The following is a 53,989-nucleotide window of genomic DNA, read 5'->3' as shown; positions in this document are numbered from 1 at the left end:
ACGGGGTTGAGCTTCTTGAACGTGCCGGCCGCGACGAGTTGCTCGCACAGGCGCTGGTACTCGTCGGCGCTGCCATCGCACCAGTAGACGTCGGCCGCCTCGGTCAGCGCCGCGATCTCGGCGACCCAGGCGATCAGCCTGGCGTGTTTCACATAGGCGGGCAGATTCAGGCGCAAACCCTGCATCAGCGGTTGGTTCATGGTGGAAGCTCCGATCATGGTGATGTGTTTGGGGCAACCGTTCGGAGCTGGCCCAAGCACACCGGGCCAGGGGCGTGAATTGTCGAATCCAATGTAATCACGCCGTAACCACCGGGATCGGTGGGTCCATGCAAAACCGGAATAACGCCATGCTGGCTGGGCGAAAGGATCGCGCGGCTGGCGAAGCGGGCCTAGGGTTTGCGCGAAGGGTGGCTGTAATCGAGTGCAACCGGGCTTTGTTCGTTCAACCCTGAACCCCGGCGCCTGGCTTCGTAGGACTGCCGATGACCTTCTGCCCGACCGCCGCTACCCGCCGAACGACTTGAGGATTTGCTTGAGGCGCTTGCGCCCGTCGCTGTTCGTTGCCCGGTAGGTCTTGAGGGCCAGCGCCAGGAACTGCTGCTCGCCCGGCGACAGCCCCGCCGGCTCCCGCTCTTCATCGAGCCAGCCAGCCTCCTTGCCGCAATGCTGCTCGATCTGGCGGGCCAGCTTGTCCCCGATCGGCCGGGCGCCGCTCTTGGCCATCGACCAGGTGGCCCCGCTCACTTCGATCCGTGTGGCCCAAGCCGCCTCCAGGCCTTTGGGCGGGTCGCCCGCCGCGATGCGTTCTTCCGCGAAAGCCTGGAAGAGCGAGAGGGCGTTGAGTCGGCGAAAGGTCGAGATGCTGGACACGGCGTGTGTTGTGAAAACACTTCACATTCATTCTAGGTGTTCGTGCTGCGTTGACGGCGACGTGAACACTCTTCACAATCTGTCCATTCGTTGATTCAACCCCAACCCATTCGGTCTCATCATGTCCCGTCTAGCCCTCGCCACCAACGCCAAGCGCCCCTTCTCGGGCGAGATGGCCTTGTGCGTCGCCGCGGGTCGCCATGAGAGCGTGCTGGCACTGAGCCAGCCGCACCATGACCGATACGAGGGTGATGCAACACCACCGGGGAAAGCTCTAGCCCACTGAAGCTTTCAATCTCCAGGGATCTCACGATCCGCTGAAGCCCGGTCTCCCGCAGGAACCGGGCTTTTTGTTTGGCTCCTGCTGTTCCGGTCGATTCAACCCGATGCGCGCCGACGGGCGTTCCTCAGGAGCGAGTCGCATCTGATGCCATCTCGGGTGTGCCCGTGCACAAGCACTGGCCTGCCTGGTGTGCATGTGTGCCCCAGCACGTTCTGCAGACGGAGCCGGCATGCAGCGGTCCACGCAAGTTTGCTTGCGCGGGTCGCGTGCGGACACAGCCGAGATGACATCGCCTCGTTAGCTCAGTGGAGAAGAGCGCCGGCCTACGAAGCCGGAGGTCGGAGGTTCGCCCCCTTCACGAGGCGCCATAACTGTTCGCATCAAGGACGCTTGGCAGAGTTGGTCGATTGCGCCTGGCCGTAAACCAGGTCCTCACGGCACGGTGGTTCGAATCCATCAGCGTCCACCACATCAACAACGTCCCGTTGGACTTCCGGTGAGGTCTTCGGCCCTTCAAGCCGAAGAGGCGGGTTCGACTCCCGCACGGGATACCAGACTGAGAAGCCTGTCGTCGAGCTCACGCTTCGACAGGCGCAAATCGGCCGCAACGATTGGGCGGCGTCGGAACCCGTCACCGACAACCATTCAGAGCATTGAAGGATGACCCGTGTGTGGCGCAATCAGGGAGCGCTGCTGCTTTGGGAGCAGAGGGTTGCAGGTTCGAGTCCTGCCGCACGGACCAGGAGTGAAGTAGCCGCCATAGCTCAGTTGGCAGAGCGCCGGTCTGTCGAACCGGAGGCCGCGGGATCGAAGCCCGCTGGCGGCGCCAGTTTGAAGATGAAGTGTGTTTGGGGTTGACCGTCGCCTGGTGGCCCAAGGCTCAAGGTCGTGACCCTTGCATCGCCGGTTCGCTCGGTGCAAAGCACCGGACGGGCCGAAGGCACGGGCCGCAGGCCGAGCGCAGTGCGCGAGCACTCCGGTCGGTCAACCCCAAGCGCATTCGCACCCCTCGTGGCGGAAACGGCAGACGCAACGGTCTCAGAAGCCGTTGCCGCAAGGCATGCCCGTTCGACCCGGGCCGAGGGGACCAACACAACCAGGAGAACACCATGAAGAAGATCCAGAACGACCACAGCTTTCGAGGTCATGAGCAAGCGCCGCAAGGGCTTCCCGTCTGAGACGCAGGTCAAGCGCGGCGACCGCATCGTGGGCGGCCACAAGGAGCTGATGGAAAAACTCGGCCGCAACGACCCGTGCCCCTGCGAATCAGGGAGGACGTTTCAAGCGCTGCTGCCTGAGCAGCGGCTGCTTTTGACGGCGTGAACCGGCATCACTACCGGCGCTGATACGGCGCCACTCAGCACACCAGGTGGGGTGTAGCTCAATCGGAAGAGCAGCGGACTTTGACTCCGCAGGTTGCAGGTTCGAGCCCTGCCGCCTCTGCCAGAAAACTTGAACCGTGCTTGTCGCAGAAAGGAGGACGCCATGCACGACGTATTGCAGTTGGACATCACCGGCCTCCCGCAGGCCTGGATCTCGGTCGAGCAGGCGGCGGTGCACGTCGCTACGCGCTCGGTGGCCTGGTCGCTCGGCGACGAGCCGCTGGCCGTGCTGCGTGGCGGCATGAATGCCGACACCGGGCGCCAGTCCGTGCTCGAAGTACCGGCGATCCTGGCGCTGCGCGGCAGCTCGCGGCTGAACCTCTTCGACATCACGCCCTGCTACAGCAAGGGCAAGGTGATCCGGCGCGACCGCCAGACCTGTGCCTACTGCGGCATCTGGCAGGAGCTGCGTGACCTGACCGTCGACCACATCCAGCCCGCGTCCCGCGGTGGCCCGTTGAGCTGGATGAACACGGTCGCCGCCTGCCGCGCGTGCAATGCGCTGAAGGCCGACCGCACGCCGGAACAGGCGCGCATGCCACTGCTGTTCACGCCCTACGTGCCCAGCCGCTTCGAGGACTTCCTGCTCAAGGGCAGGCGCATCCGGGCGGACGTGCATGAATGGCTAGCCGCGCGGCTGCCGAAGGAATCGCGCCTGAGCTGACCCTGACCGGTCAGCCCGGGCGCTTGACCATGTCCCACGTCAACCCGAACTTGAGCAAGTACTTGCGCAACCGGTCGGCGTCGTTGATGACCGTGCGCTGCGCGCGCGACCGATCAAAGAGCCGGCGCCCTGCTTCCGACAGCGTTGAGGATGCCTGGCAGATGCGCACGACCGCTTCCAACTGCAGGCGGTCAAACAGATCGAGCGATTCCTCGATCTCTTGCGGCAGCAGCGAGCCCAATTCAACCGCGGCCTCGGCCTGACCATGCCCCACGGGCTTCCAAAGCCACTGCAGCCGCTGAATCTCTGCATCGACCAGCGCCGTCGAGATGCGCCCGCCATCCGCCAACGTCGCCATCCGCGTCACGCTGGCCATCAGGTCGCGGAAGTTGCCATTCCAGAGTGCCTCTGCAGACCGCGCGAACTGCAGGTACTTGGCCTTCGCTTCCACGTTGAAACGCACCGCGCGACCGGAATCCGTCGCGAACCGTGCCAGCAAGTGGTCGATGTTGGGCTCGATGTCCTCCGGACGTTGTGCCAGGCCCGGCAGGGTGTACGCCCACAGGTTGATCCGCGCGAACAGGTCTTCGCGAAAGCGGCCCTGGGCGACGTCATCGGGCCACGGCGCGGGATCTCTTCGACCTCTGCGCTGTGGCGGCTGCTGATCCGGCCGCGATTACGGTCGCGGCACCGTTCATGCAACGCCACGGCGAAGCCTTCCTGCGACGCATCTCCGAGCGCGACGAGCGCCTGCAGGCCCAGTTCGAGAGCATCGATGTGATCGACTTTCGAGCAACCTTCGACGAGTGCGTCACCCGAGCCCTTGAGCTGATTGGCGCTGCAATCGCATTGGCCAGCGGCTCACCGAGCCGGCATGACCTGGTGCGATAGGGAATCCGAAAGAGTCCGGAGAGGAGGGAACTTCGACACTGAGCAAGCCTCGCCGAAGTGGTTGACTCACCGCGAGGGCGGCCTCAGGGGGCTCGATCGGCCGGGTTCGTGCGCATGTACTGCCTGGGCGACTGCCCGACATGCCGACTGAAGGCAGTGCTGAAGGCGCTGGTGGACGCGTAGCCGACGCGTTCGGCCACCTCGGCGACGGGCAACCCCTCCCGGCGCAGCAGGTCCTTGGCGAGTTCCATCCGCCAGGCGAGCAGGTACTCCATCGGCGCGACGCCGACCGCACGGGTGAAGCGGTCGAAGAATGCCGATCGCGACAGCGCCGCGGTTTCGGCGAGCTGGCCGACCGTCCAGCGCCGGCTCGCATGCGCGTGCATCTGCGTCAGCGCGACGGCCAACCGTTCGTCGCCCAGCCCGCGCAGCAGGCCCGGCGGCGCGCTGCCCGCCGTGGTCGACCGCATGGCTTCGATGAGCATCATGCCGACCAGCCGCGACAGCATGAACTCGTGGCCTGGCCGGGGATCGAGATACTCCTCGCCCACCATCTGCACCAGCCGGGCCAGGCGGGTCGAAGCGCGCACATGCACGAGGCCCGGCAGCAGCGACACGAGGAGTTGGGGGTCCGCGCGATCGAACAGGAAGGCGCCGCCCAGCGACAGCATTTCGGGTTCGCCGCCTGGCATGCCGTAGCGTCGCTCGCCGTCGCCGCCTGGCACCACCTTGGGATCGATGTGAACCGGTAGTGGCGCCGGGGTGAAGCTGGAGATGGTGAACGCCGGCGTCGCCGGCAGCAGCACGAAATCGCCGGCCCCCAGCGTCACCTCCTCGTGCCCGTCTACGGCCAGCCGGCAACTGCCCTCCAGCATGATGCAGAAGCTGGGCTGCCCATACTCGGCGTAGCGCACCGCGTAGTCGCCCTTGCCGCTAATGAGGTTGGCAAAGACGGCATGCGGCTGAAGGAGGCGCACGACTTCAGTCAGGGGGTCACTCATCTCACGTCCGGACGATCATGAAGCAGCCAGGAGCGTGCAGCATGCCATCGCTGCCGGCTCGGCCCCGCGCGTTCACGGACCGGCGGCCTTGATGAGGGCGCGGGCGCGAGGCAGGGCCGCCATGGTGGCCTCGTAGCCGATCTGGATGGCGCGCTCCTGCTCGTCCTTGGCCGACATGCCGGAAACGCTGATGGGCGGCGAGATCGCGATGTCCGCTTCGGCCAGTTCCGCGGCCGCCATGAGGCAGCTCTGCGCGCGAATGGCGCGCAGCAGCACCGATGGCGCCGCGAGCCCGTCGCCGCCCGGGCCGCTGCAGTAGACGTCCACCGCGATGACGAGGTCGGCCCCCATGGCCCTCGCGAAGCGCACGGGCACAAGGCTGGCGATGCCGCCATCCACCAGATGGCCACCCGGATAGGCCACCGGCAGGTTCACGCCCGGCACCGCGGCAGAGGCCTGGACCGCGGCGCCCGCGGTTCCCTGGTCCAGCAGCATGGCCTGGCCGCTGCGCAGGTCGGTCGCGACGGCCGCGAATCGGCGCGGAAAGTTCGCGATGGGAACGCCGGCGGTGATCTCGTCCATCCAGCGGGCGATGTTGTGGCCGCGCATGAGGCCGCGGGTGCTGAACGTGAGGTCGATCAGCGACGACAGCTTGACGCCGCGCGCGATGGACTCGATTTGTCGCGGCGAGAGGCCGCTGGCGTAGGCGGCGCCGACCAGCGCGCCGACGGAGGTGCCCACGACGATGTCGGGCGCGATGCCGGCCTCTTCCAGGGCGTGCAGGGCCCCCAGGTGCGCAAACCCCCGCAGCCCGCCGCCGCCGAGCACAAGCGCCACCTTGGGCTGGCCGGACCCGGCTGCGGGCGGCCGCGACTGGCGCAGCGCCGCCAGGGGCTGCGGCGACAGTTCGGCGGGCGGCGGATCGCGCGGGCTGGCGCAGCCTGCCATCCAGGCCGCTGCGAGGAGGGCCAGCGTGATGGTGCCGGAGTACAGGAGTTGGGGCGCTTTCATGGTGACCTGCCTGGGGCTTGAGGCGCGCGCCGCTCGGGCGTCAGGCGGCCTTGGCCTGCACGAGGGCCACGGCGTCCGGCCCGGCCGCGAAGTGCAGGCGGTCCGACGCGTCGTTCGCGGCCTGCCAGACCGTCTCGGCGACGTCGGCCGCGGTGGTCACGGCGCCCGGGTTGGCGAAAGCGGTGAAGATGGGGTCGGCGAAGGGTCGGTAGGCATCGGGGATCAGGCCCTGCATGCGGGCGCCGCCGTTCTCAGCGAAGCGCGTGCCGGGCCCGTAGCCGGGCTCGACCAGCTTGATGCGCACGCCGAACGCTGCCAGCTCGTGGGCCACGGAGCCGGACAGGCCGTCGACTGCCGTCTTGCTGGCCGTGTAGACGCCGGCCAGCGGGAAGGCGGCGAGTGTGGTGCTGGAGGTCACGTTGACGATCACGCCGGACCGGCGCTCGCGGAACTGCGGCACGACGGCATGCATCATGGCCATGACACCGAAGGTGTTGGTCTCGAAGATCTCGCGCGTTGTCGACATGGGTGTGGCCTCGAAGGCGCCGACGACGCCGATGCCGGCGTTGTTGACGAGCACGTCGATGGGGCCGGCGGCGCGGATCGCCGCGGCGACGCTTGCGGGGCTGGTGACGTCCAGCGCAACCACTTGCATGCGGTCCGAGCGGGGCAGCATGTCTTCACGCGGCGTGCGCATGGTGGCGACGACGTTCCAGCCCTTGGCGTGGAAGTGGCGGGCGGTCTCCAGGCCGTAGCCGGAGGAGCAGCCGGTGATGAGGACGGTCTTCATGGTGGTTTCCTGTGGTGGGGTTGCGGTGAGGGAACGATAGCCAGCACATTCAGGACCAACAACAATCAACAGTCCATGTTTGTTTTTTAAAAGTCCAAATCGAACGACTTTCAGGCGCCGGAGCCGACGGATACATCTGCAAGGCCCGTCCGCGGTGACGGTGGGCAGAATGGAAGCTGCCGTGGCCGCGGCGTTCGCCGCGAGCGGCACGTCCGCTCCAAGTGCAGAAATGGAGGCAGGCCATGCGTCGCAGATTGATTGCCTTGTGCGTTTCTCTTCTTTGCGCCGCGACGGCGGCGCCCACCAACGCCGCGGTCAGCGTGAGCATCGGCATCAACGTGCCGGTCTATCCACAGATGGTGGTCGTGCCGGGCTACCCGGTCTATTACGCGCCCGCCGTCGGCGCCAACTTCTTCTTCTATGACGGCATGTACTGGGTGCTGGACGGCGACGACTGGTACATGAGCTCCTGGTACAACGGGCCCTGGGCCCTCGTGGAGCCCGCCTACGTGCCTTATTACGTGTTGCGCGTGCCGGTGCGCTACTACATGGCGCCGCCACCGTACTTCCGCGGCTGGCAGCCCGGCGCGCCCCCGCGCTGGGGCAGCCATTGGGGGCCGCAATGGGAGCAGCGGCACCACGACTGGGACCGTTGGGACCGCCGCGCCACACCCGCGCCGGCGCCGTTGCCCAACTACCAGCGCCGCTACTCAGGCGACCGCTATCCCAGCCCCGGGCAGCAGACCGACCTGCAGACCCGCAACTACCGTTACCAGCCGCGTGCTGAGGCCGCGCGGCAGTTCGTGCCGCCGCAGTCGGTCGAACACAGGGGGCCTGCCGTCGTGCAGCAGCGGCCGCAGATGGAACAACCGCCGCAGCATCCCCAGGAGCCGCGGCGGGACGCCGGCGGCCCGCCGTGGCGTGAGGCCGGGCCGCGCATGCCGCCGCAGCAGGGGCGCGCCGAACCGCAGCAGGGGCGCGCCGAACCGCAGCAGGGGCGTGCCGAACCGCAGCAGGGGCGTGCCGAACCGCAGGAGCGCGGCCGCGGGCATGGCGAAGAGGGCCGGGACCGGCGCGACAACGAGGGCAGGCCGCCGCCCGGGAGGTAGGCGGCCGGGCCGCTCAGCGGCCGTGCCAGCGCTTGGTGGCGCGCCGCACGACCTCGGGCAGCAGGTGGTTCTCGTCCTCGATGCGGCGCAGCCAGGTGGCGTCGTTGCCCGCACCGTTGATCTCGCGGCGCAGGTATTGCAGCGCGGCCTCGGCGCGCAGATCGCCGGCATGCGTGTCCAGCCGGCTCAGCACGGCGGCCAGGTCGTCGCGCAGCACGCGGTGCTCGCCCGTCTCGGGGTCGACGAAGGTGCCGTCCAGCCCGAAGCGGCAGGCCTGGAAGCGGTTGAAGGTGTAGGGCAGGTAGTCGTCCTCGCCAAGCTTGAACGGCTTCTCCACCGTCATCCAGCGCGCCAGGCATTGGATGAAGCCGGCCAGGGCGGCGGCCTTCTCGATGGTCAGCGGCGTGTCCAGCACGCGGACCTCGATGGTGCCGAACTCGGGCTTGGGGCGGATGTCCCAGTAGAAGTCCTTCATGCCGGTGACGACGCCGGTGCGCGTCATCTTGTTGAAGAAGGTCTCGAAGTCGTCCCAGGTCTGCACGAAGGGCGCGCGGCCCGACAGCGGGAAGGCGAACACCGAGTTCAGGCGTGCCGAGTCGAAGCCCGTGTCCTCGCCCTGCACGAAGGGCGACGAGGCGGCCAGCGCGATCAGGTGCGGGATGAAGCGGCTCATGCCATGGAGCAGCACCAGGGCCTCGTCGGCGCTGGGGCAGCCGATGTGGACATGCTGGCCGAACACGGTGAACTGCTTGGACAGATAGCCGTACAGCGACGACAGCTCGTGGAAGCGCGGCGTCTCGAAGATGCGCCGGCGCGTCCAGTGCTGGAAGGGATGGGTGCCGCCGCCGCACAGACACACGTCCAGGCGCTCGGCGCAGTCCACCAGCGCGTCGCGGATCTGGCCCAGCTCGGACAGCACCTGGCCGAAGCCGGTGCAGACGCCGGTGGACAGCTCGATCATGCTGCTGGTGATCTCGGGCTTCACGTCGCCGGGGATGCTGCGCTTCTCCATCAGGCGCAGCAGGTCACCGGAGACGGGCGCGAGGTCGTAGTCGTCGCTGTTGACGATCTGCAGCTCCAGCTCGACGCCCAGCGTCAGCGGCTGCGATTGGGCGAAAACTCCCAGGCTCATTCACTGTCCTCCTTGCGTTGGCGGCGCGCTGGCGCTGGCGGCAGCTCGCCGGCCAGGCGCAGCGCGAACTGCACGGCGATGGGCCCGACCAGCTCCAGTACGGCGATGCTGGCCAGGATGATGGGCACGGCACCCGCCGCCAGCTCGGGCTCGGCCCGCATCAGCTCGCTGAGCATCACCAGCGCCGTGGCCGACAGCGGCGTCATCGTGATGGACAGCGCCAGGCCCTGGCGCCAACTGGCCTTGGCCAGCGGCGCGAACAGCACGATGGCCACCGTCTTGGCGATGAAGCGCGCTGCCATCAGCGCCAGCGCCGCAAAGCCGCCGGCCACGAGGATCTTGGGCGACCAGGCCGAGCCGACGATGACGAACAGCATCAGCACCAGTGCCCCGCCCGAGGTGCCGAAGTGGCGCGGCCAGACCCAGGGCCGCTCGCTGGTGTTGCGCAGCAAGAGTCCGGCCAGCAGCGGCATCAGCAGCGTCGAAACGCCGATGGCGCGCGCCGCGACGATGGCAAAGGCGACAAGGCCGAACAGCAGCAGCACGGCGCTCTCGTTGCGCAGGTCCAGCCGCCGCGCGACGAGGTAGACGGCGGCGGCCAGCAGCGCGGCCAGGCCCAGCGTCGTCAGCAGCGAGATGGAGAGGCCCGCGAGCGCCTGCGGCAGGCTGCCGCCGTCGTCGGCCGCCCACCAGGTGCGCATCAGCGTCAGCGCGACGGCGGCGTACAGCGTGTTCAGCGCCGTCAGCAGCGAGGCCCGCTGCGTGACCTGGCCCTCGGCGCCCAGCTCCATCGCGACGCGGCCCGACACGGCGGCCGGCGCCGGCATGGCCAGGATGGCGCAGGCGATGGCGGTCTGCCAGCTCAAGGAGAACAGGCGCAGCACGAAGGCCACCGCGAGCGCGCTGAGCAAGGCCTCGGCCAGGCTGGTCATGGCCAGGCCGGGGTTGCGCCGCAACCAGCGCAGGTGCACGCGGCTGCCGATCTCGAACAGCAGCAGACCCAGGGCCAGGTCGGTGACGGTCTGAGCCGCGCCTGCCAGCGGCATGCCCACGCCGTGGCCGAAGGCGGCAGCGACGCAGCCCGCCAGCGTGTAGCCGACCACGCGCGGCAGCCGCGTCGTCGCGGCGATGAACTCGCCGGCCAGGGCGCCGGCCAACAGCACGCCAACGATGAACATCAGCCCGCTGGAGGGTGGAACGGCCAGGCCGGCCCAGACCCGGGCGCCGGTGTCGAGTGCAGTCATGACTCTCCCTTGAAGTTTTGCGCGCCAGCCTAGGAGGCCGGCATGGCGCGCCGTGTAGGCCGAGATGCCGAAAGCCTCCTGGACAATGGCGGCATGCAGCTACTCAGCGTGAACACCGCCCGCGTCGAAAATTTCGTCGCGACCAGTGGCCAGGTCCTGGACTCGGCCATCCGCAAGCGGCCGCGCCAGGGTGCCGTCGCCGTCGGGCCGCTGGGCCTGGAGGGGGACGAACAGGCCGACCTTACCGTACATGGCGGGCAGGCCAAGGCTGTCTATGCCTATCCCCAGGCCCACTATGCCTTCTGGCAGACGGTGCGCGGCCAGGCCAAGGTCGCCGGCTTGCTCCAGCCGGGCGATTGCGGCGAGAACCTGACGCTGGACGGCCTGCTCGAAAGCGGGGTGTGGCTGGGCGACGTGCTGCGCTTCCCGGACTGCGAGCTGGTCGTCTCCGAGCCGCGCTACCCCTGCTTCAAGTTCAACGCCCAGATGGGCTTCAACCAGGCGGCCAAGCTGATGGTGCAGAGCGGCTACTGCGGCTTCTATCTGGCCGTGAGGCGCGAGGGCAGCCTCGCGGCGGGCCAGGCCTTCGAGCTGCTGCCAGGGCCGCGCGAGGTCGGCATCGTGGAGCTGTTCAAGGCCAGGATGAGGGGCAAGGCCTGATGCGCCGCCGCGAGTGGCTGGCCGCTGCCGGCCTGCTGCCCCTGGCGGCGCATGCCGGGCCGGTGATGCGGGTCGGGCCGGGGCGCGAGATCCGCTCGCTGGCCGCTGCGGCGCGCCAGGCCCGCGACGGCATGCTGGTGGAGGTCGACGCGGGCGAGTACATCGCCGACGCCGCCACATGGCACCAGCATGAGCTGACGCTGCGCGCCGTGGGCGGCCGCGTGACGCTGATCGCGGCCGGCGCCCATGTGCAGGGCAAGGGCTTGTTCGTGACGACGGGCCGGCGCCAGCGCATCGAGGGCTTCGACTTCGTCGGCGCCACGGTGCCGGACCGCAACGGCGCCGGCATCCGCCTGGAGGCGGGCACGCTGACGCTGGTGGACTGCCGCTTCCGCGACAACGAGAACGGCCTGCTGACCGCCAACGACGAGGGCATAGAGCTCGACATCGTCGACTGCGACTTCGGCCCCATCCTGGCGCGCGAGGGCAAGACACACAACCTCTACGTCGGCGCCATCGGCCGCCTGGCCGTCAGCGGCAGCTATTTCCACCATGGCCTGCTGGGCCACCTGCTGAAGAGCCGCGCGGCGCTCAACCACATCCTCTACAACCGCCTCACCGACGAGATCGGCGGCCGCGCGAGCTATGAGCTGGAGTTCCCCAACGGCGGCGTCGCCGTCGTCATGGGCAACCTGATCGCGCAAAGCTCGACGACGGAGAACCCCCACGTGATCGTCTTCGGCGCCGAGGGCGCCACCTGGGCGCGGCAGGCGCTCTACCTCGTCAACAACACGCTGGTGGACCAGCTGCCCAGTGGCGGCATCTGGCTGCGCGTCGCGCCGCGGCAGGCCGACGTGATGCTGGCCAACAACCTGCTTGTCGGCACGCCCAAGCTGGCAGCCGAAGGGCATTGGACCCGGCGCGCCAACTTCACGGCCGACTGGGATGAGTTCGTGCGCGCCGCGCGCGACGACTTCCGGCTCAAGCCCGGTTCGGCGCTGCGTGGCAAGGCGGTCGACGCCGGCGAGGGGGGCGGCATGAAGCTGGCGCCGACGCGCGAGTACCGCCACCCGCGTGGCACCACAGCCCTCAGCGGGCCGTCCCGCAGCCCCGGCGCATTCCAGACCTGAGGCCGAAGACGCCGAGGCCGGCCAGCAGCATCGCCACCGTCTGCGGCTCCGGCACGGCGGCCGTGAAGCCGAGCTGCTGGCTGGCCACGCGCTGCAGGGCCAGCGCCATCGTCGCCTCGATGCCGAGGTCGGCCGCGGCCTGCTCGGCGGCACCCAGCATCAGCGGGTCCCGGCCGGTGATGCTGCCGAACAAGGTCAGCGCGGACAGATAGGAGCCGTACTTGCTCGCATGCGTGCGGTCCAGCCACCACAGGTTGGGCAGGCCGCTGAGACCCTCGAGGAAAGTGCCGTCGGCGCCGTAGAAGCCGCTGCCCTGGGCCAGGCCCTGGTCGACGGCGCGCTGGAAGGCGTCGCCCACCGGCACCACGCCGGCAAAGCCGGGGTTGGATGCCGCCTTGGCGTAGAAGGCGGCGTGCAGGTCGGCCGTCATGGCGGCCAGACTGCCGTAGTAGAGCGTCGCGTCGCCGCCGGCGCTGCTGGTGTCGACGATGGGACGGCCGTCGCTCGTCCCGATGTCGGGCTTGGTGATCTTGTGCGCCTCGACCATGTCGGGCCGTGCCCAGGACTGCTCCAGGTAGACCCGGGTGGTGGCGCTGGCGTTCGGGTTGGCGGCAATGCTGCGCGCCGTGTTGCAGCTGGCTTGCGACAGGCCCGTGGCCATGCAGGCCGCGAGGCCGCCGAACAGGTCGGTCTCCTTGTAGCTCTGGGCCGCGCCGTTGTGGATGAAGCGCTCGAACTGGTCGGCGTAGGCGTTGAAGGTGGCGAGGTTGGCGTTCTTGCCCTTGCCTGCGGGCAGGGCGGCATCGCTCTGCTCCTGCAGCACGACGGCGTCCCAGCGCTGCGTGGCGACGTTCTCGCGCAACTTCCAGTCCGAGTTGGCCGTATCCAGGAACTGGCCGCGCAGCGAGGCCGCGTTGCGCGTGGACAGCGACACGTCGTAGTTCATGCCGGCCTCGTCGGTCATCTTCTTGAAGAGACCGGGCACGCCGCCCCAGGGATGGGGCTCGAAGCTGCCGAAGCTCGGTGTGCCGGCGGGGTAGCTGTTGGTGCCGCTCGGGTTGACGGCGTTGAAGCCAGCCGTCAGGTCGTGCACGGCGGCGGCGTTGTAGCTCAGCACCGGGTCGACGCGGCCGAAGGTGTAGCTGTTGCCGATGAAGAGGATCTTGACGGGGTCGGCCGCGAGGGCGGGCGCGGCCAGTCCGGCCGCGAGGGCCAGCGCGAGAAAGCGGTTCATGGGGGTCTCCGGTCTGTGTTGTGGGGTGTCGCGCGAACGGGCCGAACGGTAGGGATGGTGTGGTCAGTCGTCAAATATCTGCAATACGGCATCGCCATATGATTTGCATATGGATTTGCGGCAGCTGCGCTACTTCCTGGCCGTGGCGGAGGCGGGCCACATCACGCGCGCGGCGGAGCGGCTGGGCATGCAGCAGCCGCCGCTGAGCCAGCAGATCAAGGCGCTGGAAGGGCGGCTGGGGCTGACGCTGTTCGAGCGCCATGCCAAGGGCGTCGCGCTGACCGACGCCGGCCGGCTGCTGCAGGACGAGGCGCGGCGGCTCGTCGGCCAGGCCGACACGCTGCAGCGTCGCATGGCCCAGGTGGCGGCCGGGCGGCAGGGGCCGCTGCAGCTGGGCTTCACCAGCTCCGCCGCGGCCCATGCCTTCCTGCCGCGGGTGCTGCGCGAATGCCGCCAGCAATACCCCGGGATCCGGCTGGAGCTGGCCGAGTTCAATGCGGCCGAGCTGACCGAGGCCGTGCAGGAGGCGCGCCTGCATTGCGGCTTCCTGCGCGTGCCGGTGGCGGCACCCGAGGGGCTGGAGTTCGAGACCTTGTTCGACGAGCCGGCCCTGCTGGTGCTGCCCAACGACCACCCGGCCGTGCCGGCCGATGGTGGCGCCGTGCCGCTGGCCGCGCTGCGCGACGACGGCTTCATCCTCGTGCGCCGCCCCGGCGCGCCGGGGCTTTATGCCGAGTTGTTGGTGTTGTGCCGCCATGCCGGCTTCGAGCCGCGCGTCGTCGCCGAGGTGCCACGCATGCTGACCAATCTCAACCTGGTCGCTGCAGGGGCCGGCGTCAGCGTGGTGCCGGCGTCGATGCGTGGCGTGCACGCGCATGCGCTGGCCTATTGCGACATCGCCGAGCTGCCCGGCACGCGGCCGCTGCGCGCGCCGATGACGCTGGTGTCGCGCCGGGCCGAACCGGTCGGCCCGACGGCGACCTTTCTCGCGCTGGTGCGCGAGCTGAATCAGGCGGTCTTCACCGCCGCCGGGTAGTCCGTGTAGCCTTCCGCGCCGCCGCCGTAGAAGCTCTCCTTGCGGGGAGTGGCCCAGGGCAGGTCGTCGCGGATGCGCGCGACGAGGTCGGGGTTGGCGATGAAGGGCCGGCCTATGGCCACCGCGTCGGCGCGGCCGCTGGCGACGGCGTCAAGCGCCATCGCGCGGTCGTAGCCGTTGTTGGCGATGTAGGGGCCTCGGAAGCGGCGGCGCAGCTCGGCGTAGTCGAAGGGCGCGTGGTCGCGCGTGCCGCCGGTGGCGCCCTCGACGACCTCCAGGAAGGCCAGCTGAAGCGGAGCGAGCCGCTCCACCACATGGTTGAACAGCGCCTGCGGATCGCTGTCCTGGCCGATGTCGTTGGCCGGCGTGACCGGCGACAGGCGCAGCGCCGTGCGGCCCGGGCCGATGGCGTCGGCGATGGCCGTCATGACCTCGATGAGCAGGCGGGCGCGGTTCTCGATGGAGCCACCGTAGGCGTCGCTGCGGTCGTTGGCGCTGTCGCGCAGAAACTGCTCCAGCAGATAGCCGTTGGCGCCGTGGACTTCGACGCCGTCGAAGCCGGCGGCCATCGCGTTCCTGGCCGCCTGCACATAGTCGGCGATCAGCTGCGGGATCTCGTCGGTGGCGAGCGCGCGCGGTACGTCGGTGGGCACCAGCTCGCCCTGGGCCGCATAGGTGCGGGTCTTGGCGGCGCGGTGGGTGGACGACACCGGCGGCTGGCCGCCCGGCTGCAGGCGCTTCACCGAGATCCGGCCCACATGCCACAGCTGGATCACGATCCTGCCACCCGCGGCGTGCACGGCGTCCGTCACCTGTTGCCAGGCTGCGATCTGCTCGGGCGTGTGGATGCCGGGCGTGTCGAAATAGCCCTGGCCGTCGGGGCGGATCTGCGACGCCTCCGTGATCAGGAGGCCGGCACCCGCGCGCTGGCGGTAGTACTCGACGTGAAGGCCGTGCGGAGTCTGGTGCGTCGCGCGGTTGCGCGTCAGCGGCGCCATGACGACGCGGTTGGCGAGCTGGATGTCGCCGAAGCGGACGGGGTCGAAGAGGGTGGGCATGTGCTGGATGGAGGCAAAGACGATGGCCGCAAGGCTAGTCGCAACGCACTTTCCCCGGTTCGGCGCGGTTGATAGGGGTGTGTTAGCGACAATCACCCCATGCTCGCCTACCGCCACGCCTTCCATGCCGGCAATCATGCCGACGTCCTCAAGCACCTGGTGCTGACCCGCGTGCTGCGCTACATGGGCGAAAAGGACAAGCCCTACACGCTCATCGACACTCACGCCGGCGCCGGCGGCTACTCCGTCGAGGGCCGCTATGCGCAGAAGAACGCCGAATACGCCGGCGGCATCGCCAAGCTCTACGACAGTCCCGGTCTGCCCGCGCCGCTGGCCGACTACGTGAGCCTGGTGCGTGCCTTCAACCCCGACGGCCAACTGCGCCAGTACCCTGGCTCGCCGGCCATCGCCAACTTCGTGCTGCGCGAGACCGACCGGCTGCGTGCGTACGAGTTGCACCCGACTGACCACCGCATCCTCGCAACCTACCTGGAAAGCCGCCCCAACACCCAGGTCAGCGACCGCGATGGTTTCGCGTCCATCAAGGCCGAGCTGCCCTCGCCGACGCGGCGCGCGGCGCTGCTGATGGATCCGCCCTACGAGATCAAGACCGACTACGCCAAGGTGCTGGCAGCGTTGCGCGAGGCGCTGGAGCGGGCGCCGGACACCGTCGCCATGGTCTGGTACCCGCAGCTGCAGCTGCTGGAGTCCACCCAGCTCGCGACGCGCCTGAAGGCCAGCGCGGATGCCGCCGCCAAGAAGGGCTGGCTGCATGTGCGCCTCACCGTGGCCCAGGCCGACGAACGTGGCTTCGGCATGATGGGTAGCGGCATGTTCATCGCCAACCCGCCGTTCACGTTGCACGACGAGCTGGCCGAATGCCTGCCGCTGCTGGTCGAGCGGCTGGGCCAGTACGACGGCGCCAACTACGTGCTCGAGCAAAAGGCGGTATGACGGAGAGCAAGCCCGTCACGATGGAGCAGATCGCCGCGCTGGCGGGGGTCTCCACCATCACCGTGTCGCGAGCGCTGCGCGACAGCCCCTCGGTGACGCCGGCCACGCGCGAGCGCATCAAGACGCTGGCCGAGGCCGCTGGCTACCGCTTCAACCACCATGCGCGCAACCTGCGCTTGCGTCGCAGCCACATGGTGGCCGTCATGCTGGAGATGCAGCCTGACACCGACCGCCCCATGACCGACGCCTACCCGCTGCAGCTGCTGGGCGGCATCACGCAGGAGCTGACCTCGCGCGGCTACAGCGTGCTGCTGTCGGCCATGCAGGGCCCCGGCCAGGGCATGGCGGCGTCGGCGGACGGCGTCATCCTGCTGGGCCAGGGCGCCCATGGTTCGGCCGTGAGGTCGGCCGCGGCCATGGGCCTGCCGCTGGTCGTCTGGGGCGCCGAACATGGCCGCGGCGACGCGGTGGTCGTCGGCGGCGACAACGCCCATGGCGGCGCCAGCGCGGCCGAGCGCCTCATGCGCCTGAACCGGCGTGAGCTGCTCTTCCTCGGCGACGTGCGCCATGCCGAGATCCGTGACCGCCAGCAGGGCTTCCTGAAGGCGTTGAAGAAGGCCGGCCTGAAGGCGCAGACGCTGACGCCCGCGGCTTTCACCTTCGGCGCCGGCTTCACGGCCGTACAGGCCCATCTGGCGAATCTTGGCCGAGGCGGCGGCAAGGCGCCCGATGGCTTGTTCGCGGCCAGCGACCTGCTGGCCATGGGCGCCGTGCGCGCCTTCACGGATGCGGGCCTGGCCGTGCCCGACACGGTCTCCGTGATCGGCTACGACGATTCGCCCGCGGCGCAGAGCTTCGCGCCGCCGCTGACCAGCGTGCGCCAGGACTGGCACCATGGCGGCGTGCTGCTGGCGCGCAAGGTGCTGGACCTCATCGCCGGCCAGGCCGCGGCCAGCGAGATCATGCCGACCGAACTGGTCGTCAGGTCGACCTAGTCAAGCACCACCTCCGTCCGCACGACGCCGGCGCGCTCCGCGCTGGCGCTGAGTGCCAGCCGTGTACCCACAGGAGCCCGCACCACCCACTCCGCCACCGCGCGGTCGCCGGTGGGGTGCTTGTTGAACAGGAAGGCGAGCTGGCTCTGCTTGGGCGCATGCCCCTCCAGTTGCGGGCCTTCCATGCGCTCCTTGCCGTTGACCAGGCTGACGGCCGGGTCGTTGGCGGGCAGGTGGATCTCGAACATGACGCCGCGCACCGTCTTGCGCTCCAGCGCCCGCTGCGTCACGTAGGCCGGCAGGTAGCCGGCGTTGGCGACCGCCATGCGCACCCGCCACATGTCGGGCCCCAGCGCCCGCACCTCGGTGCGGATCAGCTCCAGCTTGGGCAGGCTCATCGCGATCTGCGTCAGCCAGGCCGGGAAGCGCGCGGCCTCGCGCTCGCGCAGGGCCGGCGGCGGGTTGCGCCAGTAGTTCATCTTGTCCCAGCCGCCGATCTCCACGGCGCCCAGCTGCGGATGCTGGAAGGGCGTCCAGTCGACATGGGCCTGGCCGCCGCACTGCTCGTCACTCCACTTCAGCAGCTTGAGGTCATCTGCCACCGGGTGCTCGCGGTACCAGTCGATGAACTTGTCGACCGCGACGCCGGCCTCCTTGTTGGGCGACCACAGCTCCACGACCCAGAACAGCGCGCCGAGATGCTCGTAGACCCAGTCCTGGGTGCCGGTGATGACCTCCTTGGGGTGATAGCGGAACTCCTCGTAGATGCTGACGGCGGGGTAGCCCGTGTGCTTCTCGCCCAGTGCAGAGAGGTTCTGGAACAGCCACAAGTCCTCGGGCGTCATGTCCGTGTCGCTGCGCGTGCCGCAGGGGCGCAGGATGACGCCGCTGTGGGTGTGGAAGCTGACGGCCGCGCCGATGTTGGGATGCTGGGTGATGAAGTCCACCATGGCCCGCACCTCGGGCTCGCTGGTCGGGTAGGGGCCGGCGCCCAGCTGCTGGTACTCCTGGCGCCATTCGCCGGGGAAGTTGCGGTTCAGGTCCAGGCCTTCACGGTCGGGGTTGACCTTGACCGTCAGGCCGTCGTGGTTCCTGATGAAGCCCTCGGGGATGAGGCGGTAGTACTCGCCGCCGAATTCGCCGGGCTCGCGCGCCACCATCAGCCGCGGGTCGCCGGCATGCTTCTTGTAGCCGCCATGCGGGTCGGGCACGCGCAGGGTCAGGATGCGGCCGTCGCCGTCGATGTCCTCGGCGGTCAGGCCGTCGACCGGCTCCTCGGTGTAGGGGTAGGGCCGGGTGGAGCTGCGGATGTGGCGCGGCCGGTCGGCCAGCGCCAGCTCCGCGCCATCGGGGTTGAGGCGGGGCACCAGATAGAGCGTGCGCGTGTCCAGCAGGCGGCCGATCTGCTGGGCCTCGGCCGACGTGCCGCCCTGCTCCTTCAGCAGCCGGTTCAGGTAGTACAGGCAGGTCGTCGACGCGGTTAGCTCGGCCGCGTGGATATTGCCGTCCACCCACAGTGCCGGTTTGTCGATGTCCATGCCTGTGGCCAGATTCGTGACGACGACCACCCAGATGTCGCGGCCCTCGTAGCTTCTGCCGATGGAGCGCACCGACACCAGGTTGGGACGCGCCTCGGCGTAGGCGAAGAGCAGGGCGGTCAGTTCGTCGTAGCGGTAGAAATGATCGAAGCGCGGGCTGGGCAGTGGGCTGGGCATGGAGAGCGGTGTCCCGGCGGGCGGGACTGGGGCGTCTGGAATGCGGCGGATTGTCTGGAGCCCGCCCGCGCGCAGGGCCCGGGGTTTGCCCTGGGCGGCCCTCACTGGCCCTTGAACAAGGCCTGGAACTGGCGCGACACCGGCAGCTTTTCGTCGCGGCCGCGCAGCGTCACGACCATGGTGCCCTCGTCGACGCGGATGGCGCGCGCGATGCAGCGGCTGTTGACGAGCACGCTGCGGTGGATCTGCCAGAACTGGTCCGGGTCCAGCTGCGTCAGCAGCTCGCGCAGCGGCGTGCGGATCAGTGCATCGCCGCCCTGGTGGACGACGCGGGTGTAGCGCTGGTCGGCCTCGAAATAGAGAATCTCGTCCGGTGCGATCAGCTGCACTTCGCGGCCCATGCTGGCCTGGATGGGGCGCATGGACGGCCTGGCCTGGGGCAGGCTGGCCAGCAGGCGCTGCAGGGCGCTCGTGTCGGGCGCGGGCTGGGCCAGGCGCGGGCGCAGCCGGGCCAGCGCCTGCGCGAGGCGCTCGTCGTCGACGGGCTTGAGCACATAGTCCACGGCGCCGGCGTCGAAGGCGGCCAGCGCATGGTCGTCGAAGGCCGTCACGAACACGATGAGCGGCGGCGTGGCCAGGGCCGACAGCCGGCGTGCCACCTCCAGGCCGGTCAGGCCAGGCATGCGGATGTCGAGGAAGGCGACGGCGGGCTCATGGACCAGGCAGTCGTCCCAGGCTTCGACGCCGTTGCTGCTGGCGGCCACTATGTCCAGCTCGGGCCACAGGCGGCCCAGCGCGGCGCGCAGTTGTTCTCGCGGAGCTTCCTCGTCGTCGGCGATCAGGGCGGTGGTGTTCATGGCAGCGTCAAGGTGGCCAGGCAGCCGGGGTTGGCGTCCTGCAGGGTCAGGGTGGCTCGGGGGAAGGCCTGCAGCAACCGGCGGCGCGTGTTGGACAGGCCCACGCCCTCGCTCCAGCCGGGCGCGAGGCCGGGGCCGTCGTCGCTCACGCTCAGCACGAGGCGCCGGCCGTCGCGGCGCGCGGCGATGCGGACATGGCCTCCGCGCAACTGCGGCTCGATGCCATGGGCGATGGCGTTCTCCACCAGTGTCAGCAGCAGGCCCGGCGGCAGCAGCAGGTCCGGCTCGGCCGGCACGTTGATGTCGAACGCCAGCCGCTGCCCCAGCCGGGCGCGCATGATGGCGAGGTAGCGCCCCACCATCTCGATCTCGTCGGCCAGCGGCTGCAGCTCGCGCTCGAACCTCGGCAGCGTCGCGCGCAGATAGGCCGTGAAGTCGCGCAGCAGCGTCGCGGCGCGGGCGTCGCCGGTGTCCACCCAATGCTGCAGCGAGGCCAGCGTGTTGAACAGGAAATGGGGCTGGATCTGCGCCGTGGCCAGGCGGGACTGCAGGCGCAGCGCCGCGTCCTGCTCGGCCAGTTCGCGCAGCCGGGCCTCGATCTGCTGGGCGCGGAACAGGGTCAGCAGCCACCAGGCCGACAGCACGGCGGTCAGGATGGCCAGCACCAGCGGCAGCTGGGCCTGTGTCTCCTCCCGCCGGCCCAGCTTGACGCACAGCACGCCCGCCCCGCCGACGACGGCGCCGATGGCGTAGCAGGCCAGGTTCAGGCGCTTGGTCGTGGGTGCCTGCCACAGCCATCGGGCCACGGCCAGCACCAGCCAGCCCAGGCCCAGCGCGGCCGGCCATGTCCACAAATACCTTCGGTGGAGCGGGATGGTGACGGCCAGCAGCAGCAGCAGGTTCACATAGACGTAATGGTCGATGCCGCGTGGCCAGGGCTGGCGGCCGGCGCGCGCCATCTCGTCTGCCGTGAAGACACGGCGCGGGCCGGGGTAGAACCACTGCGACCAGTCGGTGGCGAGCCAGCGGCGCAAGGGGGAGAGGGCGGACATGGCCGCAGTCTAGGAGGGCGGGCGCGCAGGCCGCACCGGCTTGAGGCGAACGGCAGATCGACGCGCATGGATGGTTATTCGACCGATCGGTCGGGAAAAGTGCAGAATGCCGGCATGCCTGCCTGGACCGCGCTTGACCTCGAACGCCGCGCCGACGGCGTCGCCCTGCTGACGATGAACCGGCCCGCCGTGTTCAACGCCTTCGATGAAACGCTGATCGCCGAGCTGGACGCGGCCTTCGAGCTGCTGGGTGGCGACGATTCGGTGCGCGTCATCGTGCTGGCCGGGGCCGGCAAGCATTTCAGCGCCGGCGCCGACCTGCAGTGGATGCAGCGCGCTGCCGCCGCGTCGCGGGACGACAACCTCGCCGACGCACGCCGCTTCTCGGCCATGCTTGCGCGCATCACCCAAACGCCCAGGCCGACGATCGCTCGCGTGCAGGGGGCGGCGCTGGGCGGCGGCGTCGGGCTGGTGTGCGCCTGCGACATGGCCGTGGCGTCCGAGGCGGCGAGCTTCTCGGTCAGCGAGGCGAAGATGGGCATCCTGCCGGCCGTCATCGGCCCGTACCTCGTCAACGCCGTGGGCCCGCGCGAGGCGCGCCGCCTGGCGCTGACGGCCAGCCGCATCGCCGCCGCGGAGGCGCAGCGCGTGGGTCTGGTGCAGTGCGTCGTACCGGCCGAGGGGCTGGATGCCGCACTGGATGCCTGCATCGCCGACCTGTTGGCCTGCGGCCCCGCCGCCCAAGCCGAGATCAAGCAGCTCTACGCCCGGCTTGCGCCCGGTCCCGTGACCGCCGAGGTGCGGGAGCTGACGGCCCAGACTATTGCCCGCGTGCGCACCACGCCCGAGGCCCGCGAGGGTTTCGCGGCCTTCCTCGGCAAGCGCAAGCCCAACTGGACATCCTCCGAATGACGCTGAACGACTCCCGCATCCTCGTCGTCGGTGCCGGCCTGATGGGCGCCGGCATCGCCCAGGTGGCCGCCCAGGCCGGTCATGACGTCGCCCTCTTCGACGCCCGCGCCGGCGCCGCCGAAGCCGCCAAGGCCAAGCTGGCGCAGACGCTGGAGGGCCTGGTCGCCAAGGGCAGGCTGGCGGCCGACGCCGCGCAGGCGGCACTCGCACGCATCACGCCCGTCGACGCGCCCGCGCCGGCTGATCTCGTCATCGAGGCCATCGTCGAAAACCTCGACGTCAAGCGCGCGCTGTTCGCCGAGCTGGAGGCGCTGTTGCCCGCCGAGGCCGTCATCGCGACCAACACCTCGTCCATCTCCGTGACGGCGCTGGCCCGCGGCATGCAGAGGCCCGAGCGCCTGGTCGGCATGCACTTCTTCAATCCCGTGCCGCTGATGAAGCTGGTGGAGGTGGTGTCTGGCCTGGGCACGGCGCCCGAGGTCGCGCAGGCCGTCTTCGACCTTGCCCAGCGCTGGGGCAAGACGGCGGTGCACACGCGCTCCACGCCGGGCTTCATCGTCAATCGCATCGCCCGGCCCTATTACGCCGAGGCGTTGATGCTGCTGCAGGACCGTGCCGCGGCGCCCGAGCTGATCGACGCCTGCCTGCGTGCCGCGGGCTTCCGCATGGGTCCTTGCGAGCTGATGGATCTGATAGGCCATGACACCAACTTCGCCGTGACCAACTCGGTGTTCGCGGCCAACTTCTTCGATCGCCGCTTCACGCCGTCGCTGGTGCAGCAGGAGCTGGTGGACGCCGGCTTTCTCGGTCGCAAGAGCGGGCGCGGCTTCTACCGCTACCCCGAGGGTGCGCCTGCCGTGCATCACGACGAGTACCCCCGGCCTGAGGCGAAGCGGCTGGTCGTGCATGGCCAGGGCGTCGTCGCGGATCGCTTTGCCGCCGCCTTCGCGCAGGCCGAGCGCCAGCCTGCGAGCGACTGGGTCGGCCTGGAGGCCGACCGCACGCAGATCCGGCTGACCGACGGTCGCACCGCCCGCGAGATCGCGGCAGAGCGGGATCTCCGGGCACCGGTCATCGTCTTTGACCTGCCGCTGGGTGCCGGTTCGGACCTGGCCTATGCCAAGTCCGGCAATGTCAGCGACCCCGTGGGCTGGCTGGCGGCACTGGGATTCAAGCCGGTGGAGATGGCTGATGTGCCCGGCCTCGTCGTCGCGCGCACGATTGCCATGCTGATCAACGAGGCTGCCGATGCCGTGCAGCAAGGCGTGTGCGACGAGGCGGGTGCCGACTCGGCGATGAAGCTGGGCGTCAACTACCCGGCCGGGCCTTTCGAGTGGCTGGCGCTCTGGGGCGCCGATGCGGTCGTCGCGCTGCTGGACCGACTCGACTCCTATTACCGCGGCGAGCGCTACCGCGTCAGCCCCTACCTGAGAGCAATGCCGACATGACCCACGCCTACATCTGCGACGCAATCCGCACGCCCTTTGGCCGCTACGGCGGTGTGCTGTCCTCCATCCGCACCGACGACCTCGGCGCGCTGCCGCTGAAGGCGCTGATGGCGCGCAACCCGGGCGTGGACTGGGCCCAGGTGGCGGACGTCATCTACGGCTGCGCCAACCAGGCCGGCGAGGACAACCGCAACGTCGCGCGCATGGCCGCGCTGCTTGCCGGCCTGCCGCAGGACGTGCCGGGCGTGACGGTGAACCGCCTGTGCGGATCGGGCCTGGATGCCGTGGGCATTGCCGCGCGCGCCATCCGCGCCGGTGAGGCCGGGCTGATGATCGCCGGTGGCGTCGAGAGCATGAGCCGCGCGCCCTTCGTGATGCCCAAGGCCGAGTCGGCCTTCAGCCGCGCGAATGCGGTCTACGACACCACCATAGGCTGGCGCTTCGTCAACAAGCTGATGAAGGCACGGTACGGCGTCGACTCCATGCCTGAGACGGCCGAGAACGTGGCGACCGACTTCGGCATCGCCCGCGAGGCCCAGGACCGCATGGCGCTGGCCTCGCAGATGAAGGCCATCGCGGCACAGCAGCGCGGCTTCTTCGAGCGCGAGATCGCTCCGGTGGAGGTGCCGCAGAAGAAGGGTGACCCCGTGCGCGTGCTGCTGGACGAGCATCCGCGCGAGACGAGTCTGGAGGCGCTGGCCAGGCTGAAGGGCGTCGTCAAGCCCGACGGCAGCGTGACGGCCGGCAATGCCAGCGGCGTCAACGACGGTGCCTGCGCGTTGCTGCTGGCGAGCGAGGCCGAGGCCGCGCGCCATGGCCTGAAGCCGCGCGCCCGCGTCGTCGGCATGGCCACGGCCGGTGTCGCGCCGCGCATCATGGGCATAGGCCCGGCACCGGCGACGCGCAAGGTGCTGGCGCTCACCGGCCTGACGCTCGCGCAGATGGACGTCATCGAGCTGAACGAGGCCTTCGCCGCCCAAGGCCTGGCCGTGCTGCGCGACCTGGGCCTGGCGGACGACGACGCCCGCGTGAACCCCAATGGCGGCGCCATCGCGCTGGGCCACCCGCTGGGCGCCAGCGGCGCGCGGCTGGTGACAACGGCGATCAACCAGCTGGAAGTGAGTGGCGGCCGCTACGCGCTGTGCACCATGTGCATAGGCGTGGGTCAGGGCATAGCCCTGATCGTTGAGCGCGTCTAGCGCCCGCCCAGGTAGCGTTTGCGGCGGAAGATGAACCACAGCCCGAAGGCCACACCCAGCATCAGCAGGGCCGCGTCCCAGAAGCCGTTGGTGTTCTTGATCAGCGGCATCCACTCGAAGTTCATGCCGAAGATGCCGGTGATCAGGTTGAGCGGCAGGAAGATGGCCGTCAGCACCGTCAGCACCGTCAGCGTGCGCATGATGCCGTTGGTGCGGTGGCCCAGCGCGCTGAAGTGCATCTGCACCGCGGATTCGGCCGAGGACTGCAGCCGCCGCACATGGGTCAGCACCCGCTCCACATGCTCCAGCACGTCGCGCGAGCGCACGCGCAGCAGCTCGCGCTCGCGGTTGGCCTGCGGGTCGCCGTCGGCGGGCCATTCGTCCAGCGCGTCTATCCACTCCTGGATGGCGGCCCGCTGGTCCTCGCAGGTGTCCTCCAGCCGGTGCAGCGCATCGCGGCTTTCCAGCAGCAGCGGCCAGTCGTTGAACTCGCTGTTCTGATCCAGCAGCACGCGCTGCAGCGTGGCCAGCTGGCGCGTCAGCAGGCGGCGCAGCTCCAGATAGCTGTCCACCATGTGGTTGACCATGCGCAGCATCAGGTCGGCGGGGCTGGCCGGCATGCGGGCGCTGCCGCGGGCGGACTTGTCGCGGCCTTCGGTCAGCCGGTCCAGCTTCTGCGCGAAGAACTCGCGCACCTGGCAGTCGGTCGGGTGCACCGTGATGAGGACGCGGTCGAAGACGGCGAAGCCCACGGGACTCGTGTCGATGGCGCGCAGCGCCCGCTGCGCCGAGGCCAGCGTGCCATGCTCGTCGTCGACGAAGAGCTCCTGGCTGCCCGGCGCGGCGGCCAGCCGGCGGAACACCAGCATGTCGTACCAGGACGTGTAGTCGAAGTGCGAGGGCAGCTGGTTGTTGATCAGGTCCGCCACATGCAGGTCGACGAGGCTGCCGCAGCCCCATCGCGCCAGCGCCTGCTGGGCGGCCGTCTCGCCCACCTCGAACTCGCGCCGGCCATAGCCCAGCCACAGGAAGCCGCGCTCGGGCAGGGCTTCGGGCAGGGCCGGCAGCTCGCGAAAGCCGTCGGGCTCGATGTGGAAGACACGCACCGGCTCAGGCCTGCTTCAGCAGCCGCGCCGCGTCGAGTGCGAAATAGCTCAGCACACCGTCCGCGCCGGCGCGCTTGAAGGCCAGCAGCGATTCCATCATCACGGCGTCATGGTCCAGCCAGCCGTTGGCCGCCGCGGCCTTGACCATCGCGTACTCGCCGCTGACCTGGTAGGCGAAGGTGGGAACGCGGAATTCGTCCTTCACACGGCGCACGATGTCCAGGTAGGGCAGGCCGGGCTTGACCATCACCATGTCGGCGCCCTCGGCCAGGTCCAGCGCCACTTCGCGCAGCGCCTCGTCGCTGTTGCCGGGGTCCATCTGGTAGGTCTTCTTGTCGGCCTTGCCCAGGTTGGCGGCCGAGCCCACCGCGTCGCGGAAGGGGCCGTAGAAGGCGCTCGCGTACTTGGCGCTGTAGGCCATGATGCGGGTGTGGATGTGGCCCCGGGCCTCCAGTGCCCGGCGAATGGCGCCGACGCGGCCGTCCATCATGTCGCTGGGCGCGACGATGTCCACGCCGGCGTCGGCCTGCACCAGCGCCTGCTGCGTGAGGATCTCGACGGTGCGGTCGTTGAGGATGTAGCCGGTCTCGTCGAGCACGCCGTCCTGGCCATGGCTGGTGAAGGGGTCCAGCGCCACGTCGGTCAGCACGCCCAGCTGCGGGAAATGCTGCTTCAGGGCCCGCACCGCGCGCGGCACCAGGCCGTCGGGGTTGAGCGCCTCGGCGCCGTCCGGCGTCTTCAGCGCGGCGTCGATGACGGGGAACAGGGCGATGACAGGCACGCCCAGCGCGACGCATTGCTCGGCCGTGTTCAGCAGGTGATCCAGGCTCTGGCGCGACACGCCGGGCATGGAGGCGACGGCGTCCAGGCGGTTCTGGCCCTCGTGGATGAAGACCGGCAGGATCAGGTCGCTGGCCTGCAGCGCATGCTCGCGTACAAGGGCGCGCGTGAAGGCGTCGCGACGCAGGCGGCGCGGGCGCGCCGCAGGGAAGGCCGGGGGGATGGGGGCTTGGCGGGTCACGTCGAATCCTCGGACGGGGCAGTCAGTTGAGGGGGCTGCGGCCCGGCACGTGATGGACAACACATCCAGACGTCATTTATTCGTGACGCCACCGCTCAAGCGCGCTAAACTTGTCAGCGAATGATAGCCGCAAGGTGGTCATTCCCTGCTTTTCCTCCCTGAGCAGGAGCCTTAACGTGATGACAGCGATAAGGCTTTCTCGGCCCCGGTCCAAAACCGGGGCTTTTTTTTGCCTGCGCGCCGCATATGTTCGCGCGGCCTCTTCGCGCCGCCGGTTCCCGCGCATTTGTGGCCGGCGTTTTGACGGTCTTCGCTGACAGCCTCGGGGTGGTTGCCGCTGCCCATAATGCCCGCATGCTCTGGGTCAAAGCCTTCCACATCGTCTTCGTCGCCGCCTGGTTCGCGGGCCTGTTCTACCTGCCGCGCATCTTCGTGAACCTGGCCATGGTGCCGGCCGACAGCCATGCCGAGCGCGAGCGCCTGCTGCTGATGGCGCACAAGTTGCACCGCTTCAGCAGCCTCCTGATGGGTGTCGCGCTGCTGCTGGGGCTGTGGGTCTGGCTGGGTTTCGGTGCGGGGCGGTTTGCCGGCAGCTACTGGCTGCATGCCAAGCTGCTCCTGGTCGTCGGCGTGGTCGGCTACCACCACATGAACCGCCGCCTGCTGCGCAGCTTCGAGGAACTGTCCAACCGCCGCAGCCACCGCTGGTTCCGCGTCTACAACGAGACCGCCGTGCTGCTGTTCGCCGCCATCGTCGTGCTGGTGACGGTCAAGCCCTTCTGACGGGACGCCCCGATGCGCCGCCGGCAGAGTTCCGCGACCTGGCTGTTGCTGGCCCATATCGGCCTGATCCTGTACGCCAGCCTCTACCCGTTCTGGCCCTGGCGCTGGCCGCCGGGCATGGGCCTGCCCTGGCTGCTCGACCTGCCCTGGCCGCGCCGCTTCTGGGCCTTCGATGTGGAGGCCAACCTGCTGGGCTACATCCCGCTGGGCCTGCTGGGCTTCGCGGCGGCCATGCGCTCGGGCTGGGGGTTGGGCCGGGCCCTGTTGCTGGGCTTCCTGCCCGGACCCGTACTGTCCTTCGCGATGGAGACGCTGCAGTTCTTCGTGCCAGGCCGCGTGCCCTCGCTGTCGGACTGGGCGCTGAACTCCGCCGGCAGCACGCTGGGCGCTGCGCTGGGCCTGGTGCTCAACGCCCTCGGCGGGCTGCAGCGCTGGCAGGACATGCGGGATCACTGGTTTGGCGCCAGCAGTGCACCGGCGCTGGCGCTTCTGGCTCTGTGGCCGGTGGCGCTGCTGTACCCGACGCCGCTGCCCTTCGGCCTGGGCCAGTGGTTGCCCTGGTGGCGCGAATCCCTGGTCGATGCGCTCGCCGGCACGCCCTGGGCGCTGTCCTGGGGTGACGCCGTCACGGTGGAACATGACCTGCCGCCGGGCCTGAGCGCGCTGGCCATCGCGCTGGGGCTGCTGGCGCCGGTGCTGCTGATGATCACCGTCGCGCGGCCGGGCCTGCGCCGCCTGGCCCTGGCCGCCGGCGCGGTGCTTCTGGGCCTGCTGGCCACGGCCACGATCACGGCCATGACCTTCGGCCCCGATCACGCCTGGGCCTGGCTCGGCGAGACCACGCGGCCGGGCGTCGGCCTGGGCCTTGCGCTGACGTTGCTGGCCTGCCTGCTGCCCTCCCGCGTGGCGGCGGCACTGGGGCTGTTCGTGCTGTGCGCGCTGATCGGCCTGATGAGCATCGCGCCCGGCGACCCCTATCTGGCGCTGAACATGCAGGCCTGGGAGCATGGCCGCTTCATCAACCTCTACGGGCTGACGCGCTGGCTGGCCTGGACATGGCCTTTCGTTGCACTTGTCTGGTTGGCGGCGCGCCTGGTGCAGAAACCCGAATGAGACAATGCCCGGCGATGAGTTACTACCAGCGCCACGTTTTCTTCTGCCTGAACCAGCGCACCAATGGCGAGGCCAGTTGCGGCGACCATGACGCGCAGGGCGCCTTCGACCACTGCAAGTCCCGCGTGAAGCAACTGGGCCTGGCCGGCAAGGACGGCGTGCGCGTCAACAAGGCGGGCTGCCTGGACCGCTGCGCCGGCGGGCCGGTGGCCGTCGTCTACCCCGAGGCTGTCTGGTACTCCTGGGTCGACCAGAGCGACATCGACGAGATCGTCGAAAGCCATCTGCGCGACGGCCGGGTCGTCGAGCGCCTGGTGCTGCCGGACAGCGTCGGTCGATGAACGCCCAGACCGAGAAGCGCCTTGTCCCAGGCCCGGCCGGCCGGATCGAGGTGGCCATTGACCTTCCCGCCGATGGCGCCGCGCCGGTCGGCACGGCGTTGATCTGCCACCCCAACCCGACCCAGGGCGGCACGATGGACAACAAGGTCGTGCAGACGCTGGCGCGTGCCTTCATCCAGCTGGGCTGGCGCGCCGTGCGCTTCAATTTCCGCGGCATCGGTCAGTCCGAAGGGGGTTGGGACGAGGGCCGCGGCGAGGTCGATGACGCGCTGGCCGTGCTCGATGCCGTCCGCGCGCCCGGCGAGGCGCTGATCCTGTCCGGCTTCTCCTTTGGCGGCTACGTCGCGTCGCGCGCTGCGCAGCGCATTGCCGACCCGGCGCAGCGCCTTGTGCTCGTCGGCCCCGCGACCAGCCGCTTCGACACTGCCCCCGTGCCGGCCGACACCGTGGTCATCCACGGCGAGGTCGACGACGTGGTGCCACTCGCGGCCGTGCTCGACTGGGCCCGGCCGCAGAGCCTGCCTGTCACCGTCGTTCCCGGCGTGGGCCATTTCTTCCACGGGCAGCTGCCGCTGCTCAAGTCCCTGGTGGTGCGCGCCTTCGACCCCGCGCGCGCCTGAACTGATCCGATGAAACGAATCCTCGCCACCCTCCTCGCCGCGCTTTCGCTGACTGCCCAGGCCCAGGCCCCGCTGCCGCCCGAGGTCGCCGCGCGCAACTACGTGCTGATCGACCTGACCGCGCACAAGACGCTGGCCGAGCGCGATGCCGATGCGCCGCAGGACCCGGCGTCCCTCACCAAGCTGATGACGGCCTATGTCGTCTTCGGCGCGCTGCGCGATAAGAAGCTGACGCTGGAGCAGGCGCTGCCCGTGTCCAAGCGCGCCTGGGACGAGCGCAAGGGCGACCCCTCGCTGATGTTCATCGACACGACGATGACGCCCAAGGTCGACGAGCTGCTGCGCGGCCTCATCATCCAGAGCGGCAACGACGCCGCCGTGGCGCTGGCCGAGGGCGTGGCCGGCACGGTCGAGAACTTCGTGCAGCTGATGAACCGCCAGGCCCAGGCCTGGGGCCTGAAGAACACCGAGTTCAAGAACGTGACCGGGATGAGCGAGCCCGGCCACAAGGCCAGCGCGCGCGACATCGCGATCATCGGCGCCCACATCATCACCGACTTCCCCGAGTACTACGCCTACTACTCGCAGCGCGACTACACCTACAACAAGATCCGCCAGGACAACCGCAACCTGCTGCTGCGTCGCGACCCGACGGTGGACGGCATGAAGACCGGCTACACCGACGCCGCAGGCTACTGCCTGGTCGCCAGCGCCAACCGCGACTTCCCCAACGGCAAGCGTCGCCTGCTGTCCATCGTCATGGGCACGTCCTCCAAGGAAGCGCGCGCCAGCGAGAGCCAGAAGCTGCTGAACTGGGGCTACACGGCCTTCGACGCGGTCAAGATCTTCGACGCCGGCAAGGCTATCGCGACAGTGCCGGTCTGGAAGGGCGAGGTCAAGGAGGCCAAGCTGGGCGCGGCCGACGCGGTGTTCGTCGCCGTGCCGCATGGCGACGCGGCCAAGCTGCAGACCCAGGTCGAGCGCACCGACCCGCTGGTGGCGCCGCTGAACAAGGGCCAGCGCGTCGGCACGCTGCGCGTGACGACGACGGCCGGCGTGGCGGTGGCCGAAGTGCCACTGATCGTGCAGGACGCCGTGCCGGTAGCCGGCATCTTCGGCCGCGCGTTCGACGCCATCCGCCTCTGGATCAAGTGAGCCGCGAGGACCGCGCCATGAACCTGCCGCCCGACATCCCGCCCGAGCAGTCGCTCATCGAGTACCCGTCGCGCTTCCCCATCAAGGTGATGGGCGCGCATGTGGAGGGCTTCGTCGAAGCCATCACCGCCGTGGCGCTGCAGTTCGATCCCGCCTTCGACGCCTCCTCCATCGAGCATCGCCCGAGCAAGGGTGGCAACTACCTGGGGCTGACGATCACCATCACGGCCACCAGCCGAGAGCAGCTCGACGAGATCTACCGCACGCTGACCACCCATCCCATGGTCAAGGTGGTGCTCTGATCAGCTCGAAGCGTCGGCGGCTTGCATGGCCTTGAGCTTGGCCTTGGCCGCTTCGTCGCCGTTCCTCGCCGCGACGTCGTACCAGTAGCGCGCCAGCCGCTCGTCCGCCGCCACGCCCAACCCCGTTTCGAACATCGACGCGACCAGGTATTGGGCGCCGACGTCGCCGGCCTTGGCGGCCTCCAGATACCAGAGATTGGCCCGGGCCATGTCCTGCGCGCGGCCGCGGCCCAGGTAGTAGCAAGTCGCGACGGCCAGCGCGCCGTCGCCATCGCCATGCTCGGCGGCCTGCTCGAACCAGCCGCAGGCGACCCTGGCATCGGGCCTGCCATGGCGGCCCTGCTCGATCATCTCGCCCAGCGCGTTCTCGGCCAGCGCCAGCTTGCTGGCTGCCGCGCGCCGCAGCAGCTGCCAGGCCCTGGCGTCACTGGCGCCGGGCAGCTCCCGGCGCAGATGCATCATCGCCAGGTTGAACTGGCCCAGTGCCTCGCCGCGTCGGGCCGACTCGGCGAAGCCCCGGGCCGCTGCCTTCAGGTCGCCCGCGTCGTAGGCGGCCAGCGCGTCGGACAGCGGCGCGGCCCCGGCCAGCGAGGCGGCAAGCAGCAGGGCGGCGATCAGCAGCGTCTTCATCGGGGCGGCTCCTCGGGTGCTGCAAGGGCTTGCGGCGTCTGCCTATGATGCCTGCATGATCGTCAAGACCCTCGGGCGGGTCGAATACCTGCCCACGCTGGAGGCCATGCGCGCCTTCACGGCCTCGCGAGACGCCGACACGCCCGACGAGCTGTGGCTGTGCGAGCACCCGCCCACCTTCACGCAGGGCCTGGCCGGCCGGCCCGAGCACCTGCTGTTGCCGGGCGACATCCCGGTCGTCGCCACCGAACGCGGCGGCCAGGTGACCTACCACGGCCCCGGGCAAGTGACGGCCTATCCGCTCGTCGACCTGCGGCGCCTGGGCATCTTCGTCAAGGAATACGTGTTCCGCCTGGAGACTGCCCTCATCCAGACGCTGGACAGCTATGGCGTGACCGGGCTGCGCGTGGGCGGCGCACCGGGCATCTATGTGCGCTCGGCCGACCCCAGCGGCCACGCGGCGCTGGCCGGCCCGGCCGACCCGGCGGACACCTTCCGGGGCCTGGCCAAGATCGCCGCGCTGGGCATCAAGGTCAGTCGCCACTGCACCTACCACGGCCTTGCGCTCAATGTCGCGATGGACCTGGAACCCTTCCTGCGCATCAACCCTTGCGGTTACGAAGGCCTGGACACCACCTCACTCGATAAAATCGGGGTTTCCACCGACTGGTCCACGGCCGCCGGGCGACTCGCAGAGCGCCTGACTGCCCAGCTCACTCCCTGACATGACCGACACGACCTACGACCCCAGCGTCAAGCAAAAAGCCGAGGCCAAGACCTCGCGCATCCCCATCAAGATCGTGCCGGCCGAGGTGTTGAAGAAGCCCGACTGGATCCGCGTCAAGGCCGGCTCGCCGAGCACGCGCTTCTACGAGATCAAGCAGATCCTGCGCGAGCACAAGCTGCACACGGTCTGCGAGGAGGCCAGTTGCCCGAACATCGGCGAATGCTTCGGCAAGGGCACGGCCACCTTCATGATCATGGGCGACAAGTGCACGCGCCGATGCCCGTTCTGCGACGTGGGCCATGGCCGCCCCGACCCGCTGGACGTCAACGAGCCGCTGAACCTGGCCAAGACCATCGCGGCGCTGAAGCTGAAGTACGTCGTCATCACCAGCGTGGACCGCGACGACCTGAAGGACGGCGGCGCCGGCCATTTCGCCGAGTGCATCACGCGCGTCCGCGAACTCAGCCCCACGACGCAGATCGAGGTGCTGGTGCCTGACTTCCGCGGCCGCGCCGACCGCGCGCTGAACATCCTGAAGGCCGCGCCGCCGGACGTGATGAACCACAACCTCGAGACCGCGCCGCGCCTGTACAAGGAGGCACGCCCGGGCTCGGACTACCAGTTCAGCCTGGACCTGCTGAAGCGCTTCAAGCAGGAAGTGCCGGGCGTGCCGACGAAGAGCGGCATCATGGTGGGCCTGGGCGAGACGGACGACGAGATCCGCCAGGTCATGCGCGACATGCGCGCGCATGACATCGACATGATCACCATCGGCCAGTACCTGGCGCCGTCCGGCCACCACCTGCCGGTGCGCCGCTACGTGACGCCGGACGCCTTCAAGCAGTTCGAGAAGGAAGCCTACGAGCTGGGCTTCACGCACGCGGCCGTGGGTGCGATGGTGCGCTCCAGCTACCACGCGGACCAGCAGGCCCACGCGGCGCTGAACCCTGTCAGTGAAGCGAAGTAAATGAGAAAATAGCGAAGTGGATGAGAAAATAGCGAAGCTGATGCTCATCTCCCCTGCTGTTTTTCGACTCCATCCGGCGCTGGCCAAGTAGCCAGCGCTCACGGCCAACGTGTCCGCGGATCTTCCTGACGTCACGATCTCGGCCTTCCCACGCGGCGACAGCTGCTGGCGTATTGACTGGTTTGGGGAGATCGCCTTCCCGGACCGCATGGTCCGCCGCCGGCAACCTTCGGTCCTCGTTTACCTGTCGCGGGTCACCGCCAGCGGCTTTGAGGACGATCCCTCAGTGCTGCTCAGCGCCAGCAGCACGGCCCCAGCGGCGTGGCAGCGCAAATGCTGGGTTTCCGTCGGCACGCTGACCCTGCTGCGCGTCGGCGACATCTGGCGCGACCAGCGGCCCTACCTCGCCCCCGACTACCAGGTCGAGACGTTCGACCTCGATGTCGGTGACGACACGTCGGATTTGGTGAAGGCTGGGCTGAGCCGCGATGGGGGATTCCTGCTCCCGCTGGAGCACCACCCCTGGCACCTGAACAACACCCACGCCTATTGCCTTGCGGTGGCGCTGCCGGACGGCAGGGAAGTGGTCGTGCCCTGCATGGAGCTGGTCCGCTTCTATTTCGGGTCGTCGAGCAGCTTGTTGACGCGCCTGTTCACGCCGCCGCTGAGCCGGGACAGCTTGCTCACGAAGTCGGTCTTCGGGGCGTCCCGCAAGCATTTGCATCTGACGCTGGCCGAGGGCGTATCTGCGGCTTCGGCTGTCGACATCGGCCGGATGGCGACCAGCGAGGTCGCATGGCGGGCGGCCTTGCAGGTGGGCACCTCCTGCCTGCTGGCGTCGACAACGGGCGCGCCTCATGGTGTTCATCCCAAGACGAGCTTTCCGTTCCAAGGGCGGACGGTCCTGACCGCCGCCGGCAAGTGGTTGCCTCGTGGTGATCGGGCGGAGGCGACCTTCGTGGTCTTCAGCCTGCGGCAATGTGAATGGCCCTTCAAGTTTCGGTCGCTGGAGTACCGCCTGTCGGGCCCAGGCAAACCGCGGCGCCAGGTTGGGGCCGCCGAGCCAACACAGCCAGCTGTGCGATCGCAGCGGCAGGCCGAAGATGCCAAACATCTGCCGCTTGTTGAGCGCGATGCCGGTCATCGCCTGGCCGCCAGGCATCGAAGCCTGCCAGGCGGGCACCGATTCCCCGATCTCGCCGACAAGCACATTTGGGGCTCGCGGAAGATCCAGGCGACGGGCACGGCGGCCATAGCGTCCAGGAGCGCGGCAGGCCCCATTCCGGCTGGCGCCCTGGGGGAGCCGGGGTCAAGCCAGCGGATACGACCCCTGGAGGTCGCTCAGGCGCTCAAGGCCGATGGACGGCCAGCGATGCCAGCCTTCCTGAAGGACGTGGTCGAAGCCTTGACCGCCGTGCCTGGCCTGGAGGCGAATCTGTTGACGGCGGCTGAGGATGATGGGTGGACGATCCCGGTCAATTTGTTGGCCGATGAGGACGGCGTGATTGACCAATACCTTTTCGTGGCGGCACCGGACGGGACGGGGCGACCGCGTCGCGTGGCCGTGTTCGACTTGCAGGGCGCGCAACGCTGCGATGCGCTGGCGGTAATCGAATCGGAGCCGTTTGTGGCGGTGCACTACGACGACTGGACTTCAACGGTCCAGGGGGCCTTTCCCGGTCTACTGGAGCTGGTTTCCAAAGACTTCGTCGCGGCGGTTGAAGCACGCCGGGCCGGCCACGCTCCGACGACACTTTCCGCGATGCATGAACTGCTCAACTCAGAACGAGAAGGTCTCCAGGCATGGCTCATGGAGACGCTCATGGGCCTGTGAGTCGAAGGAGTCCCCCTCAATTTCAAAGACGGGGCGGCATCCGGGGCGCCCGGGGGGCGGTCTTCGTGCCCCGCCCCGGCGCCCACAATGCCTCCCGTGGGGCGCCCTGAATGCCTCCCAAAGAAGACGATGGCAAGGAAAACGTTGCACGAGCAGATGCCTACGCACAGATCCAATAAATACAGCGGGGGAGGCCCTGAGTGCCCTCCCCCGTACGGTTCGTAAGTGGCCGCATTCGGCGTCTTGGAACCCATACTGGCGACCAGGACGGCAAAGGCAGCAACAACATGACAGCGACGAGCCCCAAACCAGAAGCAGCGCCCACAGACAAGAAGGTGGCCGCGAAGTGGACCAAGACTCTTGCCGAGTCCGGCTGGACCTCGTTTCCGAACGTCATCTTCGAGCGGCAGCAAGCGCTTCAACTGTCGCCGCTCGACATCAACATCCTGCTGCACCTGGCCGGCAACTGGTGGAACCCGGGCAGCAACCCATTCCGTACCAAGAAGTCCTTGGCACTCGCAATCGGCGTCCACCCCCGGACGATCCAGAAGCGCATTGAGGAAATGGAGCGCTGGGGGTACATCAAACGCATCTACCGGAAGGCAGGTGTGGGAGACAACTTGCCCAACGAATACGACCTGTCAGGGCTGATCGAAAAGGTGAGGCCCTTCGCCGAGGAGAAGATTGCTGAGCGTGCGAAGCGTGAGGCCGAGCGCATGGCGACCATCACGCGGAAAAAGCCGCTGAAGGTGATCGCAGGCGGAAAGTAGCTTTTGGCGGCGTAGCTCAACGGATAGAGCGTCGGCGCGAATGCCACCTGCTGAGGGTGGCTGGCGATGAAAGGGTGGCCCCTCATCGTACCAACGCCGGAAATCCCGGTTCGACTCCGGGCGACCGTTCCCCTCAATAGCGCTGCCTCAGTTGCCCCATCGCTTTCCAAACCGTCTGTGTGCGCTCGTAGGCATACCTATGCGATGGTGAGCGTGCTTGCCAAGCCAGGCATCTCAGCAGCTGCCGTACGGTGGGCGGCTTCCCGTTGAGCCTCGTGACCCAAATCGCAGCCTCGGCTGCAACGCAGCGTGAGACCGTGGGAATGGCCTCCGCACCAGCAATGTGCGTGTCTCGACCATCGACGCCATTCATGGCCCCAATGGTGCAATTTCCGAGTCCGCGTGCCAACGCTCATGCGCCCCGGGGTTTTCTCTAGCCTCACGAAATGACCTGGATCACGCCATGAGCCACCAGCCACGCATGCTGGCCGTGCGCTGATTGTTGACAGGTAAGGTCAGCGCACTAACCACGCAATGGAGCGGCAAAGATGGCGAAGAACCCAAGCTACAGCATCAACGTGACCGGCGGCGACGGTGTCGCCGTCGGCACGGGCAACACCGTGTCGGTCATCAAGAATGAGAAGCATGTGCATAACCACAAGTCGCGCGGCAATGACTCCGGAGACGACGGCTCTGGGATTCCATTTGCTATCGCCATCGGGGGCGCCATCCTCATGGCAGCGTTCGCGTACTTCTTCGCACTGCATGCCGACACGGTCTATTGGTGGGCGCGTGGCCTGGCCTATCTGGAAGCGGTTGTGATCGCCGGGGGGCTGTTAGCGAGCGGGCGACGAGGCGAGGCTCTTCCTTCGGCCAAGGTTTGGATCTTGGCAATTCTGGCTATGGTGGCTGCAGCCGCCACCACGAGTGCGCATCAGGCGTACTTGCCTGCGTTGAGTGACATTGCGGTTCATGCCCGCGGCGGGACCGAGTTTTGGTGCGGCCTGAGTGTGTTCGGGAAGCAGTACGCCCTGCAACACGCCACAAGCACCATCGTTGGCTTCATCCCGGGACTGCTCTTTTGCTTGCCGCCCACCGTTGGGTTTGGGCTGAGGTCCGTCCTGGGGCTGACGTTCTCGACTCCGAAACTGGAGTCGTGGGCTCTTGTCCTCGTCGGCGGCATTCTGATCGTGGGCGGCGCGCTGCTCCATACGGACATGGGGAGCGAGTATTGGAAGAATTGGTTCAAGGAGCCGCCCTCATTCATGTGCCCGGCACCCAAGGCTAACGGTCGGTAGTTGGTCAGGAGCGGTTGCTGCGGCGACCCTCAACTCGCGACCTTCAAGGTGAGCAGGCGGGCAGTAGCCGCACGATGTTCAACGCATCCGAAAGCGCCCGGTGATGGTCGCCACGCAGCGTCATCTCGACGATCTGAAGTGCGGTGGCCATGCCCACCTGCTTGATCTTGCGGGCTTTGGCGAACTCCGCCTTGAGGTTGCGGTGCAGGAGCCCGGCCAGCGGATTGGCTACGCCATGCCAGGCGCCTTCGCGCTCGATTTGACGGCGGTCATAGGCACCCCAGCTTCCCCAGAATTGCCCGTGGTGCAATTGGGCGAACGCGGCCAACTCGGCCGCCGCCATTGGCCAGGTCGACGCGGCGTCGATGCTGGCCTGCCCGATGTGGGTCAGCGACCGGCAGAACTCGGTGAGCTGAGGCCTACGCGTGGGCCGCACGAGGCGCTGGAAGGTGTCGATGGCCTCGCCGTCAGGCGTGGCCCAAACGGCGCCCACCTCGATCACTTCCATCTCCTCGGGCGGAATGCTGCCGTCGTCGGCACAGGTCGCCTCCAAGTCGATGACGAGGACGAGCGACTCGGCGGCTGGCGAACTCACGGTGGGCCTGCAGGGACGTTGTCCTGTTGCATCGGCGCATCGGCCCGCAGCGACGGTTGCTCCACCGTGCGGGTGATGTAGCTGCCCATCGCCACGCCGCGCCCATGCATCGTCCGCCAGGTGTCGAACTTCCAAAGCTCCGGCAGGTGGCGCAACGTGACGACGACCTGTCGACGCCAGTCGGCGTCCAGGACGCCGGAGTTGCGCAGCTCCACGAGGAACCGGATGCTGTCTTCCAGGGCGTCCAGCACCTGCTCGACCCGCGCGGGTTCCGCCGTGTCGAGCGCCAGCCAGTCGTCCAGGTTCTTGGGCAGCACGTCGGCGAGCGTCAGGGCCTTGGCCCGGGTGTTGTCGTCCAGGCTGGCCACCTGGACCAACTCGCTCAGCAGCTCGGGGTCCCAGTCCAGGGCGCGGCGCAATTCGTCGGGCATCGTCATGGTCAGGACCTCGTTGCACTGCGGCCGGTTGGACTCGATGTTCGCAGGTGCGCACCGTCAATGTCGCGACGCTTGGCGGCAGACAGCATCGTCCCGGCGTGAGCGCTTCTGCGCGAGCCGCCTTGGATCAGTTCACCACATGGCTCTGGCCGCAGCCGTGGCAGTACCAAGTATCTGCCCAGCGGCGCTTGTCTGCTGTGTATTCGCGCGCCATGAAGCGCCACATGCGCCACAGGGCGTAGCCCACCGCCAAGGCCCCCAGCGCGATGGGCAGCTCCGACCAGTGGACGTGCCAAGAGCCGAAGAAGCAGTGGTACAGCCCCCAGGCACCAAAGGCGTAGGCGCACACGAATCCCATCGGCGATGGCGCGCGAGGCGGAGCGCAGTGCCGCGCCAGATTGGACTGTGAAGAGCCTCGGGAGCCCCCGACATAGCCGTGGTGGCTCACCTCAGTCTGGACCGTGCCCGAGTCGTAGATGACCGGGTAGGACTGGATGTGGTGGCTGCCGCAGGAGGGGCAAGCAGGTTGTTGCATCTCAACCCTCCTGACCTTCCGTCTCGACGGTGCAGGTCAGCGCCGTCTCACCGTCCTCGACGCCGGTGGCAAGCACCCCGAGCGGCGTCACGCGGCCCCAGGCGCGGCCGTCCTTGCCGAGCTTGAGGCTGGCCGCTTTGACGAGCTGCGCTGACGTAACACCCTTGAAGAAGCTGCGGTAGACCTGCTCTCCGCCGTCGCGGGACACGGCGACCTTGCTGACCGAGAAGCCGAAGACCTTGACGGCCGTGCCGAGCTGCACCGGTACCGCGCCCTGACCACTGCGCCAGCCCGAGCTGGCCAGCCAGGCCCCGGCGGCATCGAACTTGCCGAACGGCTTGCAGCTCAGGGCTGACTCCAGCTGGGCCCGGCCACGAGCGTCGGCACCGGGCGAGGCAGGCGCTGACGCGCTGACGGCCGGGGCCGCGTTCGCCGCGCTGGCGTCGTAGCCCACGATCCACAGGTTCATCGACGGGCCGATCTGCCAGCCTGTGTCCAGGGTCAACTGCTCGATGAAGCTCTGGAAAGCGAGCTGCATGCGGTCGCCGAAGGGCTGGCGATCCGGGATCGAGATCATGGGGGGCTTGGGGCCCGTCGTGCGCACGTTGCCCGTGTGCTGGACAGCGGACTGCAGCATGAAGGCGCGCATCGATACCGCGTTGTTCACCGCGAAGCCCACCGACTTGCCCCAGCAGACTGAGAAGGTCGGCACGGCTTCGGACTGAGTCGCTGACCGCCACAGCGTGGCCACGGCCTGCCAGCAGTCCTGGCGCGACCAGTCGGTGACGGTCACCGCCACGCGCGGGAAGTGGGTCTTGGCCGTGCCGTCGAACGGGGTCTTGGCGAAGACGCCGGCCAGGGCAGTGGTGCGAATCGACGGTGGTGTCTCAGGACGAAGCGCTGACGCAGCGGGAGGCCCAGCGGTCGTGGCCGTCGCGGTTGGCGCCGAAGCGGAGGACGCGGGCGGTGTGGCCTTGGGCTGAAGGCCCAGCGCGTCACCGAGTGACACATGGACCCGGGTGCTCCCGTCAGGCTGCGCGGTGGTCGCGCAGCCGCCCAGTAGGCACGCTGCGAGGCCAACGCCGGCCCAAACAGCCGCCCTAAAAGTAGTGACTCCCATCCATACCTTCCGTTGGCCGTTTTTTGAGCTGACAGGCCGCCATGAAGCAGGCCAATCACCGGCATTGCTCTATGAAGATCACTCTTTCGGCGCTCCTCTTGTCCATCGATTCGACGGCGGGAACGTCCGAAATTGTGGTGACTATAGTCCACATGTGGACTATATCCTGTGGAGTCTCGGTCCCATAAGTCAGACCCTCGCTCCCAATGAGCAGGGGCTACGAGGTCGTGCGTCACCATCTGGCGCGAAACATCAAGGATTTGCGCGCCGAGCGGGCGACGACGCAGGAGGAACTCGCCCTGCAGGCGGAGCTTGACCGCAGCTACGTCAGCCAGATCGAGCGGGCGATTGGAAACCCGTCGCTGCAGGTACTGACCAAGCTGGCCGAGGTTCTGGAAGTGGATGTCTCGGCGCTGCTGGTCGTGCCCAAACGTGGGCGACGGGCGTGATCGGCGCCCACCCAGTGCAGATAGACATTTCGGCGCGCCGGGCGGCACGCTGAAACACTCACAGCGCCCGTGCGCGTTGGTGATCTTGTGACCAGGGCTCCCACGCCCAGATGGCGGAAGTCGAAGTCCGCTACAACAGCGCTTCGGCGCGGCTCGGAAAACAGCTGTTCGATGATTCGAACGGGTGGCGGGGATGTCGCTTGAAGCCGCCTCGACATCCTGGTTCAGGTGGGAGTAGAGAATTTCTACATCGGATTGATGCTGCGCTACCGGGCTATCTGGCGCGACGACGCCGGGGTGACCGGCCGAATGGGGCATCGCGCAGTGCCTCGGGAAGCTGCTCTATGCCGAACCCGGCGTCGGCCTGCCAGTGACTGGTGTCCGAGGTGGCTGAAGGCTCATGGATAACGTAGGTTGCCAAGGTTTGCACGGGTGTCATAACGCGAGTCTTTGGCGCAAAGTTCGCGGGCTGCGGCAGCGCGACGCAGCAGCGCGCGCCCAGCCCACGTAGCAACGAAAAAGTCCGCTGCTGGTTCAATTCTCTTTGCAGAGGGGGGGGAAGGTGAGCGTTGAACGATTTCCTATCGTCTACCTGACCGGAGCGCCGGCCACCGGCAAGTCGACGGTCTGTTCCGAGTTGTCTAAGCAGTTGCCGGAACTGCTCGTGTTCTCGTATAGCGCCGAGCTGCGCAAGTACGCTGAGCGCAGGACGGGTCAATCAATGAGCGAGGACGACATCCGGCGCCTGTCAGGCGTTGCCATCACGCCCGAGGATGTCCAAGGGCTTGACGTCGAGCTGGCCGAGCTCGCCGCACGTCGCAGGGATGCGGGTCCCATGATCATCGACTCGCACGCGGTGACGAAAGAGGTGTACGGCTTCCGCGTCACCGCATTCGATACGGCCACTCTCTCGGCGGTGAACCCCGATTGCATCGTGTGCCTGTACACCTTGCCAGAGGTCGCCTGCCAGCGCATCGCCAGCGATCCGCGCGGCAGGCCGCAGATCTCAGCTTTCGAGGCTGGCATGCACACTCAGCTTCAGTGCTCGGTGGCGGCGCAGTACGGCGTTCTGCTGGGTAAGCCGGTGTACCTGGTGGACAGCAGCGAACCCTTAGAACGCGTGGTTGCCCACGTCGCCGCCAAGGCGCGGCTGATCTAGCGAGGCGGATGCGACGTCGCACGCATCACCCGCAGATGCCGCCGCAGCTGACGGGGCGCCAGGGAAATTGTTAGATGGGGCGATGTCGCTTCTCAGCGTCCGGTTTCGTTTACAGGGGTATTGCGAGTCCGCGCTACTTCGGTCGTCTTGGGTGAAGGGAAAGAAATCAATGACTCCACGCTCGAACGCTCAGCTGGACCTCCGGCGGGCCATCAATGCGATCTCCGATGTCATCCAGAATCGTCCGCAGCCTTTGCGGGAGTTCGACCAGATCTATATGAAGGCCGGCGACATGGTGCTCCAGACGAGCCTCATCGCGCAACGCTTTGCAGGACGTCGGCTCGTGTTCATCGGTGATGGGGACGCCATCAGCGTCTGCCTTGCGTACCTCATGCACTGCAAGGTACTGGAGGAAGGGCCGGAGTCGATCCTGGTGTTGGATTTCGACGAACGAATCGTCAACGCGGTGGCCAGGTTCGCGGACCAAGCGGAGATGTCGGACCGCATCAAGTCGCGCCTGTACAACTGCATCGAGCCGTTGCCTGAGGAGCTTCTGGGCCAGTTCAACGCCTTCTACACGAACCCGCCCTGGGGTGCGAGCAACAACGGCGAGAGCGTCAAGGTCTTCGCCGAGCGCGGAATGGAGGCGTGCGGGGCCGATGCCGTCGGGGTCGTCGTGATCGCCGACGACAAACTGGTGCCATGGTCTCAACGGGTCCTCGCCGAGACGCAGCGGTTCGCGTTGGACAACGGGTTCTTCGTCCAGGAGATGCAGACGAACCTGCATGAGTACCACCTGGACGATGCACCTGACCTCAGGTCTTGCAACCTGTTCTTCCGCTCGCATCCCGACCGCGAGCTGCCGAAGAAGAGCTATGCGCTGCACGAGAAGCGGCTCGAAGACTTCTACGGGCGCGAGCAGAATTTGAGAGTCAGGTATGTCCGCGACACGAACAGAGTCGACTACGGCAAGGCTGTGCTCGGAACCTACGAACTGGAAGTGCTGGGAGAGTCGAAATGAACGATCTAAAGCAAGGTGACCCCTTCCTGTACATGAAGGTAGGTGTTCACGCCAACGAGTCCTTGAAGGACATCATCCAGCGCAAGCGGGCCGAGATCGAGGCTGCGGGCGTGTCGTTCTGGGGCTATGGCGGCAACAGCTGCCACCCCTTTACGGCAGTCCAGCCCTTCGTGAAGCAGGCGACCGCCAACAGCGGCAAGGTGATGCTGCTGATGGAGGAGATCACCTCGCATCACTACGCCGTCGGCGAAGCGAAGGAATTCAGCGCGGATGGCGGAAAAACCTACCAGCCGGTTCCGAAGGGCGTGAACGTTCTCGGGTCGCGGTTCGCGCTCGTCCTCAATTCACTGGATGACCTCGCCCTGGAAGTGCCGCTGTCAAAGACATCCGTCGGCATCGGCCGCATGGTGGGCACGAGCGGTGACCAGTACATCCGCGGCAGAGTCGACAAGGCCTGCCTCGTCTACGACCCGGCGGCTCACCCGGGGCCTACTGATCGCGTCGTGAAGTTGAGCCTGGCCGCCCAGCTTGCTGCGCCGTACGCCGTGGTACTGCGCTAACTAGAACACAGGTCAGGGCTGGTACAGCCACCCAGGTGCGGGTTTCTCGATGTGCTCCTCGATGACCATGTCGAGGAAGGCCATGAACGCGTGCTTGCCGCTGCTGTGCGTCTTGTCGTACGCGAAGGAAATCGTTTCGTCCGCCCGGGGGGAGGTCGTGACCGCAGCCCGAACGCGGGCAAGGTCATGAGCGTCTGCCAGGGCGTTGACGATCTGCTCAAGGCAATAGAACTGGCGATGCAGTGCGTTCACCTCGGGCCAGCGCGTCGCCAGGTCGGGGAGCGCCCTCAGCGCGCGCTTGTCGCCGGTGGCGACTCGCATGCCACCGCGGCTTATGGCGATGCCCAAGAGCATCAGCTCGCCCGCTTGCAGGTCCAGCCCATGCTCTAAAGCCAGCTTGCCCAAGGCTGCGATGGTCTTCATCTCTGGCTCGGTGGGCTCGATCGCCGTGATGGACTGCAAGGCCGCCAGGAGCCGAGCAGCCTCAGCGTCGTTGTGTGTCAGGCGCTGCCTCTTTTCTTCTGAGAAGAGGCCCATGAACTTCAGCATGACCGACGGCGACCCAATGTCCGCGGGGCTGTAATCGATTGCCGCGAGGCCGTCGACGTAGGCGTTCATCTGCGCGAGCTTGATGACAACGTCGTTGTCGATGAGCAGCGTCGTCATATGGGGGCGACGGCCTCCAAGAACGCGCGGGACTCCTCCATGCCACCCCGCATCGCCGGCCCCAGTTGATCCCACAGCACTCGATTGACGAGAGTGGCAGGTTTTGCGCTTTGCCCAGGCAGCTGCGCGACCGCAGCCATTGCCAGACCCCAGTCACCTGTTGAGTAGCCGAAGGACATGACGACGTGTCCTGGGTCCACGCCGAGTTCCTGGCCAATCGACGAAGCCTTGCGAGCAAGCTCGCTCGCTGAGCCCTTGGTTCCGAGACCGTCCCTGTCGACCGAGAAGTCTTCGTTGCCGGTCAGCAGACCTTGGGCGTATCGATCCGCGGCAATTTCTTCCTCGTCGTCGATCAGCTCGTCGGGGGAATTCTCCGGATCGTTCGGGTCCGCATCGACGATGACGGATGCATCCTTGAGATGCCCCAGGGCAATGTGACCAAGTTCGTGGGCCACATGGAACATGTACTGGGCCTCGGAGCCAGACTCTCGCGCCACGAGGATCACGTGCCGGTCACCTGACCGAACCGCCATCGCGGTAACTCCTTTAGTGCGCGCGGGGAACAGCTTCAGATGGAGCACTGGAATGCCAAGCGACCAGCACACCGTCAGCACATCACCAAAGCCGACGTGGGGACGGCCGGACTCGAGGACATCGCGGCGGAGGGCAACCGGGTCGGTTGGCACAGGGTATTGAGGCGTGTCGCCCATCTCGCCCACGACCACACGTCCGACCCCTTGCGCGAAAGCGACCAGAACGTCCCGACGGGGGCCGTCCGTCAGGCGCATGTGCTTGAACTTCGGTACGCCCGTGTGAAGGAAGCCAACAGGAACGCCGTCGTCCAGCAGCGTTCCTGGATCAAGGCTCAGGCGCTTGGCCAGCAGCAGCGAGACGAACGTGTTAGCCGACGAAGAGTCGTCGGCTGGGTCCCACCATTCCGGCAGCGACGCACGCACGAATTCCTGGGCAAACCCAGCATCGACCAGCCGTTGAATGATTCGGTCGGTACTCGTTTCCAAGCCCATCACCTCCTTGATGCGCGCCCCACGGCTCCAGCGACGCGAATGATCGCAGCTATCGCCCGGGCATGCTCCGGAGTTCCGTTCCAGACCTCCTCGACAGCGCCGGAGATCAGCCGCTCCACCTCAGGCCCCATCTTCAACGGACCTGCTGTCGCCGCCTTCATAGATGCATAGTTGCATAGTCTAGAAAAAGCCCTGCCATTGCGCTGTGGACAGCCCTTGAGAATCCGCGACACCGCCGACTGGCTGACGCCAGCAGCGAGAGAAAGCTCTGTTTGCGAGGAAGGCGCGGCGGCAAGGTCGCGCTTCAACTGAGTCCAAGCCAGCTTGATATCGACGTCCATGGTGCCTATACTAAACGCATAAATGCATACTAACAACGCCATGACTACCAGCGTTCAATTGCCCGAGGTCTTCTGCTGGACGAGGTTCGGCACCGAGTCAGGCGAAGCGATTGAGGACATCGTTGCCCGAAAGGAACGCGAGCGCATCGCCAATGGCGGCGTGTTCCTCTGGGGCATCGGGAATAGCGTCGGGCCCGCGGTGCGTGAGTTGGTGCGATCCACCGGCAGCCCCTACGTCGCGTTTTCTCCGATGCGGAGCAAGCCGAAGTCGATCGACGTGTCGCCCCCCAGTCTCATGACGTGGACCGGGGCGACGGCACTGAACGGGGACGAGTGGGAGATTCCTGAAGGCTCTCGCGTGGTGAGTCGAGGCGCCGGCGAAGGGCAGCGGGCCAAGACTTCACACTACGCGCTCGTCTGCCAATCGTCCGAGCCTTTGGCGCTCGATTCTGGCGCGAGCGAACTGGTGTACGAAGCGCTGGTCAACCTGCTCAGCGGAACAAAGCTGGGTCATTCGCAGGTCACGGCCGTCGTCAGGCGCGCAAGCGCAGGCGTGGCAAGCCCGACGACCTATCCGGTCGCGCTAGTGGCCAAGCTGGTCTTCCCGTACTTCGTTCGCCTGCACAGCCCGGTCCCGAACGCGAAGTTCACCGCCCGCACAACTGGCAGGCCGTCGGCCCCAGCGTCCTTGCTGGCATTGGTTTGATCCTTTCAAGAGCTGGCACGCTCGCATCGTCCAGCCCAGGTGGCTCAGGAGAAGATCCAGGCTTCAAAGACTCCGGCGACGACTCCGGCATTCCATTTGCCATCGCTATCGGGGCGCCGTCGTCATGGCGGCTTCCGCGTACTTCTTCGCGCTGCATGCAGATGCGGTCTATTGGTGGGCGCATGGTCTGGCCCCTGGAAGCGGTTGTGATGGCATGGGGCGGCTGACCCAAAGCTGCTGCAAGTTGTCGGCGTTGGTTGACGCGTCCTGATAGATGGCCGGCTTAAGCCGCGTTGTCCGACGGCACCTGGAAAATCAATACGCTGATGATCATCTCGCGGCTCACATCATTGGGTTGGTGAAACACGTAGCGGAAGCCACTTTCATGCGGCCACCCAAGCTGGCGCTTGAAGTTGGCATGGTCCTTCATCGCCGCCTGGACGCCCGTCAAGACTGTGGACATTTCAGTGCCGCGATTGAAGACAAGGATGGCGGCCTTGGTGTCACGCCAGTTCGTGTAGCCCAGCAACTGATCGACGGCTTCAACGAATTTCTTCGGACCTTTCCAGAATTTGCATTCGGCGATGAAAACGTTGCGGTCGCCCTCACGCAAGAGGATGTCCGTCTTGCCGCTGACATTGAAGGTCTCGCCCGTCGCTTTGCCCTCGAACTGCGCGTTGAGCTGCATCAAGAAGTGCTGACGCAGCGCTTCTTCGTCCATGGTGGCAAACGCGCTGGGGCTTCGTTCCATCACCAGCGTCATGTGTCCCATGACCTTTAGCGCATGCTCATACAGGGCCATCTCCAAAACTGGCTCCGGCTTGAAAGGCCCGGAGGACGCAGGCGGCAGTGTGGGCGCCACCTTCTTGCGAACGTCGGGGATTGCATAGGTCGTTGGCATGCCCGTGCTTTGCTTGACTGGGATGCCCAGTGCCGCCAGCTTGCCCTGGTTGTTCAGCAACCTCTGGCGACGGCCGTCCACGGCCGCTTGCGCGTGCTGGGCCAGGCTGTTGTTAAAGCCGCGGACATCTCCGTTGACCCACCCGATGTGCTGCTCGACCTCGCGCAGGGTCTCGTCCAGCGCGGACTTCAGATCCCGTTCGACGTCGTGCGGCGTGTCGAAGCTGATAACCAACGACTGCCTGTTGACGACCGCTTGAGGGAAGCTGCCCGTGTAGGTGCTTGACTGAGCGTAGAACAGGTCCTCGTCCCCTTTGAATGGCACGCTGACCTCGATGCGCTGGCCTGGGGCGTAGAACGGACCGACGTCGTGGCTTGCAAAGAACGCCCTGCGGGGATCGCCGCTGACGTCTACCTTTACTTCCTTCTCGCTCGCCGTCATGCCGTCGCGGTCGAGCACCAAGGGCTCAACGCGGTACTTCTCGGACAGGTACTTGACCAGATCGGCTGGCGAGGTGTTCAACAGTCGATTCGCTTCGATCCTCTCCACTTCCTGGTTGAGCGCCTCGATCCTCGCCTGGAGCAGGCTGAGGATGTGCACCGATGCGAACAGGAAGCCGCGGCTTTTGTCTCTCAACGGGAACATGCAGGACTCGCCAGCGTCGTTCAGAGGTTGATCGAGATGTTGGCCGCCGGCACCAGCGCCTGCAGGTCGACGTGTGCATCCAGGATCTGCTGGTAGAGATCGGGGTGGCGAGGGGCCTGCACCGTGATGACTAGGGCATATGGGATTTGCTCTCGGCCTGTTAGCGGCGCGCCCGAGTCGCGGGCGTTGTAGTGCACGTCGAAGACCGCGCCCTTCAAGCTGGAGCCGCGGAAGTTGTGGCTCGAATGCAGTACGGTTTCCCACTTGCCCAGGTCGGCGCGCTGCTCGGCCTCGGTGCGCCATTCGTTGGACGGAAAGAAGCTGAAGCTCTTGGCGTATTGGGACGCGGGGTCAACCTCCTTCTTGCCGGCGACCGGCTTGACCTTCGGCTTCTTCTCGGAATGCGGGCGGAAGGTGATGCCCAGGCCCGCCTTTGTATAGGCGCTTGCATCCTGCGGGTCGACAGGGCTCGCGTAGCAGAACGTGGCCGTAATGGTCACCATGCCGTTCAGGTCAATGTCTGGCAACGGAACCGGCGCCCGCAAGAACTTGCCTGAGTTGAGATCGCCCTGATAGACGATGCGCGCGACGCCGTCTTCGCAGGTGATGAGCGCCCGCAGTTCGTTCGGAACCTTGCCCCAGCCAACGGCCTCCACGTCCTCGTTGGCGTTCGGTATGCAACCGTGGATCAACAACGCCTTCGTCGCCAGCGGTCGGACCTCTTGACCTAACACCGCTCGGATGCCCACCGCCGCGCGCAGCGCCAACGGTGCCGCGAAGCTGGTGCCCAGGGTGGCGTTGAGCTGGCGACGGCGACCCGGTGCGACCACATGGAAGTACTCTCGGCCAGAGCCGCCGAAGGCGACCAAGTCGGGTTTGCGGCGTCCAGGACTGCGGCCGGGGCCCACAGCGCTGTAGGGCGCGCGCTTCCAAGTCTCTCCGGAGCGATCCACGGCCCCCACCGACAGCGCATTGACGCTGTCGGCCGGCACTTGGATCCGATTCAGGCCAGCCAGCTCGTCACCTTCACCGTTGTTGCCCACGGCTACGCTCAAGACGGTCTCGCCATTGCTCAGGATCTCGTCGATGACGGCCGTCCAAGCATGGACTTCGTGGTCTTCTACGCACAGGTCGGGGCCCATGCTGAGATTCACGTACTGATAGGAGCGAGCCAACAGGATTGCCTCGACGTGTCCGAGGGTTCGGTAAAGCTCGTACGGGTCTTCGTCGTCGGACAGCGAGTCGATGACGCGGTGGTGATCCACAGGTGCATACGGGCGGGGCGCCACCGAGTCGGGCTCAATAGGGCCGAACAGCAGCGCAGAGGTAACGCCCAGGCCGTGTGACACGTAGTCGTCCACGTCATCGGCCTTTTCATCGGCCACGAAGTACCGGCGCACGTACGGCTGCAGGAGATGCTGCTCCGGCAGGCCACCGTCCAGGATGGCGACCTTCGGCTCCATGGAGATCGGCTCAACGATAGGCAGATCGAACGGTACCGAGACAGGGTTGCTGCGCATCATCGGGCGCGCGGCGCGCAGCCTCGGCATGGGGCGGATGACGCGCACAAGCGTGAACTGAGCTAGCTCATCGAGCCCCGAGCGATCACCTTCCACCGGCACGAAGAGCATTCGGCCCGGACGAAAGCTGAAGTGTGGGTTCACAGTGAATTCGCAGGTCTGCGCATAGTTGGCGAACGCCGCGCGCACCCATTCGCTATCACCGTCGTTGGGAACGTGCAGGCCGACTTCGAACACATCGGAACCACGTTTGCGGGATGGCCGCAGGCGGCCCTTGGGCTCCAGTGGTTCGATGGTCTCGATCTGCTTGAATTCCTGGCCTTCCGCAGTTTCCTCGCTCAAGCCAGCCACGAGGCGGCGAAACGCCTTCAGGTCAGAGCGCCTGCCAGCGACGAACAGCTGCGTGGTCTCAGTCTCTGGCGGGGCACTCGCTGTCGCCAGCTTGCGCGGCTTGATCTTCATCGTGCGGCTGCCGACCGATTCGAGGTTGGCTGCACGCAGGAGGTGCCGCGGGAAGTAGCTCTTGGCCAGGTACGCCGGGTGCAGCGTCACCAGCGCCACTGCAAGATCGCCGGGGCAAGCCTTGCGTGGCAGGCTCTCGAATACATCGTTCGCGGCGTCAAGCTGCGGAAGCAGCTCCTTCTTTGCCTCGGCCAGCGTGTAAGGATGTTTCTTCTCGCCGGGCTGCGTCTTCGGTGCCTTGATCGGGTAGGTCAGCAGTTCACCCCTGCCGATGAGGTATCGGGTAGCCATTTATTTCATCCCCCTTCCGCGCCTGGGCGATGGCCCAGCGTGTCTACGAATCGTGTCGCGGGCAACGCCGGTGATGCGGCTGATCTCCTGGTGCGAGTGCTTGCCGCTCCTGGCCATCTGAAGCGCCATCTCTAGCTTCTCCGCTTTGCTCATGCCCGTAATTCCGGTTCCCACCAACCCTTGTACGAGTTCTCTGATCGGAGCCTGCTCAAGGGCGTGCGCGCGGCGAATGCTGTTTACGGCCCTTTCAACCTCGGACAGAGATTTTTCTTTCAAACCCGCGGCCAACTCGCCCACCCACGGCTCAAGTTCGGCAAGGTCCTGGCCCAGAAAGCGCCGCACCGCGATAGTGGTGGTCGCTTCATCAGGCGGACCGAAGTTCAGAACCGCGTCGAATCGACGCCAAAGCGCCGGGTCGACTAGTTCTGGATGGTTGGTCGCCGCTAGCAACAACCCTGTGTCCGGCCACTGGTCGACCTCCTGCAGGATCACGGTGACCAGACGTTTGAGCTCGCCGACGTCTGATTGGTCGCTGCGGCGCTTGGCAATCGCATCGACCTCATCGAGCAGCAGCACTGCAGAGTTGGCTTTCGCGTGGTCCAAGGCGGCGCGCAAGTTGCTGCCGGTCTTGCCAAGCAAGCTGCTCATCACGGCTGTCAAATCGAGCACCCACAGCGGCCTGCCGAGCTGATAGGCGATCCACCGGGCTGACAGTGTCTTGCCAAGGCCCGGGGCGCCGACGAGGATTGCTGAGCGCGTCGGTGGAATGCCCCGCGCAAGGAGTGCTTCACGCTGACGGCGCTCGCTCACGATGGCATCCACCTGGCGCTCCAGCACGTTAGGCAGCAGCGGCGCGGCCATCCCTTCTAGGTCGTCAAATACCTTGATCAGCGAGAGCTGCCCGTCAGACTGCGGTGCCGTAGCAAGCCCCGGCGTGTTCCGGCGAAGTGCCGAAGCACCCACGCCACGGGTCTGCGATGCCTTCAGACTATGGTCGAGCTGGCTGGCAAGCTCTGGACGGAGAACTCGATACTTGCGGATCAGCCGGGCCAGCAGCAGGCGGATGTCGTCGTACGCCTGTGAAGCCGCCAGTCTCGCCAATGTGGCGAAGTCGGATGAAATTTCGTCAATTGACGCCTTATTTTCTGTCATTTCATTGAGATTAATTGTGGCGACGTCGGCCTGTAGTTATGGCGAAGTTTATGACGAAAAATGCAGCGTCGTCAGAATTAGTTGAGCCGCCAGCGTTGCTGGAGTGTGCACGCAAAACTGTACAAATAAACAGTGTTTGGCGGGTGTCTCGATCACCGCGAGGCCATCTCTACCCTCCGGGCCATTCGCCCGGAGGGCCAAGGATGGCGCGCAGGAGACTCGAAATGCATCACTACCGAGAAGCCACGCCGCGACGACGCAAGGTCAAAACGGCTCGCAAATAGCTGCCCGGCAACTGCCTGAAATCCCGCACCAGGTGGTTGTAGCGCAGCGCGTGCGCGTCGAGCGCTTGCCTGAGCCGTCCCGGCATGTCGACCATCACCCAGGCCGCCATCTGCAGGAGCTGGTGGCGCTCCACCGCCGGCCGGATTTCGATGGGCACCCGCCCACCGCCACCCAATGCCGGTTCCGCGCCGAGCGCATCACCGAGGTACCCGCGCAATCGCAGGGCCGGCCGCTGCCGCGTCAGCAGCGTGCAGATGACATGGAGGACTTCGGCGTTGTCGACGGAGGTCAGCTTACATTCTGGTCTACCAAGCTCCATCCACAGAGCCGTTAGCCAGCTCGCGGCTTCCTCATCCAGACATGGTGGGGGCGGAGCGCAAGACTGCCTCAAATCGCACCCGCACGAGTGACAGCAGTACAGGCCGGGAAGTTCGTCGATCTCGTGTCGGCCCAGTTCGGTCCGGACGAAAGCAAGGCTTGCTTGGCAGGTCGGACAGCGGTCGAGGAGCAGGCATTGGTGCTTCAGGCACACGGTATGCAGCGCCACGCGCCAGCTCCTGCGGTAGTAGCAGGCATCGCCGTCGGCCAAGCAGGCTGGGCAGAACTGCAGCCCGTAGCCCGTCCAGCGCCGGTGGTACATCTGTAGAGCGAGCATCCACGGAAGCGTGCCGCTCGCGCGGTACTTCCGGTAGAACGTCCCTTCGTAGGCGCGCAGCGTGGTCTGCTCCGCCGCCTCTCTCGAAGTGCCCGTGCGACGGCAGAGCGTTTCCAGCAACCAGGGCGGAGCGAGCCGGTCGATGTCGCGATTCCAGACCTGGCGCCGGCTGCCGAACTCCAGGTTGCACAGGGTCTGGACCTTGAGCCCCATGCCGTGGGCCAACCGGGTCAGCCACGACGACAGCAACTCGTCTTCGCAGGGCTTGTACCGCACCGGCCACAAGGGCTCGCTGGTGTTGGGGCCGCGGCTCACAGCGGGCGACGGTACATCTTCCGTTTGGAGGGAGGAACCCAATCCAGCTTGGAAAGCCGCTTTTCGGTGATCTGCTCGTCGCCACTGCGCACGGCATCGACCGCGGCCTCCTTAACCAGATCGAAGATGTCGCCGAGCATGGACTCGCTGCGCGCGTGAATGGCCAGCATCAGCTTGGGCTGATGCAGCGATGAGGCTCGGCGCAGCGGCGTGCGCCGTTCCAGCGTCATCAGCAAGCGGCCCATGTCGGGGCCGGGTGACCAGCGCGGCATCTCGACAGGCATGAAGCGGCTGGACATCTGCGCGTCGGCGTTGAAGGCGTTGTAGGCCTCCTCGATGCCGGAGGCGACGATGCTGATCTTGGCCTCGTTGCTGAGGCTCTTGAGCGCGTTGCGGAACTCGCGCTGCCGGTTCAGGCTGCCGGCGATGAGGTGGTGGATCTCGTCGACGATCAGGACTCGCACGCTCAGTTCGCGGAACAGCAGCTTGACCTGCGAGTACTTCGCGTGGGGTGGCGCCGTCGGCTTGTACGGCGCCATGAGCGCGTCCAGGATGCGGCTGTAAAAGTCCGAGAGGTCTGGCTTCGGCGGTGCGTCGATCATCACCACCGGGCACAACGTCGCTTCTCGCTCGGGGCTGATGTCCGGCGGGTGCAGTTCCATGAACCGCTCCAGGATCGATGTCTTGCCGCTGTAGGACGGTCCCACCAGCAGGTAGCTTGGCATGCGCGTGACCTCGGGGTAGGTCAGCAGTTCCTCCAGCTTGGTCAGCGTGCTCTTGGCGTGGTCCAGGGGGAGCCACATGCCGGCGCGGATGGCCCGGATGCGGTCCGCATCCGGCAGCGCGAGTTGTTCCTGCGCCTTGGCGTTGAGATGCTCGTATTGCGCGACGGCGTCATTCATCGTCGTCAAAGGGCCTGATGTTGCTGGGGTCGTACCCAGGCAGCTTTGGCGCTGTCGTGCTTGGCGGCGGATTGCTCACGGTGGGCAGATCCTCCTTCTGGGTCTTCCGAGCCTTGGTGTGCTGCACCCTACGCTGCTGGGCCCGCCGGGCAGACTTGGTCTCGGCCGCGGCCTGCTCTTCGATCTCGCGTTGACGGTTGATCAGGGCGAACACCGCGCGTTCGTCGTAGTCGGCAACTCCAAGCTCGGCGGCCATCTTCTGGCCGGCCCGCCACTCCCAGATGCTGACAGGCGGCAGGGAGGTGTCGCGGTACGGGATGGCGAAGTACCGCTTGAGGTCTGGGTCAAAGAAGTAGAGCTGGCTGATGCGTATTTCAGCCCATCGTGGACGGCGTTTCAGGCTGATGGTGGACGGGATTTCAGCGTGATCGTGGACGGCGTTTCAGTCTGATCGTGGACGCTGTTTCAGCGTGATCGTGGACGATGGGGGTGGTGCGCAGGTGATCTTCTGACCGGCATAGGCTCGCCGCTTTTTTGCGGCCCGAGCCGATGCCAACCAACAGAGTCACCATGCGCCGTATCCGAGAGGCATTGCGCCTGCACTTGCAGGCAGGTCTGAGCTACAACGAGGTCGGCCGCGCCCTCAAGATTTCCAAGAGCGTGGTCGGCAAGTACGTGTCGTTGGCCAAGGTCGCCGGCGTGGACTGTGCCGTCGCCGACAGCCTGAGCGACGAGGCCCTGGAGGCGCTGCTGTACCGACCGGCGCTGCCCAGATCCAGCCATCAGCTCGCACCCGACTTCGGCGTCGTTCACCAGGAGCTCAAGCGCCCGGGTGTCACGCTGATGCTGCTGTGGGAGGAGTACGCCAGCGCCAACCCGCTGGCCTACAAGTACACGAGCTTCTGCATCAAGTACCGCGAGTTCGCCAAGGCCCAGCAGCGCTCCATGCGC

General features: G+C 67.1%; 59 protein-coding genes, 7 tRNA genes and 1 pseudogene (1 of these 67 cut by a window edge). 37 read left to right on the top strand and 30 right to left on the bottom strand.

The annotated features are described in order from the left end of the window. Positions 1-200, bottom strand: partial view of a phosphoenolpyruvate carboxykinase (GTP) gene (locus JOY88_RS11180; RefSeq protein ID WP_293502423.1) — the start only. The gene continues 1,675 nt to the left of window position 1, outside the view; the window shows 200 of its 1,875 coding nt (coding positions 1-200); the start codon lies at positions 198-200; its stop codon lies off the left edge, out of view. Positions 201-506: 306 nt separating this feature from the next. Beyond that, positions 507-872 carry a hypothetical protein gene (locus tag JOY88_RS11175; RefSeq protein ID WP_293502421.1) on the bottom strand — a complete coding sequence of 122 codons (366 nt, stop codon included), beginning with the start codon at positions 870-872 and terminating at the stop codon, positions 507-509. Between the two features lie 121 nt (positions 873-993). Between JOY88_RS11175 and JOY88_RS11170 the strand changes: the two genes are divergently transcribed. The 9 genes from JOY88_RS11170 (at position 994) to JOY88_RS11130 (ending at position 3,201) form a co-directional block, all read left to right on the top strand. Then, a complete protein-coding gene (locus tag JOY88_RS11170) occupies positions 994-1,158 on the top strand; it encodes a hypothetical protein (RefSeq protein WP_293502419.1) in 165 nt (54 codons plus the stop codon). A gap of 288 nt (positions 1,159-1,446) precedes the next feature. Further along, positions 1,447-1,523: transfer RNA gene (locus JOY88_RS11165), tRNA-Arg, on the top strand. 16 nt (positions 1,524-1,539) lie between these two features. Then, positions 1,540-1,624 (top strand) — tRNA-Tyr (locus JOY88_RS11160). Positions 1,625-1,634: 10 nt separating this feature from the next. Continuing rightward, a tRNA-Glu gene (locus tag JOY88_RS11155) sits at positions 1,635-1,709 on the top strand. Positions 1,710-1,820: 111 nt separating this feature from the next. Then, a tRNA-Pro gene (locus tag JOY88_RS11150) sits at positions 1,821-1,897 on the top strand. 11 nt (positions 1,898-1,908) lie between these two features. Continuing rightward, positions 1,909-1,984, top strand: a tRNA-Asp gene (locus JOY88_RS11145). 176 nt (positions 1,985-2,160) lie between these two features. Continuing rightward, positions 2,161-2,245: transfer RNA gene (locus JOY88_RS11140), tRNA-Leu, on the top strand. A 56-nt stretch (positions 2,246-2,301) separates the two neighbouring features. Further along, on the top strand, positions 2,302-2,478 hold the full coding sequence (locus JOY88_RS11135; protein ID WP_293502417.1) for an SEC-C metal-binding domain-containing protein: 177 nt from the start codon (positions 2,302-2,304) through the stop codon (positions 2,476-2,478). Between the two features lie 162 nt (positions 2,479-2,640). Further along, positions 2,641-3,201 (top strand): HNH endonuclease, encoded by a 561-nt coding sequence (locus JOY88_RS11130; RefSeq protein ID WP_293502415.1) that lies wholly within the window; start codon positions 2,641-2,643, stop codon positions 3,199-3,201. A 10-nt stretch (positions 3,202-3,211) separates the two neighbouring features. On the opposite strand, the pseudogene JOY88_RS11125 reads toward JOY88_RS11130, so the two are convergent. Then, positions 3,212-3,814: pseudogene (locus tag JOY88_RS11125) on the bottom strand (AAA-type ATPase lid domain-containing protein); the annotation flags it as partial. Between the two features lie 38 nt (positions 3,815-3,852). Between JOY88_RS11125 and JOY88_RS11120 the strand changes: the two are divergent. Beyond that, complete coding sequence (locus tag JOY88_RS11120) at positions 3,853-4,092, top strand: nucleoside triphosphate pyrophosphohydrolase family protein (protein ID WP_293502414.1); 240 nt, start codon at positions 3,853-3,855, stop codon at positions 4,090-4,092. An 83-nt stretch (positions 4,093-4,175) separates the two neighbouring features. Here JOY88_RS11120 and JOY88_RS11115 read toward each other — a convergent pair whose 3' ends face one another. The 3 genes from JOY88_RS11115 to JOY88_RS11105 form a co-directional block, all read right to left on the bottom strand. After that, positions 4,176-5,093: an AraC family transcriptional regulator gene (locus JOY88_RS11115; RefSeq protein WP_293502412.1), complete on the bottom strand. Its 918-nt coding sequence runs from the start codon at positions 5,091-5,093 to the stop codon at positions 4,176-4,178. Between the two features lie 72 nt (positions 5,094-5,165). Beyond that, positions 5,166-6,104, bottom strand: coding sequence for a patatin-like phospholipase family protein (locus JOY88_RS11110; protein WP_293502410.1), 939 nt, complete (start codon positions 6,102-6,104; stop codon positions 5,166-5,168). A gap of 40 nt (positions 6,105-6,144) precedes the next feature. Next, positions 6,145-6,894 carry an SDR family oxidoreductase gene (locus JOY88_RS11105; protein WP_293502408.1) on the bottom strand — a complete coding sequence of 250 codons (750 nt, stop codon included), beginning with the start codon at positions 6,892-6,894 and terminating at the stop codon, positions 6,145-6,147. A gap of 242 nt (positions 6,895-7,136) precedes the next feature. Between JOY88_RS11105 and JOY88_RS11100 the strand changes: the two genes are divergently transcribed. Further along, a complete protein-coding gene (locus tag JOY88_RS11100; RefSeq protein ID WP_293502406.1) occupies positions 7,137-8,003 on the top strand; it encodes a chromosomal replication initiator protein DnaA in 867 nt (288 codons plus the stop codon). Positions 8,004-8,016: 13 nt separating this feature from the next. On the opposite strand, the gene JOY88_RS11095 is transcribed toward JOY88_RS11100, so the two are convergent. Continuing rightward, positions 8,017-9,135: a YbdK family carboxylate-amine ligase gene (locus JOY88_RS11095; RefSeq protein WP_293502405.1), complete on the bottom strand. Its 1,119-nt coding sequence runs from the start codon at positions 9,133-9,135 to the stop codon at positions 8,017-8,019. Further along, positions 9,132-10,379 carry a cation:proton antiporter gene (locus JOY88_RS11090; protein ID WP_293502404.1) on the bottom strand — a complete coding sequence of 416 codons (1,248 nt, stop codon included), beginning with the start codon at positions 10,377-10,379 and terminating at the stop codon, positions 9,132-9,134. Before JOY88_RS11090 ends, JOY88_RS11095 begins: the two co-directional genes overlap by 4 nt. A gap of 93 nt (positions 10,380-10,472) precedes the next feature. Between JOY88_RS11090 and JOY88_RS11085 the strand changes: the two genes are divergently transcribed. Both JOY88_RS11085 and JOY88_RS11080 read left to right on the top strand, forming a co-directional pair. Continuing rightward, entirely contained in the window at positions 10,473-11,039 is a 567-nt protein-coding gene (locus tag JOY88_RS11085; RefSeq protein WP_293502402.1) for an MOSC domain-containing protein, read from the top strand. Then, positions 11,039-12,169, top strand: coding sequence for a hypothetical protein (locus JOY88_RS11080; protein WP_293502400.1), 1,131 nt, complete (start codon positions 11,039-11,041; stop codon positions 12,167-12,169). Before JOY88_RS11085 ends, JOY88_RS11080 begins: the two co-directional genes overlap by 1 nt. On the opposite strand, the gene JOY88_RS11075 is transcribed toward JOY88_RS11080, so the two are convergent. Then, positions 12,129-13,403 carry a PEP-CTERM sorting domain-containing protein gene (locus JOY88_RS11075; RefSeq protein WP_293502398.1) on the bottom strand — a complete coding sequence of 425 codons (1,275 nt, stop codon included), beginning with the start codon at positions 13,401-13,403 and terminating at the stop codon, positions 12,129-12,131. The two genes, JOY88_RS11080 and JOY88_RS11075, sit on opposite strands and share 41 nt — an antisense overlap. 109 nt (positions 13,404-13,512) lie before the next feature. Between JOY88_RS11075 and JOY88_RS11070 the strand changes: the two genes are divergently transcribed. Continuing rightward, positions 13,513-14,439, top strand: a complete 927-nt coding sequence (locus JOY88_RS11070; protein WP_293502396.1) for a LysR family transcriptional regulator — start codon at positions 13,513-13,515, stop codon at positions 14,437-14,439. Here the strand turns inward: JOY88_RS11070 and JOY88_RS11065 are convergent. Continuing rightward, positions 14,412-15,497, bottom strand: coding sequence for an alkene reductase (locus JOY88_RS11065; RefSeq protein WP_293502394.1), 1,086 nt, complete (start codon positions 15,495-15,497; stop codon positions 14,412-14,414). The two genes, JOY88_RS11070 and JOY88_RS11065, sit on opposite strands and share 28 nt — an antisense overlap. 99 nt (positions 15,498-15,596) lie before the next feature. Between JOY88_RS11065 and JOY88_RS11060 the strand changes: the two genes are divergently transcribed. After that, the gene (locus tag JOY88_RS11060) at positions 15,597-16,451 is read left to right on the top strand and encodes a 23S rRNA (adenine(2030)-N(6))-methyltransferase RlmJ (protein ID WP_293502392.1); all 855 of its coding nucleotides are present in this window, start codon (positions 15,597-15,599) and stop codon (positions 16,449-16,451) included. Beyond that, positions 16,448-17,446: a substrate-binding domain-containing protein gene (locus tag JOY88_RS11055; RefSeq protein WP_293502390.1), complete on the top strand. Its 999-nt coding sequence runs from the start codon at positions 16,448-16,450 to the stop codon at positions 17,444-17,446. Before JOY88_RS11060 ends, JOY88_RS11055 begins: the two co-directional genes overlap by 4 nt. On the opposite strand, the gene JOY88_RS11050 is transcribed toward JOY88_RS11055, so the two are convergent. The 3 genes from JOY88_RS11050 to JOY88_RS11040 all read right to left on the bottom strand — a co-directional run bounded on the left by JOY88_RS11050 (position 17,443) and on the right by JOY88_RS11040 (position 21,070). Then, the gene (locus tag JOY88_RS11050; RefSeq protein WP_293502388.1) at positions 17,443-19,161 is read right to left on the bottom strand and encodes a M14 family metallopeptidase; all 1,719 of its coding nucleotides are present in this window, start codon (positions 19,159-19,161) and stop codon (positions 17,443-17,445) included. The genes JOY88_RS11055 and JOY88_RS11050 overlap by 4 nt on opposite strands. 101 nt (positions 19,162-19,262) lie before the next feature. Beyond that, a complete protein-coding gene (locus tag JOY88_RS11045) occupies positions 19,263-20,018 on the bottom strand; it encodes a LytR/AlgR family response regulator transcription factor (protein WP_293502386.1) in 756 nt (251 codons plus the stop codon). Then, positions 20,015-21,070, bottom strand: coding sequence for a sensor histidine kinase (locus JOY88_RS11040; RefSeq protein WP_293502384.1), 1,056 nt, complete (start codon positions 21,068-21,070; stop codon positions 20,015-20,017). Before JOY88_RS11040 ends, JOY88_RS11045 begins: the two co-directional genes overlap by 4 nt. Before the next feature lie 114 nt (positions 21,071-21,184). On the opposite strand from JOY88_RS11040, the gene JOY88_RS11035 reads away from it, so the two are divergent. The 3 genes from JOY88_RS11035 to pcaF are packed head-to-tail and all read left to right on the top strand — an operon-like array spanning position 21,185 to position 24,629. Beyond that, positions 21,185-21,982 (top strand): enoyl-CoA hydratase-related protein, encoded by a 798-nt coding sequence (locus JOY88_RS11035; RefSeq protein WP_293502383.1) that lies wholly within the window; start codon positions 21,185-21,187, stop codon positions 21,980-21,982. Continuing rightward, entirely contained in the window at positions 21,979-23,430 is a 1,452-nt protein-coding gene (locus JOY88_RS11030; protein WP_293502382.1) for a 3-hydroxyacyl-CoA dehydrogenase, read from the top strand. Before JOY88_RS11035 ends, JOY88_RS11030 begins: the two co-directional genes overlap by 4 nt. Then, positions 23,427-24,629, top strand: coding sequence for a 3-oxoadipyl-CoA thiolase (gene pcaF, locus JOY88_RS11025; RefSeq protein WP_293502380.1), 1,203 nt, complete (start codon positions 23,427-23,429; stop codon positions 24,627-24,629). The genes JOY88_RS11030 and pcaF overlap by 4 nt, the downstream gene beginning before the upstream one ends. Here pcaF and JOY88_RS11020 read toward each other — a convergent pair. After that, complete coding sequence (locus JOY88_RS11020; protein WP_293502378.1) at positions 24,626-25,735, bottom strand: magnesium transporter CorA family protein; 1,110 nt, start codon at positions 25,733-25,735, stop codon at positions 24,626-24,628. The two genes, pcaF and JOY88_RS11020, sit on opposite strands and share 4 nt — an antisense overlap. Before the next feature lie 4 nt (positions 25,736-25,739). Beyond that, positions 25,740-26,756, bottom strand: a complete 1,017-nt coding sequence (gene hemB / locus JOY88_RS11015) for a porphobilinogen synthase (RefSeq protein WP_293502377.1) — start codon at positions 26,754-26,756, stop codon at positions 25,740-25,742. Positions 26,757-27,110: 354 nt separating this feature from the next. On the opposite strand from hemB, the gene JOY88_RS11010 reads away from it, so the two are divergent. From JOY88_RS11010 to JOY88_RS10985, 6 genes are read left to right on the top strand one after another with little or no spacing between them, the layout of a single operon-like run. After that, positions 27,111-27,539, top strand: a complete 429-nt coding sequence (locus JOY88_RS11010) for a CopD family protein (RefSeq protein ID WP_293502376.1) — start codon at positions 27,111-27,113, stop codon at positions 27,537-27,539. A 12-nt stretch (positions 27,540-27,551) separates the two neighbouring features. Continuing rightward, a complete protein-coding gene (locus JOY88_RS11005; protein WP_293502374.1) occupies positions 27,552-28,652 on the top strand; it encodes a VanZ family protein in 1,101 nt (366 codons plus the stop codon). Positions 28,653-28,666: 14 nt separating this feature from the next. Beyond that, entirely contained in the window at positions 28,667-28,993 is a 327-nt protein-coding gene (locus JOY88_RS11000) for a (2Fe-2S) ferredoxin domain-containing protein (protein ID WP_293502372.1), read from the top strand. Then, positions 28,990-29,613, top strand: coding sequence for an alpha/beta hydrolase (locus JOY88_RS10995; protein WP_293502370.1), 624 nt, complete (start codon positions 28,990-28,992; stop codon positions 29,611-29,613). Before JOY88_RS11000 ends, JOY88_RS10995 begins: the two co-directional genes overlap by 4 nt. Before the next feature lie 9 nt (positions 29,614-29,622). After that, positions 29,623-30,768, top strand: coding sequence for a D-alanyl-D-alanine carboxypeptidase family protein (locus JOY88_RS10990; protein ID WP_293502369.1), 1,146 nt, complete (start codon positions 29,623-29,625; stop codon positions 30,766-30,768). Positions 30,769-30,785: 17 nt separating this feature from the next. Beyond that, positions 30,786-31,070, top strand: coding sequence for a DUF493 family protein (locus tag JOY88_RS10985; RefSeq protein ID WP_293502368.1), 285 nt, complete (start codon positions 30,786-30,788; stop codon positions 31,068-31,070). Here JOY88_RS10985 and JOY88_RS10980 read toward each other — a convergent pair whose 3' ends face one another. Next, positions 31,071-31,700, bottom strand: coding sequence for a tetratricopeptide repeat protein (locus JOY88_RS10980; RefSeq protein WP_293502367.1), 630 nt, complete (start codon positions 31,698-31,700; stop codon positions 31,071-31,073). 55 nt (positions 31,701-31,755) lie between these two features. Here JOY88_RS10980 and lipB point away from each other — a divergent pair, with 55 nt between their 5' ends. The 5 genes from lipB to JOY88_RS10955 all read left to right on the top strand — a co-directional run bounded on the left by lipB (position 31,756) and on the right by JOY88_RS10955 (position 36,128). Next, complete coding sequence (lipB, locus tag JOY88_RS10975) at positions 31,756-32,424, top strand: lipoyl(octanoyl) transferase LipB (RefSeq protein ID WP_293502366.1); 669 nt, start codon at positions 31,756-31,758, stop codon at positions 32,422-32,424. A 1-nt stretch (position 32,425) separates the two neighbouring features. Continuing rightward, positions 32,426-33,394 carry a lipoyl synthase gene (lipA, locus tag JOY88_RS10970; RefSeq protein WP_293502365.1) on the top strand — a complete coding sequence of 323 codons (969 nt, stop codon included), beginning with the start codon at positions 32,426-32,428 and terminating at the stop codon, positions 33,392-33,394. 109 nt (positions 33,395-33,503) lie between these two features. Further along, positions 33,504-35,228 (top strand): hypothetical protein, encoded by a 1,725-nt coding sequence (locus JOY88_RS10965; RefSeq protein ID WP_293502364.1) that lies wholly within the window; start codon positions 33,504-33,506, stop codon positions 35,226-35,228. A 287-nt stretch (positions 35,229-35,515) separates the two neighbouring features. Then, a complete protein-coding gene (locus JOY88_RS10960) occupies positions 35,516-35,998 on the top strand; it encodes a helix-turn-helix domain-containing protein (RefSeq protein WP_293502363.1) in 483 nt (160 codons plus the stop codon). Positions 35,999-36,003: 5 nt separating this feature from the next. After that, positions 36,004-36,128: transfer RNA gene (locus tag JOY88_RS10955), tRNA-OTHER, on the top strand. Positions 36,129-36,131: 3 nt separating this feature from the next. Here JOY88_RS10955 and JOY88_RS23105 read toward each other — a convergent pair. After that, positions 36,132-36,371: a FecR/PupR family sigma factor regulator gene (locus tag JOY88_RS23105; protein ID WP_367269796.1), complete on the bottom strand. Its 240-nt coding sequence runs from the start codon at positions 36,369-36,371 to the stop codon at positions 36,132-36,134. A 175-nt stretch (positions 36,372-36,546) separates the two neighbouring features. Here JOY88_RS23105 and JOY88_RS10950 point away from each other — a divergent pair, with 175 nt between their 5' ends. Next, on the top strand, positions 36,547-37,296 hold the full coding sequence (locus JOY88_RS10950) for a hypothetical protein (RefSeq protein ID WP_293502362.1): 750 nt from the start codon (positions 36,547-36,549) through the stop codon (positions 37,294-37,296). Between the two features lie 43 nt (positions 37,297-37,339). Here JOY88_RS10950 and JOY88_RS10945 read toward each other — a convergent pair whose 3' ends face one another. The 4 genes from JOY88_RS10945 to JOY88_RS10930 form a co-directional block, all read right to left on the bottom strand. After that, complete coding sequence (locus JOY88_RS10945) at positions 37,340-37,891, bottom strand: 3'-5' exonuclease (RefSeq protein ID WP_293502361.1); 552 nt, start codon at positions 37,889-37,891, stop codon at positions 37,340-37,342. Then, the gene (locus JOY88_RS10940; RefSeq protein WP_293502360.1) at positions 37,888-38,328 is read right to left on the bottom strand and encodes an Rpb4 family DNA-directed RNA polymerase subunit; all 441 of its coding nucleotides are present in this window, start codon (positions 38,326-38,328) and stop codon (positions 37,888-37,890) included. Before JOY88_RS10940 ends, JOY88_RS10945 begins: the two co-directional genes overlap by 4 nt. A gap of 127 nt (positions 38,329-38,455) precedes the next feature. Then, on the bottom strand, positions 38,456-38,863 hold the full coding sequence (locus JOY88_RS10935) for a hypothetical protein (protein WP_293502359.1): 408 nt from the start codon (positions 38,861-38,863) through the stop codon (positions 38,456-38,458). A gap of 1 nt (position 38,864) precedes the next feature. Then, positions 38,865-39,872, bottom strand: a complete 1,008-nt coding sequence (locus JOY88_RS10930) for a hypothetical protein (protein WP_293502358.1) — start codon at positions 39,870-39,872, stop codon at positions 38,865-38,867. 317 nt (positions 39,873-40,189) lie between these two features. On the opposite strand from JOY88_RS10930, the gene JOY88_RS10925 reads away from it, so the two are divergent. From JOY88_RS10925 to JOY88_RS10910, 4 genes are all read left to right on the top strand, one after another. Beyond that, a complete protein-coding gene (locus JOY88_RS10925) occupies positions 40,190-40,432 on the top strand; it encodes a helix-turn-helix domain-containing protein (protein WP_293502357.1) in 243 nt (80 codons plus the stop codon). A 562-nt stretch (positions 40,433-40,994) separates the two neighbouring features. Then, entirely contained in the window at positions 40,995-41,591 is a 597-nt protein-coding gene (locus JOY88_RS10920; RefSeq protein ID WP_293502356.1) for an ATP-binding protein, read from the top strand. Between the two features lie 169 nt (positions 41,592-41,760). Continuing rightward, positions 41,761-42,612, top strand: a complete 852-nt coding sequence (locus tag JOY88_RS10915; protein ID WP_293502355.1) for a bis-aminopropyl spermidine synthase family protein — start codon at positions 41,761-41,763, stop codon at positions 42,610-42,612. Continuing rightward, entirely contained in the window at positions 42,609-43,172 is a 564-nt protein-coding gene (locus tag JOY88_RS10910; protein WP_293502354.1) for a hypothetical protein, read from the top strand. The genes JOY88_RS10915 and JOY88_RS10910 overlap by 4 nt, the downstream gene beginning before the upstream one ends. A 12-nt stretch (positions 43,173-43,184) precedes the next feature. Here JOY88_RS10910 and JOY88_RS10905 read toward each other — a convergent pair whose 3' ends face one another. From JOY88_RS10905 to JOY88_RS10895, 3 genes are read right to left on the bottom strand one after another with little or no spacing between them, the layout of a single operon-like run. Beyond that, positions 43,185-43,838 carry a hypothetical protein gene (locus JOY88_RS10905; protein ID WP_293502352.1) on the bottom strand — a complete coding sequence of 218 codons (654 nt, stop codon included), beginning with the start codon at positions 43,836-43,838 and terminating at the stop codon, positions 43,185-43,187. Continuing rightward, a complete protein-coding gene (locus tag JOY88_RS10900) occupies positions 43,835-44,857 on the bottom strand; it encodes an ImmA/IrrE family metallo-endopeptidase (protein ID WP_293502350.1) in 1,023 nt (340 codons plus the stop codon). Before JOY88_RS10900 ends, JOY88_RS10905 begins: the two co-directional genes overlap by 4 nt. A gap of 5 nt (positions 44,858-44,862) precedes the next feature. After that, the gene (locus tag JOY88_RS10895) at positions 44,863-45,204 is read right to left on the bottom strand and encodes a hypothetical protein (protein ID WP_293502348.1); all 342 of its coding nucleotides are present in this window, start codon (positions 45,202-45,204) and stop codon (positions 44,863-44,865) included. 40 nt (positions 45,205-45,244) lie between these two features. On the opposite strand from JOY88_RS10895, the gene JOY88_RS10890 reads away from it, so the two are divergent. Next, the gene (locus JOY88_RS10890; protein WP_293502347.1) at positions 45,245-45,910 is read left to right on the top strand and encodes a hypothetical protein; all 666 of its coding nucleotides are present in this window, start codon (positions 45,245-45,247) and stop codon (positions 45,908-45,910) included. Positions 45,911-46,193: 283 nt separating this feature from the next. Here JOY88_RS10890 and JOY88_RS10885 read toward each other — a convergent pair whose 3' ends face one another. The 6 genes from JOY88_RS10885 to JOY88_RS10860 all read right to left on the bottom strand — a co-directional run bounded on the left by JOY88_RS10885 (position 46,194) and on the right by JOY88_RS10860 (position 53,294). Further along, positions 46,194-47,456, bottom strand: a complete 1,263-nt coding sequence (locus JOY88_RS10885; protein ID WP_293502346.1) for a hypothetical protein — start codon at positions 47,454-47,456, stop codon at positions 46,194-46,196. Positions 47,457-47,476: 20 nt separating this feature from the next. Then, entirely contained in the window at positions 47,477-49,729 is a 2,253-nt protein-coding gene (locus tag JOY88_RS10880) for a S8 family peptidase (protein WP_293502345.1), read from the bottom strand. Next, positions 49,730-50,881 (bottom strand): AAA family ATPase, encoded by a 1,152-nt coding sequence (locus JOY88_RS10875; protein ID WP_293502343.1) that lies wholly within the window; start codon positions 50,879-50,881, stop codon positions 49,730-49,732. A gap of 232 nt (positions 50,882-51,113) precedes the next feature. Next, on the bottom strand, positions 51,114-52,136 hold the full coding sequence (locus tag JOY88_RS10870; RefSeq protein ID WP_293502341.1) for a TniQ family protein: 1,023 nt from the start codon (positions 52,134-52,136) through the stop codon (positions 51,114-51,116). Further along, positions 52,133-53,038 carry a TniB family NTP-binding protein gene (locus JOY88_RS10865; protein ID WP_293502340.1) on the bottom strand — a complete coding sequence of 302 codons (906 nt, stop codon included), beginning with the start codon at positions 53,036-53,038 and terminating at the stop codon, positions 52,133-52,135. Before JOY88_RS10865 ends, JOY88_RS10870 begins: the two co-directional genes overlap by 4 nt. Continuing rightward, entirely contained in the window at positions 53,031-53,294 is a 264-nt protein-coding gene (locus JOY88_RS10860) for a hypothetical protein (RefSeq protein WP_293502339.1), read from the bottom strand. Before JOY88_RS10860 ends, JOY88_RS10865 begins: the two co-directional genes overlap by 8 nt. A 314-nt stretch (positions 53,295-53,608) precedes the next feature. Here JOY88_RS10860 and JOY88_RS10855 point away from each other — a divergent pair. After that, on the top strand, positions 53,609-53,989 hold a 381-nt coding region (locus JOY88_RS10855; protein WP_524539212.1), incomplete at its 3' end, for an IS21 family transposase.

Source organism: Roseateles sp., assembly GCF_019237615.1.
Classification (GTDB): Bacteria; Pseudomonadota; Gammaproteobacteria; order Burkholderiales; family Burkholderiaceae_C; genus Pelomonas.
This window is presented reverse-complemented; position numbering and strand designations above follow the sequence as displayed.

Bases quoted from the DNA above. Each gene is read 5' to 3' on its own strand.
- JOY88_RS11170 (WP_293502419.1), top strand. From the start codon at position 994: ATGTCCCGTCTAGCCCTCGCCACCAACGCCAAGCGCCCCTTCTCGGGC.
- JOY88_RS11135 (WP_293502417.1), top strand. From the start codon at position 2,302: ATGAGCAAGCGCCGCAAGGGCTTCCCGTCTGAGACGCAGGTCAAGCGC.
- JOY88_RS11130 (WP_293502415.1), top strand. From the start codon at position 2,641: ATGCACGACGTATTGCAGTTGGACATCACCGGCCTCCCGCAGGCCTGG.
- JOY88_RS11115 (WP_293502412.1), bottom strand. From the start codon at position 5,093: ATGAGTGACCCCCTGACTGAAGTCGTGCGCCTCCTTCAGCCGCATGCC.
- JOY88_RS11110 (WP_293502410.1), bottom strand. From the start codon at position 6,104: ATGAAAGCGCCCCAACTCCTGTACTCCGGCACCATCACGCTGGCCCTC.
- JOY88_RS11105 (WP_293502408.1), bottom strand. From the start codon at position 6,894: ATGAAGACCGTCCTCATCACCGGCTGCTCCTCCGGCTACGGCCTGGAG.
- JOY88_RS11100 (WP_293502406.1), top strand. From the start codon at position 7,137: ATGCGTCGCAGATTGATTGCCTTGTGCGTTTCTCTTCTTTGCGCCGCG.
- JOY88_RS11095 (WP_293502405.1), bottom strand. From the start codon at position 9,135: ATGAGCCTGGGAGTTTTCGCCCAATCGCAGCCGCTGACGCTGGGCGTC.
- JOY88_RS11090 (WP_293502404.1), bottom strand. From the start codon at position 10,379: ATGACTGCACTCGACACCGGCGCCCGGGTCTGGGCCGGCCTGGCCGTT.
- JOY88_RS11085 (WP_293502402.1), top strand. From the start codon at position 10,473: ATGCAGCTACTCAGCGTGAACACCGCCCGCGTCGAAAATTTCGTCGCG.
- JOY88_RS11080 (WP_293502400.1), top strand. From the start codon at position 11,039: ATGCGCCGCCGCGAGTGGCTGGCCGCTGCCGGCCTGCTGCCCCTGGCG.
- JOY88_RS11075 (WP_293502398.1), bottom strand. From the start codon at position 13,403: ATGAACCGCTTTCTCGCGCTGGCCCTCGCGGCCGGACTGGCCGCGCCC.
- JOY88_RS11070 (WP_293502396.1), top strand. From the start codon at position 13,513: ATGGATTTGCGGCAGCTGCGCTACTTCCTGGCCGTGGCGGAGGCGGGC.
- JOY88_RS11065 (WP_293502394.1), bottom strand. From the start codon at position 15,497: ATGCCCACCCTCTTCGACCCCGTCCGCTTCGGCGACATCCAGCTCGCC.
- JOY88_RS11060 (WP_293502392.1), top strand. From the start codon at position 15,597: ATGCTCGCCTACCGCCACGCCTTCCATGCCGGCAATCATGCCGACGTC.
- JOY88_RS11055 (WP_293502390.1), top strand. From the start codon at position 16,448: ATGACGGAGAGCAAGCCCGTCACGATGGAGCAGATCGCCGCGCTGGCG.
- JOY88_RS11050 (WP_293502388.1), bottom strand. From the start codon at position 19,161: ATGCCCAGCCCACTGCCCAGCCCGCGCTTCGATCATTTCTACCGCTAC.
- JOY88_RS11045 (WP_293502386.1), bottom strand. From the start codon at position 20,018: ATGAACACCACCGCCCTGATCGCCGACGACGAGGAAGCTCCGCGAGAA.
- JOY88_RS11040 (WP_293502384.1), bottom strand. From the start codon at position 21,070: ATGTCCGCCCTCTCCCCCTTGCGCCGCTGGCTCGCCACCGACTGGTCG.
- JOY88_RS11035 (WP_293502383.1), top strand. From the start codon at position 21,185: ATGCCTGCCTGGACCGCGCTTGACCTCGAACGCCGCGCCGACGGCGTC.
- JOY88_RS11030 (WP_293502382.1), top strand. From the start codon at position 21,979: ATGACGCTGAACGACTCCCGCATCCTCGTCGTCGGTGCCGGCCTGATG.
- pcaF (WP_293502380.1), top strand. From the start codon at position 23,427: ATGACCCACGCCTACATCTGCGACGCAATCCGCACGCCCTTTGGCCGC.
- JOY88_RS11010 (WP_293502376.1), top strand. From the start codon at position 27,111: ATGCTCTGGGTCAAAGCCTTCCACATCGTCTTCGTCGCCGCCTGGTTC.
- JOY88_RS11005 (WP_293502374.1), top strand. From the start codon at position 27,552: ATGCGCCGCCGGCAGAGTTCCGCGACCTGGCTGTTGCTGGCCCATATC.
- JOY88_RS11000 (WP_293502372.1), top strand. From the start codon at position 28,667: ATGAGTTACTACCAGCGCCACGTTTTCTTCTGCCTGAACCAGCGCACC.
- JOY88_RS10995 (WP_293502370.1), top strand. From the start codon at position 28,990: ATGAACGCCCAGACCGAGAAGCGCCTTGTCCCAGGCCCGGCCGGCCGG.
- JOY88_RS10990 (WP_293502369.1), top strand. From the start codon at position 29,623: ATGAAACGAATCCTCGCCACCCTCCTCGCCGCGCTTTCGCTGACTGCC.
- JOY88_RS10985 (WP_293502368.1), top strand. From the start codon at position 30,786: ATGAACCTGCCGCCCGACATCCCGCCCGAGCAGTCGCTCATCGAGTAC.
- JOY88_RS10980 (WP_293502367.1), bottom strand. From the start codon at position 31,700: ATGAAGACGCTGCTGATCGCCGCCCTGCTGCTTGCCGCCTCGCTGGCC.
- lipB (WP_293502366.1), top strand. From the start codon at position 31,756: ATGATCGTCAAGACCCTCGGGCGGGTCGAATACCTGCCCACGCTGGAG.
- lipA (WP_293502365.1), top strand. From the start codon at position 32,426: ATGACCGACACGACCTACGACCCCAGCGTCAAGCAAAAAGCCGAGGCC.
- JOY88_RS10960 (WP_293502363.1), top strand. From the start codon at position 35,516: ATGACAGCGACGAGCCCCAAACCAGAAGCAGCGCCCACAGACAAGAAG.
- JOY88_RS23105 (WP_367269796.1), bottom strand. From the start codon at position 36,371: ATGAATGGCGTCGATGGTCGAGACACGCACATTGCTGGTGCGGAGGCC.
- JOY88_RS10950 (WP_293502362.1), top strand. From the start codon at position 36,547: ATGGCGAAGAACCCAAGCTACAGCATCAACGTGACCGGCGGCGACGGT.
- JOY88_RS10940 (WP_293502360.1), bottom strand. From the start codon at position 38,328: ATGACGATGCCCGACGAATTGCGCCGCGCCCTGGACTGGGACCCCGAG.
- JOY88_RS10935 (WP_293502359.1), bottom strand. From the start codon at position 38,863: ATGCAACAACCTGCTTGCCCCTCCTGCGGCAGCCACCACATCCAGTCC.
- JOY88_RS10925 (WP_293502357.1), top strand. From the start codon at position 40,190: ATGAGCAGGGGCTACGAGGTCGTGCGTCACCATCTGGCGCGAAACATC.
- JOY88_RS10915 (WP_293502355.1), top strand. From the start codon at position 41,761: ATGACTCCACGCTCGAACGCTCAGCTGGACCTCCGGCGGGCCATCAAT.
- JOY88_RS10910 (WP_293502354.1), top strand. From the start codon at position 42,609: ATGAACGATCTAAAGCAAGGTGACCCCTTCCTGTACATGAAGGTAGGT.
- JOY88_RS10905 (WP_293502352.1), bottom strand. From the start codon at position 43,838: ATGACGACGCTGCTCATCGACAACGACGTTGTCATCAAGCTCGCGCAG.
- JOY88_RS10895 (WP_293502348.1), bottom strand. From the start codon at position 45,204: ATGGACGTCGATATCAAGCTGGCTTGGACTCAGTTGAAGCGCGACCTT.
- JOY88_RS10890 (WP_293502347.1), top strand. From the start codon at position 45,245: ATGACTACCAGCGTTCAATTGCCCGAGGTCTTCTGCTGGACGAGGTTC.
- JOY88_RS10885 (WP_293502346.1), bottom strand. From the start codon at position 47,456: ATGTTCCCGTTGAGAGACAAAAGCCGCGGCTTCCTGTTCGCATCGGTG.
- JOY88_RS10880 (WP_293502345.1), bottom strand. From the start codon at position 49,729: ATGGCTACCCGATACCTCATCGGCAGGGGTGAACTGCTGACCTACCCG.
- JOY88_RS10875 (WP_293502343.1), bottom strand. From the start codon at position 50,881: ATGACAGAAAATAAGGCGTCAATTGACGAAATTTCATCCGACTTCGCC.
- JOY88_RS10865 (WP_293502340.1), bottom strand. From the start codon at position 53,038: ATGAATGACGCCGTCGCGCAATACGAGCATCTCAACGCCAAGGCGCAG.
- JOY88_RS10860 (WP_293502339.1), bottom strand. From the start codon at position 53,294: ATGGCCGCCGAGCTTGGAGTTGCCGACTACGACGAACGCGCGGTGTTC.